Origin of the sequence: Pseudomonas sp. Colony2 (assembly GCF_019382755.1) — a bacterium.
In the GTDB taxonomy this organism is placed as follows: Bacteria; Pseudomonadota; Gammaproteobacteria; order Pseudomonadales; family Pseudomonadaceae; genus Aquipseudomonas.
Window position 1 is genome coordinate 6,898,804 of the sequence record NZ_CP080030.1, and the last position, 55,699, is coordinate 6,954,502.

The 55,699-nt window shown below is 61.6% G+C and carries 56 protein-coding genes (1 of these 56 cut by a window edge); 25 read left to right on the plus strand and 31 right to left on the minus strand.

Going from position 1 to position 55,699, the window contains the following annotated elements; genetic code table 11:
• Window positions 1-188 precede the first annotated feature (188 nt).
• The 4 genes from JV201_RS28375 to JV201_RS28390 are packed head-to-tail and all read left to right on the plus strand — an operon-like array spanning window position 189 to window position 3,338.
• A complete protein-coding gene (locus tag JV201_RS28375) occupies window positions 189-1,586 on the plus strand; it encodes a COG3014 family protein (protein ID WP_219406287.1) in 1,398 nt (465 codons plus the stop codon).
• A gap of 10 nt (window positions 1,587-1,596) precedes the next feature.
• The gene (locus tag JV201_RS28380) at window positions 1,597-1,968 is read left to right on the plus strand and encodes a YcfL family protein (protein WP_008439304.1); all 372 of its coding nucleotides are present in this window, start codon (window positions 1,597-1,599) and stop codon (window positions 1,966-1,968) included.
• A 35-nt stretch (window positions 1,969-2,003) separates the two neighbouring features.
• Entirely contained in the window at window positions 2,004-2,591 is a 588-nt protein-coding gene (lpoB, locus tag JV201_RS28385; RefSeq protein WP_003214026.1) for a penicillin-binding protein activator LpoB, read from the plus strand.
• 3 nt (window positions 2,592-2,594) lie between these two features.
• Complete coding sequence (locus JV201_RS28390; RefSeq protein ID WP_087693297.1) at window positions 2,595-3,338, plus strand: penicillin-binding protein activator LpoB; 744 nt, start codon at window positions 2,595-2,597, stop codon at window positions 3,336-3,338.
• Between the two features lie 141 nt (window positions 3,339-3,479).
• Here JV201_RS28390 and JV201_RS28395 read toward each other — a convergent pair whose 3' ends face one another.
• From JV201_RS28395 to JV201_RS28405, 3 genes are all read right to left on the minus strand, one after another.
• Entirely contained in the window at window positions 3,480-4,112 is a 633-nt protein-coding gene (locus JV201_RS28395; RefSeq protein WP_003208844.1) for a LysE family transporter, read from the minus strand.
• Window positions 4,113-4,315: 203 nt separating this feature from the next.
• Window positions 4,316-4,879: a mechanosensitive ion channel family protein gene (locus JV201_RS28400; protein WP_008439307.1), complete on the minus strand. Its 564-nt coding sequence runs from the start codon at window positions 4,877-4,879 to the stop codon at window positions 4,316-4,318.
• Entirely contained in the window at window positions 4,879-6,789 is a 1,911-nt protein-coding gene (locus JV201_RS28405) for an ATP-binding cassette domain-containing protein (RefSeq protein ID WP_003208841.1), read from the minus strand. The genes JV201_RS28400 and JV201_RS28405 overlap by 1 nt, the downstream gene beginning before the upstream one ends.
• A gap of 50 nt (window positions 6,790-6,839) precedes the next feature.
• On the opposite strand from JV201_RS28405, the gene JV201_RS28410 reads away from it, so the two are divergent.
• A complete protein-coding gene (locus JV201_RS28410; protein WP_177041098.1) occupies window positions 6,840-7,301 on the plus strand; it encodes a TIGR02444 family protein in 462 nt (153 codons plus the stop codon).
• Here JV201_RS28410 and JV201_RS28415 read toward each other — a convergent pair.
• Entirely contained in the window at window positions 7,298-8,551 is a 1,254-nt protein-coding gene (locus JV201_RS28415) for an AlgP family protein (RefSeq protein WP_219406288.1), read from the minus strand. The genes JV201_RS28410 and JV201_RS28415 overlap by 4 nt on opposite strands.
• 192 nt (window positions 8,552-8,743) lie before the next feature.
• On the opposite strand from JV201_RS28415, the gene JV201_RS28420 reads away from it, so the two are divergent.
• Window positions 8,744-9,409, plus strand: coding sequence for an FKBP-type peptidyl-prolyl cis-trans isomerase (locus tag JV201_RS28420; RefSeq protein WP_008439319.1), 666 nt, complete (start codon window positions 8,744-8,746; stop codon window positions 9,407-9,409).
• Window positions 9,410-9,462: 53 nt separating this feature from the next.
• On the opposite strand, the gene rsd is transcribed toward JV201_RS28420, so the two are convergent.
• The 7 genes from rsd to JV201_RS28450 all read right to left on the minus strand — a co-directional run bounded on the left by rsd (window position 9,463) and on the right by JV201_RS28450 (window position 15,861).
• On the minus strand, window positions 9,463-9,921 hold the full coding sequence (gene rsd, locus JV201_RS28425; RefSeq protein WP_102604072.1) for a sigma D regulator: 459 nt from the start codon (window positions 9,919-9,921) through the stop codon (window positions 9,463-9,465).
• A gap of 206 nt (window positions 9,922-10,127) precedes the next feature.
• Window positions 10,128-10,649 (minus strand): disulfide bond formation protein B, encoded by a 522-nt coding sequence (locus tag JV201_RS28430; RefSeq protein ID WP_219406289.1) that lies wholly within the window; start codon window positions 10,647-10,649, stop codon window positions 10,128-10,130.
• Between the two features lie 237 nt (window positions 10,650-10,886).
• A complete protein-coding gene (locus JV201_RS28435) occupies window positions 10,887-12,128 on the minus strand; it encodes a heme biosynthesis protein HemY (protein ID WP_003208828.1) in 1,242 nt (413 codons plus the stop codon).
• A 5-nt stretch (window positions 12,129-12,133) separates the two neighbouring features.
• Window positions 12,134-13,252, minus strand: a complete 1,119-nt coding sequence (locus tag JV201_RS30005; RefSeq protein ID WP_003208826.1) for a uroporphyrinogen-III C-methyltransferase — start codon at window positions 13,250-13,252, stop codon at window positions 12,134-12,136.
• Window positions 13,253-13,270: 18 nt separating this feature from the next.
• Window positions 13,271-14,038 carry a uroporphyrinogen-III synthase gene (locus tag JV201_RS30010; protein ID WP_257903273.1) on the minus strand — a complete coding sequence of 256 codons (768 nt, stop codon included), beginning with the start codon at window positions 14,036-14,038 and terminating at the stop codon, window positions 13,271-13,273.
• Window positions 14,035-14,976, minus strand: coding sequence for a hydroxymethylbilane synthase (hemC, locus tag JV201_RS28445; RefSeq protein ID WP_008439333.1), 942 nt, complete (start codon window positions 14,974-14,976; stop codon window positions 14,035-14,037). Before hemC ends, JV201_RS30010 begins: the two co-directional genes overlap by 4 nt.
• A gap of 138 nt (window positions 14,977-15,114) precedes the next feature.
• On the minus strand, window positions 15,115-15,861 hold the full coding sequence (locus JV201_RS28450) for a LytTR family DNA-binding domain-containing protein (RefSeq protein ID WP_003208820.1): 747 nt from the start codon (window positions 15,859-15,861) through the stop codon (window positions 15,115-15,117).
• 562 nt (window positions 15,862-16,423) lie between these two features.
• Between JV201_RS28450 and argH the strand changes: the two genes are divergently transcribed.
• Window positions 16,424-17,818 carry an argininosuccinate lyase gene (argH, locus tag JV201_RS28455; RefSeq protein ID WP_177123155.1) on the plus strand — a complete coding sequence of 465 codons (1,395 nt, stop codon included), beginning with the start codon at window positions 16,424-16,426 and terminating at the stop codon, window positions 17,816-17,818.
• 144 nt (window positions 17,819-17,962) lie between these two features.
• On the opposite strand, the gene JV201_RS28460 is transcribed toward argH, so the two are convergent.
• The gene (locus JV201_RS28460; protein ID WP_003208816.1) at window positions 17,963-18,622 is read right to left on the minus strand and encodes a glutathione S-transferase family protein; all 660 of its coding nucleotides are present in this window, start codon (window positions 18,620-18,622) and stop codon (window positions 17,963-17,965) included.
• Between the two features lie 125 nt (window positions 18,623-18,747).
• Between JV201_RS28460 and JV201_RS28465 the strand changes: the two genes are divergently transcribed.
• From JV201_RS28465 to JV201_RS28475, 3 genes are all read left to right on the plus strand, one after another.
• On the plus strand, window positions 18,748-19,032 hold the full coding sequence (locus JV201_RS28465; RefSeq protein WP_003208814.1) for a hypothetical protein: 285 nt from the start codon (window positions 18,748-18,750) through the stop codon (window positions 19,030-19,032).
• Window positions 19,033-19,180: 148 nt separating this feature from the next.
• Window positions 19,181-19,429, plus strand: coding sequence for a TIGR02647 family protein (locus JV201_RS28470; protein WP_003208812.1), 249 nt, complete (start codon window positions 19,181-19,183; stop codon window positions 19,427-19,429).
• 168 nt (window positions 19,430-19,597) lie between these two features.
• Entirely contained in the window at window positions 19,598-22,435 is a 2,838-nt protein-coding gene (locus tag JV201_RS28475; RefSeq protein ID WP_219406290.1) for a class I adenylate cyclase, read from the plus strand.
• Here JV201_RS28475 and rnk read toward each other — a convergent pair.
• From rnk to cyaY, 3 genes are all read right to left on the minus strand, one after another.
• Entirely contained in the window at window positions 22,432-22,842 is a 411-nt protein-coding gene (gene rnk / locus JV201_RS28480) for a nucleoside diphosphate kinase regulator (protein ID WP_219406291.1), read from the minus strand. The genes JV201_RS28475 and rnk overlap by 4 nt on opposite strands.
• A 131-nt stretch (window positions 22,843-22,973) precedes the next feature.
• Window positions 22,974-23,192: a DUF1289 domain-containing protein gene (locus tag JV201_RS28485; protein ID WP_219406292.1), complete on the minus strand. Its 219-nt coding sequence runs from the start codon at window positions 23,190-23,192 to the stop codon at window positions 22,974-22,976.
• A 2-nt stretch (window positions 23,193-23,194) separates the two neighbouring features.
• Window positions 23,195-23,527: an iron donor protein CyaY gene (gene cyaY, locus JV201_RS28490; RefSeq protein ID WP_003208803.1), complete on the minus strand. Its 333-nt coding sequence runs from the start codon at window positions 23,525-23,527 to the stop codon at window positions 23,195-23,197.
• Window positions 23,528-23,766: 239 nt separating this feature from the next.
• On the opposite strand from cyaY, the gene JV201_RS28495 reads away from it, so the two are divergent.
• The 6 genes from JV201_RS28495 to JV201_RS28520 are packed head-to-tail and all read left to right on the plus strand — an operon-like array spanning window position 23,767 to window position 28,347.
• The gene (locus JV201_RS28495; RefSeq protein ID WP_003208801.1) at window positions 23,767-23,928 is read left to right on the plus strand and encodes a lipoprotein; all 162 of its coding nucleotides are present in this window, start codon (window positions 23,767-23,769) and stop codon (window positions 23,926-23,928) included.
• Window positions 23,929-23,937: 9 nt separating this feature from the next.
• Window positions 23,938-25,185 carry a diaminopimelate decarboxylase gene (gene lysA / locus JV201_RS28500; RefSeq protein WP_008439346.1) on the plus strand — a complete coding sequence of 416 codons (1,248 nt, stop codon included), beginning with the start codon at window positions 23,938-23,940 and terminating at the stop codon, window positions 25,183-25,185.
• Between the two features lie 4 nt (window positions 25,186-25,189).
• Window positions 25,190-26,020, plus strand: coding sequence for a diaminopimelate epimerase (gene dapF / locus JV201_RS28505; RefSeq protein ID WP_008439347.1), 831 nt, complete (start codon window positions 25,190-25,192; stop codon window positions 26,018-26,020).
• 13 nt (window positions 26,021-26,033) lie between these two features.
• Window positions 26,034-26,750, plus strand: coding sequence for a DUF484 family protein (locus tag JV201_RS28510; protein WP_003208796.1), 717 nt, complete (start codon window positions 26,034-26,036; stop codon window positions 26,748-26,750).
• A 2-nt stretch (window positions 26,751-26,752) separates the two neighbouring features.
• Window positions 26,753-27,652, plus strand: a complete 900-nt coding sequence (gene xerC / locus JV201_RS28515) for a tyrosine recombinase XerC (RefSeq protein ID WP_008439350.1) — start codon at window positions 26,753-26,755, stop codon at window positions 27,650-27,652.
• The gene (locus JV201_RS28520; protein WP_008439351.1) at window positions 27,649-28,347 is read left to right on the plus strand and encodes an HAD family hydrolase; all 699 of its coding nucleotides are present in this window, start codon (window positions 27,649-27,651) and stop codon (window positions 28,345-28,347) included. The genes xerC and JV201_RS28520 overlap by 4 nt, the downstream gene beginning before the upstream one ends.
• Before the next feature lie 255 nt (window positions 28,348-28,602).
• On the opposite strand, the gene sutA is transcribed toward JV201_RS28520, so the two are convergent.
• The 4 genes from sutA to glnK form a co-directional block, all read right to left on the minus strand.
• Window positions 28,603-28,929 carry a transcriptional regulator SutA gene (gene sutA, locus JV201_RS28525; protein WP_003208791.1) on the minus strand — a complete coding sequence of 109 codons (327 nt, stop codon included), beginning with the start codon at window positions 28,927-28,929 and terminating at the stop codon, window positions 28,603-28,605.
• A 103-nt stretch (window positions 28,930-29,032) separates the two neighbouring features.
• The gene (locus JV201_RS28530) at window positions 29,033-29,458 is read right to left on the minus strand and encodes a secondary thiamine-phosphate synthase enzyme YjbQ (protein WP_003208787.1); all 426 of its coding nucleotides are present in this window, start codon (window positions 29,456-29,458) and stop codon (window positions 29,033-29,035) included.
• A 209-nt stretch (window positions 29,459-29,667) separates the two neighbouring features.
• Window positions 29,668-31,008: an ammonium transporter gene (locus tag JV201_RS28535; RefSeq protein WP_008439352.1), complete on the minus strand. Its 1,341-nt coding sequence runs from the start codon at window positions 31,006-31,008 to the stop codon at window positions 29,668-29,670.
• Between the two features lie 34 nt (window positions 31,009-31,042).
• Window positions 31,043-31,381, minus strand: a complete 339-nt coding sequence (gene glnK, locus JV201_RS28540) for a P-II family nitrogen regulator (protein ID WP_002555808.1) — start codon at window positions 31,379-31,381, stop codon at window positions 31,043-31,045.
• 473 nt (window positions 31,382-31,854) lie between these two features.
• Between glnK and JV201_RS28545 the strand changes: the two genes are divergently transcribed.
• Window positions 31,855-32,064 (plus strand): accessory factor UbiK family protein, encoded by a 210-nt coding sequence (locus JV201_RS28545; protein WP_371103568.1) that lies wholly within the window; start codon window positions 31,855-31,857, stop codon window positions 32,062-32,064.
• A gap of 52 nt (window positions 32,065-32,116) precedes the next feature.
• Here the strand turns inward: JV201_RS28545 and cfa are convergent, their stop codons facing one another.
• Entirely contained in the window at window positions 32,117-33,199 is a 1,083-nt protein-coding gene (gene cfa, locus JV201_RS28550) for a cyclopropane fatty acyl phospholipid synthase (RefSeq protein WP_008439353.1), read from the minus strand.
• A gap of 263 nt (window positions 33,200-33,462) precedes the next feature.
• Between cfa and JV201_RS28555 the strand changes: the two genes are divergently transcribed.
• Window positions 33,463-34,371 carry a LysR family transcriptional regulator gene (locus tag JV201_RS28555; RefSeq protein ID WP_003208779.1) on the plus strand — a complete coding sequence of 303 codons (909 nt, stop codon included), beginning with the start codon at window positions 33,463-33,465 and terminating at the stop codon, window positions 34,369-34,371.
• A 97-nt stretch (window positions 34,372-34,468) separates the two neighbouring features.
• Window positions 34,469-35,965: a YifB family Mg chelatase-like AAA ATPase gene (locus tag JV201_RS28560; protein ID WP_219406293.1), complete on the plus strand. Its 1,497-nt coding sequence runs from the start codon at window positions 34,469-34,471 to the stop codon at window positions 35,963-35,965.
• Here the strand turns inward: JV201_RS28560 and JV201_RS28565 are convergent.
• Complete coding sequence (locus JV201_RS28565) at window positions 35,952-36,536, minus strand: TetR/AcrR family transcriptional regulator (protein WP_219406294.1); 585 nt, start codon at window positions 36,534-36,536, stop codon at window positions 35,952-35,954. The two genes, JV201_RS28560 and JV201_RS28565, sit on opposite strands and share 14 nt — an antisense overlap.
• 114 nt (window positions 36,537-36,650) lie before the next feature.
• Between JV201_RS28565 and JV201_RS28570 the strand changes: the two genes are divergently transcribed.
• Complete coding sequence (locus tag JV201_RS28570; protein ID WP_219406295.1) at window positions 36,651-37,574, plus strand: ABC transporter six-transmembrane domain-containing protein; 924 nt, start codon at window positions 36,651-36,653, stop codon at window positions 37,572-37,574.
• A 117-nt stretch (window positions 37,575-37,691) separates the two neighbouring features.
• Here the strand turns inward: JV201_RS28570 and JV201_RS28575 are convergent, their stop codons facing one another.
• Entirely contained in the window at window positions 37,692-39,668 is a 1,977-nt protein-coding gene (locus JV201_RS28575) for a methyl-accepting chemotaxis protein (protein ID WP_008439409.1), read from the minus strand.
• A 178-nt stretch (window positions 39,669-39,846) separates the two neighbouring features.
• Window positions 39,847-40,767 carry a LysR substrate-binding domain-containing protein gene (locus tag JV201_RS28580; protein ID WP_003208769.1) on the minus strand — a complete coding sequence of 307 codons (921 nt, stop codon included), beginning with the start codon at window positions 40,765-40,767 and terminating at the stop codon, window positions 39,847-39,849.
• Window positions 40,768-40,919: 152 nt separating this feature from the next.
• Between JV201_RS28580 and JV201_RS28585 the strand changes: the two genes are divergently transcribed.
• Window positions 40,920-42,323 carry a NorM family multidrug efflux MATE transporter gene (locus JV201_RS28585; protein WP_102604065.1) on the plus strand — a complete coding sequence of 468 codons (1,404 nt, stop codon included), beginning with the start codon at window positions 40,920-40,922 and terminating at the stop codon, window positions 42,321-42,323.
• Between the two features lie 128 nt (window positions 42,324-42,451).
• Here JV201_RS28585 and JV201_RS28590 read toward each other — a convergent pair whose 3' ends face one another.
• Window positions 42,452-44,122, minus strand: a complete 1,671-nt coding sequence (locus tag JV201_RS28590) for a bifunctional diguanylate cyclase/phosphodiesterase (protein WP_008439412.1) — start codon at window positions 44,120-44,122, stop codon at window positions 42,452-42,454.
• A 267-nt stretch (window positions 44,123-44,389) separates the two neighbouring features.
• Between JV201_RS28590 and rep the strand changes: the two genes are divergently transcribed.
• Both rep and JV201_RS28600 read left to right on the plus strand, forming a co-directional pair.
• Window positions 44,390-46,399, plus strand: coding sequence for a DNA helicase Rep (rep, locus tag JV201_RS28595; protein WP_008439414.1), 2,010 nt, complete (start codon window positions 44,390-44,392; stop codon window positions 46,397-46,399).
• A gap of 57 nt (window positions 46,400-46,456) precedes the next feature.
• Window positions 46,457-47,029, plus strand: coding sequence for a xanthine phosphoribosyltransferase (locus tag JV201_RS28600; protein WP_008439415.1), 573 nt, complete (start codon window positions 46,457-46,459; stop codon window positions 47,027-47,029).
• Between the two features lie 130 nt (window positions 47,030-47,159).
• Here the strand turns inward: JV201_RS28600 and JV201_RS28605 are convergent, their stop codons facing one another.
• The 6 genes from JV201_RS28605 to dadA all read right to left on the minus strand — a co-directional run bounded on the left by JV201_RS28605 (window position 47,160) and on the right by dadA (window position 53,265).
• Window positions 47,160-49,082 (minus strand): acetyl-CoA hydrolase/transferase C-terminal domain-containing protein, encoded by a 1,923-nt coding sequence (locus JV201_RS28605; RefSeq protein ID WP_003208758.1) that lies wholly within the window; start codon window positions 49,080-49,082, stop codon window positions 47,160-47,162.
• A gap of 135 nt (window positions 49,083-49,217) precedes the next feature.
• Window positions 49,218-49,634 carry a cytochrome c5 family protein gene (locus tag JV201_RS28610; protein WP_003208757.1) on the minus strand — a complete coding sequence of 139 codons (417 nt, stop codon included), beginning with the start codon at window positions 49,632-49,634 and terminating at the stop codon, window positions 49,218-49,220.
• 182 nt (window positions 49,635-49,816) lie between these two features.
• Window positions 49,817-50,365: a cupin domain-containing protein gene (locus tag JV201_RS28615; protein ID WP_003208755.1), complete on the minus strand. Its 549-nt coding sequence runs from the start codon at window positions 50,363-50,365 to the stop codon at window positions 49,817-49,819.
• 116 nt (window positions 50,366-50,481) lie between these two features.
• Window positions 50,482-51,558 carry an alanine racemase gene (gene alr / locus JV201_RS28620; RefSeq protein ID WP_102370158.1) on the minus strand — a complete coding sequence of 359 codons (1,077 nt, stop codon included), beginning with the start codon at window positions 51,556-51,558 and terminating at the stop codon, window positions 50,482-50,484.
• Window positions 51,559-51,638: 80 nt separating this feature from the next.
• Complete coding sequence (locus tag JV201_RS28625) at window positions 51,639-51,992, minus strand: RidA family protein (RefSeq protein WP_003208752.1); 354 nt, start codon at window positions 51,990-51,992, stop codon at window positions 51,639-51,641.
• On the minus strand, window positions 51,964-53,265 hold the full coding sequence (gene dadA / locus JV201_RS28630; RefSeq protein WP_219406296.1) for a D-amino acid dehydrogenase: 1,302 nt from the start codon (window positions 53,263-53,265) through the stop codon (window positions 51,964-51,966). Before dadA ends, JV201_RS28625 begins: the two co-directional genes overlap by 29 nt.
• A gap of 156 nt (window positions 53,266-53,421) precedes the next feature.
• Between dadA and JV201_RS28635 the strand changes: the two genes are divergently transcribed.
• A complete protein-coding gene (locus tag JV201_RS28635; RefSeq protein ID WP_003206849.1) occupies window positions 53,422-53,910 on the plus strand; it encodes an Lrp/AsnC ligand binding domain-containing protein in 489 nt (162 codons plus the stop codon).
• Between the two features lie 38 nt (window positions 53,911-53,948).
• Here JV201_RS28635 and JV201_RS28640 read toward each other — a convergent pair whose 3' ends face one another.
• Entirely contained in the window at window positions 53,949-54,302 is a 354-nt protein-coding gene (locus JV201_RS28640) for a YkgJ family cysteine cluster protein (protein WP_003208747.1), read from the minus strand.
• Window positions 54,303-54,417: 115 nt separating this feature from the next.
• Between JV201_RS28640 and JV201_RS28645 the strand changes: the two genes are divergently transcribed.
• Window positions 54,418-55,699 carry the 5' portion of an FAD-binding oxidoreductase gene (locus tag JV201_RS28645; protein WP_219406297.1) on the plus strand. It continues 11 nt past the right edge of the window, so 1,282 of the gene's 1,293 nt are visible here — the first part of the coding sequence; it begins with the start codon at window positions 54,418-54,420; the stop codon falls past the right edge of the window.

Consider the following 55,699-nt stretch of genomic DNA (forward strand, 5'->3'; position numbering starts at 1 on the left):
AAATCGGATCCAAAAGGCCATTGTTTTGCCAGTAATCGGGCTTATAATGCCGCGCCTTCGTTATTTCGAAATGGCATTTCAGCTCCTCTTTTTATGAGGAATTGGCCGGATCGCAACTCGTTCCTGCCATTGGTGATTCGGCCCGACCAGCACATTCGGCCGATTACGTTCAGGGAAGAAGCTCTTCGATGGCATCTCGCGCCTTTACCTCGCTCGCGCTCGCGGCAGTGACCTTGCTGTCCGGTTGTTCGATGTTTCGCAGCTACGACACCGAGCTGCAAGCCACCAATCAGCAGTTGGCCACCGGCAACGTCGACGCCGCGCTGACGCTGCTTGAGAAGAACAACACCGGCGACGACAAGGACCTTCTCTACTACTTCGAAAAGGGTGAGTTGCTGCGTGCCAAGGGCGACCTGACCGGCAGCCAGGTCGCCTGGCGCAGCGCCGACCTGCAAGTCTACAAGTGGGAAGAGTCGGTCAAGTTCGACACCGACAAGTACCTCGCGCAGTTCGGCGCCTTCCTGGTCAATGACAAGGTCCGCCGTTACGAAGGCTACGACTACGAAAAGGTCATGCTGACCACCCAGATGGCCCTCAACCTGCTGGCGCTGAATGACTTCGACGGTGCCCGCACCGAGATCAAGAAGACCCACGAACGCGAAGCGGTGATTGCGGACCTGCGGGACAAGGAATACCTCAAGAGCGAAAACGAGGCCGAGCGCCAGGGCATCGCAACACAGTTCAAGGACCTGCGCGGCTACCCGGTGGAAAGCCTCAACGCCCCTGAAGTGGTAGGCCTGAAGAACAGCTACCAGAGCGCGTTCAGCCACTACCTGGCCGGCTTCGTCTACGAAGCCCTGGGCGAAAAAGACCTGGCCGCACCGGGTTATCGCAAGGCCGCCGAACTGCGCCCCAACACACCGCTGCTGGAACAGGCCCTGCTCGACCTGGACAAATCCAAGGTCGGTGCGGACGAGACTGACGTGCTGATCGTGGTGCAAAGCGGCCTGGCGCCGGCCCGCGACTCGATTCGCCTGCCGTTGCCGATCCCCATCGACGGCCACCTGGTGATCACGCCACTGTCGTTCCCGGTGATCAAGCCCGACACCTCGACCGCGCCCTTCGCCCAGATCGGTGTCGACGGCCGGCAACAGAACCTCACTGCCCTCAACAGCACCACCGCTATGTCCCGCCGCGCCCTGCGGGATGACATGCCGGGGATCATCCTGCGCACCACCGTGCGCGCCGTCACTCGCGGCATCACCCAGAACAACCTGAACAAGACCAACCCGATGGCGGGCCTGGTACTCGGTATTGCCTCGGCCGTCACCGAAGGCGCCGACACCCGCACCTGGCGCACCCTGCCGGACATGACCCAGGTGACACGCCTGCGCCTCAAGCACGGCGAGCATCAGGTCAGCCTGCCCAACGCCCTGGGCGGCACGCTGGTGACGGTCAAGGCCGATCAACGCTACCAGGTGATCACCCTGCGCGTGGTCGGCAACCAGGTCTTCGCCGGCGGTCTTGCAGCCCAAGTGGTGCAGAACAATCCGCCCCAGGCCGTCGCCACTCTCAAACAACCTTAAGGAGCACGCTATGCGTCATTTCATCCTCGGCGCCCTGGCGCTGGTCCTGCTGGCCGGTTGCGCCACCCCGCCACCGCCGGAACCCGGAAGCGCCGCGAGCAAGATCGTGGTGATGGGCAAGTTCAAGGGCATCGCCGTCGGCGCCATCCGTGTCGCCCGGGAAAACGGTTTCCTGACCGCCAAGGTGCAGTTGAGCAACATCACCAGCAGCAACCAGATGATGTATTACCGCTTCGCCTGGCTGGGTGCCGACGGTTTCCCGGTGGGTGATGAAGAGACCTGGAAGGTGCTGAACCTCTACGCAAACCAGGCGACCTTCCTGCCGGCCATCGCCAACCTGCCCCAGGCTGCCGACTTCCGCCTTGAAGTGAAGACGCCTTGATCCACCCACTCATTCAGTTTCAGAGAGACATCCCCATGTTTGCACGCTTCTCGTTCCTCGCCGTGGTGGCCGTCCTGGCCAGCGGCTGCGCCAACACCTCGCCAGTCCTGGGCGGTAAAAACATCAGCTACGGCGACAGCAAGGCCGTGGAACTGGTGACCAACGAGTTCGGCTCCACCGACCTGCAGATGATCGCCGAAAGCATGACCCGCTCCCTGGCCCAGTCCGGCATCCTGCAAGGCCGCCCGGTGGTGCAGGTGTATGACGTGAAGAACAAGACCAGCGAGTACATCGATACCCGCGAGATCACCACGTCGATCAAGACCCAGCTGATGAAGACCGGCACCGCCCGCTTCGCCAGCGACAACACTGACATGCAAAGCCAGGTCGACCAGCTGAAGCTGCAGAACCAGAGCGGCCTGTATAAGAAGTCGACCGTCAGCAAGACCGGCAACATGGTCGCCGCCAAGTACCGCCTGGAAGGCTCCATCAGCTCCATCGTCAAGCGCAGCTCGGACTACAAGGACGTGTTCTACAAGTTCAGCCTGCAACTGGTCGACGTCGAAAGCGGCCTGGCCGAATGGATGGACGAAAAAGAAATCCGCAAGACCACGGAGCGCTAAGCAATGCGTGCATGGATCGGCATGATCGGCCTGCTGTGCGCCTTTGGCGCCTCGGCCGCACCGAAGATCGCGGTAACCGACCTGGCCTACGAGGCTCGCGTGGAGGAGTACATCCACCAGGTCGCGGCCAGCAATAATTTCCAGGCCAGCGCCTACAACGCCAGCGGCGCCTCGAGCTACAGCGAATACGAAAGTCGTACCAGCTACATCGAGCAGACCGAGCTGCGCAAGTTCAGCGGCGACATCAAGGGGGAAATCCTCAAGTCGCGGCAGTTCCAGCTGGTGCAGGGCACGCCTTACACCGCGGACGCCAAGGGCGATGTGTATGACGTGATCAAGCGGATCAAGGCCGGTAACTTCAAGGGTGCGGACTACGTGCTGTTCGGCACCTTGTCGGACATCGACTTCACCCAGGACATCAACGCGCTGGACCACACCAACAGCTACTCGGCGGTGCTGGGCCTGACGCTGGTGGCGGATTTCAGCCTGATCAACACCCGCACCTTTGAGATCACCTCGGCGTTTACCGCCATGGGCGAAGGCCAGGACACCAAGCTGGTGAACAACCGTGACGTGCGCGTGAGCCTGAACCGGCCTCGCGTGGTGCGGGAAGTGTCGAAGGCGTTGGGCGAGGATGTGGCGCGGCAGTTGGCCGAACAACTCGGCGGTGGTTATCAGGAAGCACCTGGACAGCCTGCATTGCGCAATAACCTGCCACGGGATGAAGCGCCGAAGATCCTGCGCTGAACGAAAATCCCGCTACCGACATAAAACCAATGTGGGAGCGGGCTTGCTCGCGAATGCGGTGGATCAGTCAATACATCTGGTGACTGACACTGCGCATTCGCGAGCAAGCCCGCTCCCACATTTTTGATCCGGTTTCGTCAGTTAAGCCGTTGCGCGATGCAAGCTGGCCAGGAACCCCGCCGCCCCAACGAACAAGCCAGCAAACGTACGGTTCATGCGTTTCTGCTGCTTCGGTGTGCGCAACAGGCGCAACACTTTCGACGCCAGCCCGGTGTAGCCGGCCATCACGATCATGTCCACGCAGATCATTGTCGCACCCAGGATCAGGTATTGGTTCAGCAGCGGCGCCTGCGGGTTCACGAACTGCGGCAGCACCGCCAGCATGAACACCAGGGCCTTGGGGTTGCTGGCGTTGACCAGGAACCCGCGGAACATCATCGCCATCGGCTTGCCGATCGGGCGAATCGCCGCGTCATCGCTCAGGTCGGTTGGCAGCGCGCGCCATTGCTTGATGGCCAGGTACACCAGGTACGCTACGCCAAACCATTTGATCGCATAAAACGCGGTGGAGGATGCGGCAAGAATCGCCCCCAGGCCGCCAGCGACCACGGCGATTTGCATCGCCAGGCCCAGTTGCAGGCCCAGGGCGTTCCAGTAACCGCGCAGGAAACCGTATTGCAGGCCGCTGGACATCGACGCAATGGCACCGGCGCCAGGGGAAAGACTGATGATCCAACTGGCCAGGAAAAAGGCCAGCCATGTGTCGAGCGCCATTACACACCTCAGAGCTTAGTTTGCTGAATGTTTCTAAACTAACGCTGCCGGCTGAGAAATGGCTAGAAAAATTTTGGGGTGCGCCTTTGTGGCGAGGGGGCTTGCTGTGGCGAGGGAGCTTGCTCCCGCTGGAGTGCGTAGCGCTCCCGGCTTTTTTTGGGGCTGCTACGCAGCCCAGCGGGAGCAAGCTCCCTCGCCACAGGTTAAGGCAGCACGTCGCTGCCGCGCCAACGGCGCACCGAGCGCTGGAAGAACAGGCTGTTGGGCACTTGCACCATGACACTGCCGGTTCCGGCCTCTTCCACTTCGATCAGCGTGGTGTAGAGCAGGTTGATCGCCACCACCCGGCCTTTGACGCCGGGCTTGTCGACGGTGTCCACCAACTCGACCACATCGCCCAGGCGGAACGGCCCGACGGTGAAGATCAGGATGGCGCACAGCAGGTTGGACAACACCGACCACATGGCGAAGAACGCCACCGCGGCCACCGCCACAAAACCCGACAACGCCGTCCACAACACCGTGGCAGAGACGCCCAGGCGCTCCAGCACGAAGATCAGCGCGCTGCCCATGATCAGCCAGCGCAGGCCGCCGCGCAGCGGCATCAGCAACTGCGGCGGGAACGGATAACGTTCCCCCAGGCGGTTCAGGCATTTGGCGACGAAACGCTGGGCGAGATAGCCGGCCAGCAGGATCAGCAGAATCTGTACGGCCACCCAGATCGGCGCGATCCATTGGGCCGGCAGCGGCAGTTGCAGCGCTTCCATCAGGACAGCGCCTCCAGCTCCGCTTGCAAGGATTCCAGCAGTTCGAGGGCTTCCATCCAGGTCTCCTCCAACTGCGCTTCACGTACCTTGAGCTTGGCCTGTTCGGCCAGCAGGTCGCGCAATTCATCCTTGCGGGCCGGCTCGTAGACGGCGCTGTCACCCAGGCTGGTTTCGATCTTCGCCAGCTTCTCGTGGATCTTGCCCAATTCGGCTTCCAGCTTGTCCGCTTCACGCTTGTGCGGGGCCAGTTGCTGACGCAATGCAGCCGCGGCCTGGCGCTGGGCCTTCTTGTCGGTCTTGTCCGGGTTGACCGGCGTGTTGCTGACCGGCGCGTTGCGCAGGCGGTAGTCCGACAGCCAACGGGCATAGTCTTCCAGGTCGCCGTCGAATTCCTCGACCTTGCCATCAGCCACCAGCAGGAAGTTATCCGTGGTGCTCTTGAGCAGGTGGCGATCGTGAGACACCACCAGTACCGCGCCGCTGAATTCCTGCAGGGCCATGGTCAACGCCAGGCGCATTTCCAGGTCGAGGTGGTTGGTCGGTTCGTCGAGCAGCAACAGGTTTGGCCGGTCCCAGGCGATCAGGGCCAGGGCCAGGCGGGCCTTTTCGCCACCGGAGAAATTCAGCACCGGCTCGTCAATGCGCGCACCACGGAAGTCGAAACCACCGAGGAAGTCCCGCAGGGTCTGTTCGCGTTCGGTCGGCGCCAGGCGCTGCAGGTGCAGCAGCGGGCTGGCCTTGGCGTCGAGGGAGTCCAGCTGGTGCTGGGCGAAGTAGCCCACCACCAGGTTCTCACCGCGCACCAGGCGACCGGCCAGGGGCTGCAATTCGCCCGAGAGGTTTTTGATCAAGGTCGACTTGCCCGCGCCGTTGGGGCCGAGCAGGCCGATCCGCGCGCCAGGGGTGAGCTGCAACTTGACCTTCTCGAGGATGGTCTTGTCGCCATAGCCCAGGCGGGCATCGGAAAGGTCCAGCAGCGGGCTGGAGATTTTCACCGATTCGCGGAACACAAAGTCGAACGGTGAATCGACGTGGGCCGCCGACAGTTCTTCCATGCGCTCCAGGGCCTTGATCCGGCTCTGGGCCTGACGGGCCTTGGTGGCCTGGGCCTTGAACCGGGCGATGTAGCTTTCCATGTGCGCGCGCTGCGCCTGCTGCTTCTCGTAGGCCTGCTGTTGCTGGGCCAGGCGTTCGGCACGGGCGCGTTCGAAGGCGCTGTAGCCGCCGCGGTACAGGGTGATTTTCTTCTGGTCGACGTGGGCAATGTTGTCCACCACGGCGTCGAGGAAATCCCGGTCGTGGGAAATCAGCAGCAAGGTGCCCGGGTAGCTTTTCAGGAAGTCTTCCAGCCACAGGATCGCATCGAGGTCCAGGTGGTTGGTCGGTTCATCGAGCAGCAACAAGTCCGAGGGGCACATCAGCGCCTGGGCCAGGTTCAGGCGCATGCGCCAGCCACCGGAGAAGTCGGCGACCGGGCGGTCCATCTGTTCGTTGGTAAAGCCAAGGCCGGCAAGCATCTTGCGCGCACGCGCGTCGGCGGTGTAGCCGTCGGCGCTGTCCAGTTCCGAGTGCAGGCGGGCCTGTGCGGCGCCGTCCTGGGCTTTCTCGGCCTCGGCGAGGTCGTGTTGCACCTGGCGCAGGCGCAGGTCGCCATCGAGCACGTAGTCGATCGCAATGCGGTCGAGGGTGTCGATCTCCTGGCGCATATGGGCGATGCGCCAGTCGGCCGGCAGCAGACAATCCCCGGAGTCGGGAGTCAGCTCACCCAGCAGCAAGGCGAACAACGTGGATTTGCCGGCGCCGTTGGCACCGATCAGGCCGGCTTTGTGACCGGCGTGCAGGGTCAGCTCGGCGTCTTCGAGAAGACGTTGCGGGCCACGCTGTAATGTTAGGCTTTGAAGTCGGATCATAATGGCGGCGGAGTCTACCAGCTTCGTTGGCCGCTGGCTTGGGTGTGAATATGTGCGCTGACCTGTGGAGCTTTGCCCTCTCGACCTACGCCCGCTCGGGCGTCGAGGACGCGTGCCTGCGCTTGCAGGCGCAAGGGGCTGATGTGTGCCTGGTGTTGTGCGGGTTGTGGCTGGAGCAGCGGGGTGTGGCGCCGCAACCGTCGCGCTTGCAGGCACTGCGACAGATCGCCGGGCCGTGGCAGGCGGAGGTGGTTGAGCCGCTGCGGCAAGTACGCACGCAATGGCGGGCCATGGCGCAGCAGGATGCTGAGCTGGGAGCGTTACGGGAGCGGGTCAAGGCTTTGGAATTGGATGCAGAAAGGCTGCTGCTATCACGCCTGGAAGGTGTGGCGCAGCATTGGCCGATGGCCGAGGTGAATCATCAAGCATGGGTTGAAGGACTGGCGGCCGAAGCCGCCAACCTTGACCACGACGCGCTGCATCAGCTGCGCGCCGCGGTTACCGGCACTTAGGAAGCGCTGGTTGGGGTGACGCTTGGCGCTGCCGGTGCAGGCGTGCTGCTGGCCGGTGCGGTTGGCGCTGTGGTACTGGCAGCAGGTGCAGCCGGGGTCGCAGGCTTTGCAGCTGGAGTAGCTGGTTTGGCTGGTGCTGGCTTGGCGGCGGCAGGTTTAGCGGCTGGTTTGGCAGCAGCAGGTTTGGCGGCCGGCTTGGCAGCTGGTTTCGCAGCAGCAGGCTTAGCGGCCGGCTTCGCGGCTGGTTTTGCAGCAGCAGGTTTAGCGGCTGGCTTCGCGGCAGGTTTTGCAGCAGCAGGTTTAGCGGCTGGCTTCGCAGCTGGTTTTGCAGCAGCAGGTTTAGCGGCTGGCTTCGCAGCTGGTTTCGCAGCAGCAGTTTTAGCGGCTGGCTTCGCGGCAGGTTTTGCAGCAGCAGGTTTAGCGGCTGGCTTCGCAGCTGGTTTCGCAGCAGCAGTTTTAGCAGCTGGCTTGGCGGCTGGTTTCGCAGCAGCGGTTTTAGCAGCTGGCTTCGCGGCTGGTTTCGCAGCAGCAGTTTTAGCAGCTGGCTTGGCGGCTGGTTTCGCAGCAGCGGTTTTAGCAGCTGGCTTCGCGGCTGGTTTYGCAGCAGCRGTTTTAGCTGCTGGCTTGGCAGCTGGTTTTGCAGCAGCGGTTTTAGCGGCTGGTTTGGCAGCTGGTTTTGCAGCAGCGGTTTTAGCAGCTGGTTTTGCAGCTGGTTTTGCAGCAGCAGTTTTAGCCGCTGGTTTGGCAGCCGATTTAGCCGGTGCTTTTGCCGCAGGCTTGGCCGCAGCTTTCGCAGGTGCCTTGCTGGCTGGCTTCTTCGCTGCGCTGGCTGCAACGGCCTTAGCCGGAGCACGGGTGCTCAGCACTTTGCCTACAGCTTCCTTCACACGACCAACACCCTGGGCCAATTTCAGGCTCTCGGAAGCATCACGCTTGAGTTGGGAAATGTAGGTGCGGGTTTCGGATTGACGATCCTTGAGGGCGTCGAGCAAGTCCTCAAGTTCTTTGACGGCGTCCTTGGCCTTGGCTTGTGCCTTGGCTTTGCCAGCGGTCGCTGCGCCTTGCAGTTTGGTGCGGGATTTGTGCAGTTTTTCCTGAGCTTTGCCGCGTTGTTTTTCAAGCTTGGCGAGCAACTTCTCAGCATCAGCCAAGGCTTGTGAACAGGCGCTTTCCAAATGTTCGAGCAGGCTGCCCGAAAGTTGTTGGAGCAAATGCAACGGGGTATTTACAGGCTTCTGTTTGGCCGACATGGTTTACCTCCTGGCTGACGTGGGTGCGGCTCATACTAGCCCTCTGCTCTTACCGCCGCTAGGGCATGTTGACAGTATCGATTGGCTTGCGTTGCACCGCACGAAAATTCTTATTGATATAACGAAAATCCACGCCACTTTTTAAGCATTCACACTGGCATAATCCATCGCACTTTCGGCTGGAGAACGCCCATGTCGCGTTACCTTTTTTTAGTGTTGAGCGTGGTGCTTTGCGTGGCCAACGCAAGCGAGAAATCCCCCTCCAAAGATGACCACGACCTGGCCTACAGCCTGGGCGCGAGCCTGGGTGAGCGCCTGCGCCAGGAGATGCCTGGGTTGCAGGTAGAGGCGCTGATCGACGGACTCAAACAGGCCTATCAAGGTAAGCCACTGGCCCTGGACGACACACGCATCGAACAGATCCTTGCCCAGCACGAAGCACAAAACGCGCCGGACAATCGAGCACCACAAAGTGAAAAGGCACTCGCTGCCGAGCAACAATTTTTAGCCAGTGAAAAATCCAAAAGTGGTGTGCGTGAATTGGCAGACGGCATCCTGCTGACCGAACTGACCCCTGGCAGCGGGAAGAAACCGGCGGCCGATGATCGCGTGCAAGTGAATTATGTTGGGCGGTTACCCGACGGGACCGTCTTCGACAAGAGCACACAACCTCAGTGGTTTCGCCTGGACAGTGTGATCAGTGGCTGGCGCAGTGCGTTGCAACAGATGCCGGTGGGCGCGAAGTGGCGCCTGGTGATTCCATCCGACCAAGCCTATGGCGCTGATGGCGCAGGCGAACTGATCCCGCCTTATACGCCGCTGGTATTCGAGATCGAATTGCTCAAGGCGGGCGCCTGAGCCCAAACGAAAAACGGTGCGCAATGCGCACCGTTTTCTTGTGTCGGGGGGAGTCAGGCCTTAGCCGTCAACTCTTCCTTGTGAGCGTTGTGCAGCACTTCGATCAGGCAATCTTCCAGCTCGAAACGCTCGTGAAGCAAACCACCCAGCTCTTTGAATTTTTCTGCAACGCACTGGCCGGCATCACACAGGTCGTTGAACGCCAGCAGCTTCTCGGTGATGACATCGATGCGCGGGTAAATCGTCTCCGCCAAATCGAGGCCACGTTGATCGTCGAAAGCCTCGGCCTCTTTGGTCAACTGCTCGTAGACACCGAAGTGCCCCGCCGATACGTAGTCCACCAATACGCCGCAGAATTCCTGCAATGGCTTGCGGTTCTCGCTGAGCGCTTCGGGCTTGGCACCGAGAGCATCAAAGGCCCGAACCAGTTCGTGACGCGCTTTCAACCAACCATCGATCAGCTTGTGCACCCCACCCCAGCGTTCCTGAGCATTCTGACAACTTTCCAGCATGATGATCTCTCTTCCCTATAGGGGCGCCGCACGCTGCCCGCGCAACACTTCAAGGTTAAAGCGGCAACCGGGCAAAGGTGCATCGAACAGTCTGTTTCAATAACGCGTGCGGGCCAGATTATGCCCGCACGACTATGTCATCAAGGTACGCAGGAGAGAAAGTTCATACAAGTGTTTAATCCCTTCCTACAACCTGCGGTTACCTGTCAGTGCCGTGCAAGGCCAAAACGCTGGCTCAGCAGCAACCGCGAGAACTGCGCGATGCCAAGGATCAGCATCGCTACGAAGAACAGCAGGCTCCACTCGGGAATACTCAAGTCGAACAGCGTCCAGTTGATTTCCACGCAGTCGACGGTGCCCTTGAAGATCAAGGCCAACGTCTCTCTCAGCGACAGGTTCTCGATCATGGATTGAAGGCCGGGCCAACAGGCAGGCAACTGTTCCAGCGGCGTATTTTGCAGTAGCACCTGGCGTACGGCGGTAATGGCGCCCAGCACTGCACACCCCATGCTCGCCGCCCAATACAGGTAGATCCCGGACCGCTTCGGCCCATGAATCGCTGCCACGAGATTGATCAGCGTGAAGGCAGCCACAAGAATTCGTTGCACCTGGCACAGGAAACAAGGCCGCAAAAGCGCGGCGTATTCCAGGTAAAAGGACGCGCCCAGCGTCAGCGCACCAGCCAGGAACGCCAGGAGGAACAGGGAGCGTGAGGGGGCCAAAGACATTGTTTATCCGCAACGCAAGAGATAGGTAGTTACGGTAGAGGAAAGACCTTACCCCTTTCAATACGCGCCAGAGCAGACGATTCCGCGAGAGCGTAGGGATATCCCGTCAGAAGGCGAGCGATTAAACGCGCGTCTACGTAGGAGTTTACTACAAGCCGTATTGACTACAGCTATTGGGCGTTATTGAAGGGTTGGCCACCAGACAATTCTGAGGCAACCCTTACTCTGTTTCCTACTTCAAACCCGTGCCGGTACCGGCAGCGGTGACGCCAGCAAACGCTTGTCCAGCAAGCCCAGGCCTTCCTGGAACAACTGGTTGCTGCGCTCGGTGTCGCCCAACTGCGCCAGCAGGCGTGCCAGCTCGGCGCAGGCCTCAGGGTTGCGCTGCACCTGCAGGCTGCTTTCAAGGTAATCCCGCGCCTTGCCCCACAAGCTGTTTTGCAGGCACAGGCGCCCCAGGGTCAGCAGCAGGCTGGCATCGCCTGGATGGTCCTTGAGCCAGCCTTCGGCGAACTTCAACTGCTTCGCCGGATCGCTGCCACGCAGCAGCCCGTAGAGCCGGATCAGATGACTGTCGTACTCGCGCTTGAGGGCACCGCGCAGCACTTCTTCGGCCTTGGCGTCCGCGCCCAACTGGCGCAGTTGTTCGGCGTACGCCAGCACCAGTTGCGGCTCCTGGCGCTGGGCCGAAGTCAGTTGTTGCCAGGCCAGCTCCAGGGATTGCTGCCCGGCCTCGCCCTGCTCTTCGCGCTGGGCAGCCAGGGTCAGGTTCTCGCCCCAGGCGCGTCGCTCCAGGTCGGCCAACTCGGCAGGCGGCAACACCTTGTCCTTGCGCAACTCCGGCAACAGCCGGATTACCGAAGACCAGTCGCCACGCTGTTGATACAGCCGCTGCAGTTGGCGCAATACCTGGACGTTATGCGGATGACGCTCATGCATGGCCTGCAGGGTGACCAGGGCGCCATCGGTGTCACCGCGGTCCATCTGCAACTGCGCATGACTCAAGGCTACCGCGAGTTCGGCCTGGGGCTGGCGCTCAAGCGCGCGTTCCAGCAGGCCATCCGCTTCCTCATAACGGCCCTGTTCGTTGGCCGCACGGGCCGCGCCGAGGTAGTAGAGCAATGGCTGGCGTTCGGCTTCGGCCGCACGGTGCAAGTGGCGCTCGGCACTGGCCCAGCGCCCTTCGGCGAGGTCCATCTGGCCCTGCTCGATGGCAACCTGGACCCGACGGCTGCGGTTGCGCCGCGACCACGGATTGACCACGCCACCCGAGGTCAGCACCAGGCCCAGCAGCACCCTGGCCAAATAGATCACCAGGCCGATGGCAAACAACGCCACCAGCGTCGACCACAGCCCGGACTCGTAATGCAGCACATGGGGATAGGTAATCAGCACGTAGCCGGTATGTTTCGAAATGCCCACGGCCAGTGCCAGGGCGATCGCAATCGCCAGCACCAGGATCACATAGAAGCGCTTCATCGGCTTTACTCCTGGGTCGCCGGCTTGCCAGCGGAAGCCTTGGCTTCCTCGGCAGACAGGTGGCGACGGTCAAGGTAAGCCTGCACGGCAGCCAGGCTCGCGGCCAGGTCCGGCGTGACCACCGAGACGGCCTTGGGCTCAAGCTCGGCAATACGGGCCAGCATGGCTTTGCTTTGCGGGTTGTCTTGATTGAAGTTGTCCTGCAACACGCTGCGAGCCTCGCCCAGGGATCGGCTGTACACCGCCGGCTCGCCGTTGAGCGCCGCCCATTGCGCCTGCTCAAGTGCAAGGCTCAGGGCCAGGCGCACCTGGTTCAGGCCTTGCCCTGCCAGGAGCGGGCGAATGTTGTCATCAGGATTGAAGTCGATGCGGAAATACCGCGAGATCTGCGCCCACCACTGACTCCAACGGCTGTCCGTGTCGGTGGTCGGACGCCCATCATTGGCCGCTTCAGGGAGTTGGTATTCCGGCGCGATGGCCGCCAACTGCACGACCTGATCGCGCAATGCCGCCAGTTGCAGGTACAGCCCGGTACGGTCGGGCTGTTCGATATTGCGCAACGCGGCGAGGCTCTTGGCCAACTGCTCACGGGCGGCGTAGGAGCCAGGGTCACTTTGTTCGCGGAGGATTTCGTCAGCGCCCTGGACCAGTGCCTGGGCACTGTTGATGTCCTGCAAGGCGGAAAGACGCAGGCTGGCCAGGCGGATCAAGTGCTCGGCCTCGGCCAGGCGCCAGTCCTGGCGGCTGGCCCCCAGCACGGTTTCCAGGCGCTGGCTCAGGCGTTGTTGATCACCCTGCAATTGCGCCACCAGCCGGCGACGCTCTTCCAGCTCATCGGCGCCGGGCAGTTGCCCCAGACGGGCCGACAGCTGCTGCTGGCTCTGCTTGAGGCTCTGGGATTGGTCGTCCAGGGTTTGCACTTGGCCCAGCTGTTGCTGGCTGCTCGCCTGCAGTGCGCGGACCTGCCAGATCCCCCAGCCACCGGCGGCAACGCCGGCGGCGCCGAGCAACAAGGCCACGATGGCCAGGCCGTTGCCACGGCGCGGGGCGGTGGTGACCGGTGTCTCAACAGGCGCATCAAGCGCGGGCTGAGCTTCATCTTTAGGCAAGGCTGTTTCGCTCACGTATCCATCCTTTGCGTATTAGAGAGTGGGAACGGAAACACTCCGTAACGCCACTAACAAAGCCGCGGCACTGGCGCCACGACAATCCACAACTTCTTGCGCGCCAGCGGCACGCGCCATCTCGGCGACTCGCGGGCTGGGCACGAACAACGGCAGCTGTGCCACCTGGGGCCAATCTGTACCGGCCAGCGCTTGCAGGTGTAAAAAACCCTGCCCACTGCTGACCACCACGCCGTTCAAGCGTTCCACGTTTATGCGCTGGGTCAGCGTTGCACGGTCGTAGTCCGGCAGGAAACGGCGATACAACTCCAGATAGTCGACACTAGCACCTTGCTCGCGTAAACGCTCAGCCAGCAGCTCTCGCCCGCCCTCGCCCCGCAGGATCAGCACCCGGGCGCAGGGCTTCGAGATAGCCTCGCGCAAGGCGACCAGTTCAAGCAAGGCTTCACTGTCGTCGCCGTCGTGGGGATAACTGACATCAAGGCCATGCTCGGCCAACACCTGCGCCGTAGCAGCGCCGACACTGAACCACGGTAACGCCGGCGGTTGCGGCCAGTGTTGAGCCAACAACTGCAAGCCCAGGCGCGCGGCCGGCTTGCTCACCACGATCACCGCGCAATAGCGGTCCAGCTCGCGAAAAACAGTCTGTTGTTCAGGCGTGACAGGCAGCGCTTCAACCTCCAGCAACGGCAGGCTGCTGCTGAAAACACCTTCTTCGGATAACGTCGCCGCCAGGGCCGCCGACTCCTCGGCAGGCCGCGTCAGCAGCACACGCCATTGCATCACTGCGGCCCGGCCTCGCCGTACACCGCTTGCAGAATGGCACCGGCGCCTTTTTCCAGCAGTTCCTCGGCGACCTTGATACCCAGGCTGGTGGCCTCGCTTTGCGGCCCGCGAATCTCTGCGGTGAGCAACAACCCACCACTCGGGTCGCCCACCAGGCCACGCAGCCAGAGGTTCTCGCCCTCAAGCACGGCGTAACAAGCGATCGGTACCTGGCAGCCACCATTGAGGTGCTTGTTCAGGGCACGTTCGGCGGTGACGCGAATTTCGGTGTCCTGGTGATCCAGCGGCTTGAGCAGCGCATGAATTTCGCTGTCGGCGGTGCGGCATTCAATGCCCACAGCGCCCTGCCCGCCGGCCGGCAAGCTGTCTTCGACGCTGATGGCCGAGGTGATGCGGTCTTCAAAGCCCAAGCGGATCAAGCCGGCTGCCGCGAGAATGATCGCGTCATATTCACCGGCGTCGAGCTTGGCCAGGCGAGTATTGACGTTGCCCCGCAGGAAGCGGATTTGCAGGTCCGGGCGGCGGGTCAGCAACTGCGCCTGGCGACGCAGGCTGGAGGTGCCGACGACGCTGCCCAGCGGCAGCTCATCCAGGGAGGCGTAGGTATTGGAAACGAAGGCATCGCGGGGGTCTTCGCGCTCGCAGATGCAAAAAAGGCCCAGGCCTTCGGGGAAGTCCATGGGCACATCTTTCATAGAATGCACGGCGATGTCGGCTTCGTTCTCCAGCAGCGCGGTTTCCAGTTCCTTGACGAACAGGCCCTTGCCGCCGATTTTCGACAATGGCGAATCAAGCAGCTTGTCGCCGCGACTGACCATGGGCACCAGGGACACCTTCAGGCCAGGATGAGCCTGCTCAAGGCGTGCTTTGACGTATTCGGCCTGCCATAAGGCCAGGGCGCTTTTACGGGTGGCGATGCGGATTTCGCGAGAGGACATGGATCAATCCGTACTGAATAGATACGGCAGATAATAACAGCTCAGGCAAATGCGCTTTGATTTGAATCAGCAAGTGCGGGGCCTCCCTGGCCGCGTCGCACCGGGATATGGGCGGTGAAGCTCGCGTCAGCCCTCGGGCTAAAGCTGCTGCATCATCTTGCGCACGCCGGCGACATGGCGCCGGCTGACGATCAACGCGTCACCGTTGAGGCCCTTCAGGAACAGCTGAAAATGCCCAAGCGGCGTGCGCTGCAGGCGCTCGATGCGCTCCCGTGCCACCAGCGCATTGCGGTGGATGCGCACAAAGCGGTCGCCAAATTCGTCTTCCAGCGCCTTGAGTGGCTCATCGAGCAGCACTTCACCAGCCTCGTGACGCAAGGTCACGTACTTGTGATCGGCGATGAAGTAGACCACCTGGTCCAGGGGAATCAACTCGATGCCCTTGCGGGTACGGGCGCTGATATGGCTGCGTGGCCCATTGCCGCCCTGGGCTGCGGGCTGGGTCAAGGCTGCCAGTTGGACACGATTGGGACGCTCGGCCTTTTTCAAGGCGCGAAGCAACGCATCGGCATTGATCGGCTTGACCAGGAAACTGGCGCCGCTGGCATCCAGGGCCTCGGAAGAGAACTCATCCTGGGAGGCGCACAGCACCACCGAAGGCGGCGATTCTCGCTCGCTCAGGCGGGCAGCCACCTGCAAGCCATCAAGGCCCGGCATGCGGATGTCGAGCAACACGACGTCCGGCTTGAGGCTGTCAATAAGGGCCAAGGCTTCCTCGCCACTGGTGGCGCTCGGCTCAAGGACATTGTAACCCTCGAGTTCACTGACCAAACGGCTCAGTCGCTCGCGGGCTTGGGGTTCGTCATCAACGATCAGGACATTCATATTGCGCTGGATTCCTGCGTGAGTCTCGCACAAGGATAGCGTAGACAGGTGCGGTGACTTCCGTCACGGCGATCCACGCTAAGACTAGCGCGAGCGGCAAAAAGTGCCCCGAGAGTGGCACCAATATTTACCCGGACCTGTTCAATCGCGCCCAAAGCCTGCTGCCTTCGGGCATCGTCGTAGGGTTTGCTGATACACAATACGAACACCCCCTCTCTAATGGATAGCCTGGAGTTCGACCTCATCGCCCGGCATTGGTGCAGTGCACCTTCCGTCAGCGCGAAGCTCTATCAGTGCAACTGTAGACGCTGGCGAAGACGATATTGCTCAATCGTCAAATATCGTTTCAATAAACACGCTTTGTTTGACCAAGGACCGCAAGTTTCCCCCCCGATCGGTCCTGGCTCCAGTCTCGTCCTGCGCGAGTCCGGGGGCAAGGCACTTAGCCATCTTGGAAACAAATAAAAATGCCCCGCCCCGGCATCGTCGCCTCCGGGGGCAACCCTGTTATTATCGGCGCCACACTTTCATGCCCTCTTTCCAGCAGATCACGAGCGAATCCATGAGCACCGACAAGACCAACCAGTCCTGGGGCGGCCGCTTCAGTGAACCCGTCGACGCCTTCGTCGCGCGCTTCACCGCCTCCGTCACTTTCGACCAGCGCCTCTACCGCCACGACATCATGGGCTCGATCGCCCACGCCACGATGCTGGCCAAGGTCGGCGTGCTGACCGACGCCGAGCGCGACAGCATCATCGACGGCCTGACCACCATCCGTGGCGAGATCGAAGCCGGCACCTTCGACTGGCGCGTCGACCTGGAAGACGTGCACATGAACATCGAGGCCCGCCTCACCGACCGCATCGGTGTGACCGGCAAGAAACTGCACACCGGTCGCAGCCGTAACGACCAGGTGGCTACCGATATCCGCCTGTGGCTGCGGGACGAGATCGACCTGATCCTGGCAGAAATCACCCGCCTGCAAAAAGGCCTGCTGGAGCAGGCAGAGCGTGAATCCGGCACCATCATGCCCGGCTTCACCCACCTGCAGACCGCACAGCCTGTGACCTTCGGCCACCACCTGCTGGCCTGGTTCGAAATGCTCAGCCGCGACTACGAGCGCCTGGTGGACTGCCGCAAGCGCGCCAACCGCATGCCTCTGGGCAGCGCTGCACTGGCTGGCACCACCTACCCGATCGACCGCGAATACACCGCGCATCTGCTGGGTTTCGACGCCGTGGGCGGCAACTCCCTGGACGGCGTGTCGGACCGTGACTTCGCCATCGAATTCTGCGCCGCGGCCAGCATTGCGATGATGCACTTGTCGCGCTTCTCCGAAGAGCTGGTGCTGTGGACCAGCGCGCAATTCCAGTTCATTGACCTGCCGGACCGCTTCTGCACCGGCAGCTCGATCATGCCGCAAAAGAAAAACCCCGACGTGCCGGAGCTGGTACGCGGCAAGAGCGGCCGTGTATTCGGTGCGCTGATGGGCCTGTTGACCCTGATGAAAGGCCAACCGCTGGCCTACAACAAGGACAACCAGGAAGACAAGGAACCGCTGTTCGACGCCGCCGATACCCTGCGCGACTCGTTGCGTGCCTTTGCCGACATGATCCCGGCGATCAAGCCCAAGCACGCCATCATGCGTGAAGCGGCCCTGCGCGGTTTCTCCACCGCCACAGACCTGGCGGACTACCTGGTACGCCGTGGCCTGCCGTTCCGCGACTGCCACGAGATCGTCGGGCATGCCGTGAAGTACGGCGTGGACACCGGCAAGGACCTGGCGGAAATGAGCCTGGAAGAACTGCGCCAGTTCAGCGACCAGATCGAGCAGGACGTGTTTGCGGTGCTGACCCTGGAAGGCTCGGTGAATGCCCGTAACCATATCGGCGGGACTGCGCCGGCGCAGGTGAAGGCTGCCGTGGTTCGCGGCCAGGCATTGCTCGCCAGCCGCTAACCCAAAGGTAAGTACCCCTGCAAACAAGGGCAAACACTGAACCTGTGGCGAGGGAGCTTGCTCCCGTTGGACTGCGCAGCAGTCCCATTTTGGGGCCGCTCCGCTGCCCATCGGGAGCAAGCTCCCTCGCCACAAAAGCAGTTTTTATTTCTTCGCAGCAATCATCGCCATAAACGCCGGCATCGCCGCTTCCTTGTCCGCCGCCACCCGCTGGGCATTCGGCAGCGCCTGCAAGCGCTCCAGCAACGCCTTGGCCTTCGGCAACTCAGCCAACAGATCCAGCCCGAACAGCTTCCCGGCCACGGCACAGGCCAGGTCCACGCTGTACACAAAATACAAATCCGCAATCGTGAAGCTGTCTCCTGCCACATACGGCGCAAACTTCCCGTGCCGCCCCAGCGATGCGATCCCCAGCAATAACTCCGCCCTGGACTTTTCCTTGATCGCCTCCGGCACCGGCATTCCGAAAAACGCCTCGGCAAAACACGCCCGGGCCGGCAACTCGATGTACAGCTCGATTTCCCTGCACAACGCCAGCACCTGGGCGCGCTGGAACGGCTCGCTCGGCAGCAGCGATCGTCCGCCCTGGGTCTGTTCGAGGTATTCGAGGATCACGCTGGTTTCGTTGATAAACCCTTGCTCGACACCCAGCACCGGCACCTTGCCCCGGGGGCTCACGGCCAAGGCTTCAGGGGTCTGGCCTGCGTAGAACGGCACCTCTTCGAAGGGCAGCCCTTTCTCCAGCAGCGCCAGTTTGACCATGTTGTAGTAGTTGCTGACCGAAAATCCATAAAGCTTGAGCATCACAAAGCCTCCAGGCCGTGTACGGGGTTGGCAGCAGTGGTTATAGATCGGGAGGCCGCGCCTGGCCAGCAGCATCAGCCGAGTGAATGGGGGTAGACTGGCGCCCTTTCCTCCAGGAGCCTGCCATGAGCGAGCCAACCGATATCGACAACGACGAAGAAGAGTTCGCCGAGACCACCTTGATTGAAGCGATCGAAAACCAGATCGAAAGCGACAACCCGCCCGCCGCCAAGGCCACGTTCAACAAGCTGACCCTGGTGGGCTACGAGCGCGAAGACATCCTGCAAATGATGGCCCACGTCCTCGCCATCGAAATTGACGCGCTGCTCGAAGAAGATCGCGCCTTCAATACCGAATGGTATGAAACTGCGTTGCGTGCGCTGCCGGAGCTGCCGCCCGAGAAGCAATAAGCCTCACACCGCGCTGGCCAGCAAACTCTTGCTGGCCACAATCCTGCCCCACATCAACACCGCATGAGTTCCGACTGGACAGCTCGCCCAAGTGCGTTCACCTTATGGCTGCTAACGTCTAAAAATTCCTAGAAAGTCTGGAGTCCTTATGTCGTATACCCCTGAGTTGGTTGCCGAACTGGAAATCCTTGCACTCTTCAACCTGGGCAGCTCCCAGGAAGGTCTGAAAGTTCATCAGACTGCCGCTCCCACTGCCATTGCCGCCGCCCGGCGCCTGTTTGATAAAGACCTGATCGACCAGCCAGACGGTGGTTACCTCACCAGCCTCGGCCGGGACGCTGCCGAACACGCACAAAGCCTGCTGACTATTCTGACGACCGCCAAAGAAGCCGCCTGACACCTCGTATCGCCCACGGGATCCTCTCTTCACGGATTCCGCGGGCATTCCCGCGCCCGGGATAAAATTCCGGCGTCAAAAACAAATTCCCTCTAAACCTCCTACGCTACTGGCTGTAAACTCCCACACGGCCGCCCACGTCGGGCCCTGCGAGCCACCGAGTTCGACATGACCCGCACCCACGAAATCCGCCCCGACCTGGACGAAGGCATCGACCGCAAGGTGCTGGCCCAGTTACGCGCGCGGTTTCTGGCCATGAACGAAGGCCGCATGGCCCGGGCCGTCGAGGGGCTGACGCCACGCCAGCAAAGCGTATTGACCCTGCTGCCGCTGTTTTTCCACGTGAATCACCCGCTGTTGCCGGGCTATGTGTCGGGCAGCACGCCGGCCGGCCTGTCGAATTTTGAACCCGACGCGCAAGCCTTGGCCGAGGCCCAGCGCCTGACCCGCACGTTTTCCTACAAGCCCCGCCACGGCAACCCACCGCGGCCGATTCACGGCCTGTTCCTGATGGGCAGCCTGGGAACCCTGGCCCAGGCCGATCAAAGTGATATGGACGTGTGGGTCTGCCATGCGGCCGATCTCAGCGAGAACGAGCTGGCCGAGTTGCGCAAGAAATGCCAACTGCTCGAAACCTGGGCCCTGAGCATGGGCGCCGAGGCGCACTTCTTCCTGATCGAGCCGACGCGGTTTATCCAGGGCGAGCGCGACACCCAACTGAGTTCAGAAGACTGCGGCACCAGCCAGCATTACCTGCTGCTGGACGAGTTCTACCGCACCGCCATCTGGCTGGCCGGGCGCACGCCGATCTGGTGGCTGGTGCCGGTGTACGAAGAAACCCGCTATGCCGACTTCACCCACGCGCTGATTTCCAAACGCTTTATTCGCGCCGATGAAACCCTCGACCTGGGCCACCTGGCGCACATCCCGCCGGGTGAATTTATCGGTGCCGGCTTGTGGCAGTTGTTCAAGGGCATCGAATCGCCCTACAAATCAGTACTGAAACTCCTGCTGACCGAGGTCTACGCCAGCGAGCACCCGAAGGTGCAGTGCCTGAGCCTGCGCTTCAAGCGCGCTGTGTTTGCCAATCAGCTGGACCTGGACGAACTGGACCCGTACATCGTCGTCTACCGCCGGATCGAGGAGTACCTCAAGGCCCGTAATGAGCCGGAACGCCTGGAACTGGTGCGGCGCAGCCTGTACCTGAAGGTCAACCGCAAGCTCAGCGCGGGCCAGCGCACCGGGTGGCAGCGTTTGCTGCTGGAGCGCCTGGCCAGCGAATGGGGTTGGGACCAGCGCCAACTGGCCCTGCTGGACAGCCGCAGCCAATGGAAAGTCCGCCAGGTGGCCTCCGAGCGCCGGGCGCTGGTCAACGAGCTGAACTACAGCTATCGCTTCCTGACCCAGTTTGCCCGCACCGAACAGACCGTCAGCCTGATCAACAAGCGCGATCTCAATGTGCTGGGCCGGCGCCTGTACGCCGCCTTCGAGCGCAAGGCCGGCAAGGTCGAATTCATCAACCCCGGCATTGCGCCCGACCTTGCCGAAGACACCCTGACCCTGGTGCAGTCGCCCAACCGCAAAGAGCCCGGCCAGCATCATTGGGGCTTGTACAACGGCAGCCTGACCGCCCTGGAATGGGAACACTTCGCGCCGATCAAGCGCAGCCGCGATTTGCTGGAAATGCTCACCTGGTGCCACCGCAACGGCGTGATCGACAGCAGTACCCGCCTGGCGCTGCATCCCGGCAGCAGTGACATGACCGAATTCGAGCTGTTCAACCTGCTGGGCAGCCTGCAACAAACTGTCGTCCTGCCCCTGGCCAGCGTCGATGAAGACCGCCTGCTGAGCTCGGCAGTGCCCGAGGAAGTGCTGCTGCTGATCAACGTCGGCGTCGACCCGCTCAAGCATCATCGCGACCTGAACATCCTGATGACCACCGAGCGCACCGACTCCCTGAGTTACGCGGGCGTACGGGAAAACCTGGTGCTGACCCTGGACCAGGTCACGCTCAACAGTTGGAACGAGGTGATGGTCAGCCGCTATGACGGCCCCCACGCGCTGCTCGATTGCCTGCGCGACTACCTCAATCAGCTACCGCCCAATCACTTGCCGCGCTTGCGGGTGCGCTGTTTCTGCCACAACCGCGCGCAGTTCATTGCCCAGCGCGTGGAAGAAATCTTCGACACTGCGCAAAACCTGCTGCTGGGCCAGGAAAACCATCGCTACCTGGTGCAGGTGCAACAGCACTACCACGTGATGGAGCTGACACCCGGCCAGGCCAACCATGTGTCACTGGCGACCCAGGACGCGCTGATCGCCTACCTCAGTGAGGAACTGGCCAGCTACAGCCCGCTGCACCTGGACACCATGGCCCTGGAAGACCACGACCTGGCGCTGCTGCTGCCCATGGGCCTGCCCGACTGTGTGCAGGTGTTCTACCGGATCAACGACGGGGTTGCCGAGCTGTACGTGCTGGATGAGTTCAACGCGCTCTGGCAGCAGCGCCTGCCGTTCCACGACGAGCAAAGCCTGTTGGTGCCGTTGCAGCGCTTCCTGCAGTCGATCATTTATCGCCGCGATGCGCTGCTGCCGCTGGACCCGCAACAGCCCTTCGGCGCGGTGCAAATCCTGTATTACCAGCTGTTGCCGTCAGGCAGCGGCCGTGCACGGCGGGCCGAACCGCGCCCAGCGCCGCAAACCCCGGCCAACAAGCCGTTCTACGACGTGCAGGCGATTATCGGCAAGGCAGCACCGGGCCAGGTGGGGATCACCTTGTACTGCAATCAACGGGAGTTTTCCGAGCTGGAATTTGGCGACCAACTGTTTGCGGTGGTCGCCCAGCAAATCGTCGGGCAACGCCGGGAAGCCGAGCGTTACCGCTGCTACATCACCGATCTGGACCTGTCCGGCCTGCTCGGTGATGTTCAAAGCCCGAGCAATCTGTACCTGCGCTACAAGGCTGATCTGGAACTGGCGCTCAATGAAGCGCTGAACCAGGTTTAGAGAGGAAAGGCGCCGCCGTCTTTTGGCTGGCCTTCAACGCTGAGCAATTCAAGCTTGAGGGTCTTGCCACCCGGTGCTGGCCAGTCGATGTGCTGGCCGACTTGCAGGCCCAGCAATGCACTGCCCACCGGCGCCAGGATCGAGATTTTGCCTTCGTCGGCGTTCGCGTCCTTGGGGTAGACCAGGGTCAGGTGATAGTCCTTGCCACTGCCTTGTTCACGGCAATGCACGCTGGAGTTCATGGTCACGACAGATGCAGGCACTTCATCGTGGCCAACCACTTCTTCGGCGCGGTCGAGTTCGTGTTGCAGGGCTTCAACGCCCGGCGACGCCTCGCCGACACGGTCGATCAGTTGCTCAAGACGCTGCACGTCAAGACGGGTGAGGATGATGGAAGGTGCGGTCATGATTCAGGCAGACTCCTTTTTTCTGCACAAAAAAGCAAAACCCCGCCAGGAAAAGGCGGGGTTCTCACGGACCTCGATGAGTTGAGGTGTATCCGGACACTACCACAGCACAATAAATAAACAAGACGGCCTCAGGCGCAGGTCCTGCGCTGCTCGGCCTGGGCGACGATCACGCGGCGTCGCGCATCGTCGGCAGAGCGCCATTCGCGGATGTCTTCCACATGACGGAAGCAACCGAGGCAGATTTTGTGCTCATCCAGCCGACATAAACTGATACAAGGTGACGGCACCGCCGGGCTGACATTGCTGAACAGCGGCTTGGGCGGGCGTACGGGAACGGGCTGCGTCACGATCAGATCTCGTCGAAGTCCAGCTCGACGCCGGCTTGTTCCTGGGTGAGGCGCGCGAGCATTTCGCTCAGCAGCTCATCGGTGGTGTCGTGGGTCCAGCGTTTTTCTTCTTCATCGTAATCGAAGTGAAAACCACCGGAACGCGCCGCCAGCCATAGCTGACGCAGTGGCTCCTGGCGGCTGAAAATCAATTGGGTGCCATTTTCAAACTTGACGGTGAGCACACCGGCCGAGTTCTCCAGGTCCACATCCAGGCCGCTGTCGTCGAAAATATCCTCCAGCGCTTGCTGGGTCGCATCCACCAGGTCGTGAAAACGCGCTTCGGTCAAACTCATTGTGGGAACCTCGAAAAGTGTCTGGTCTCGCTCAAGCGCCGCACAATACGGACGCGCCATCATGATTGCAAAGGATACCGATTTCATTACCCACAGCCGTGTGAATTATCCTCGATTGGTGTAAGCACAATCGCAACAAACTCGGCAAAGCCCCGCCGGACGGGTATTTCGGCGCATAGGCAATCCGGCGGGTGGTCGGTATACTCGGGCGCAATTAATGCATATTCAAGGATTTCGCCATGAAGCGCCTGATCTCTTCCCTTGCTGCGCTCGTCGCGGTCGCTTGCCTCGTTAGTGCCTGTGGTCAAAAAGGCCCGCTGTATCTGCCCGATGACAGCAAAGACCCGAATGAACAGGCGCAATCGTCGCAAACCAAAGCGCACAAGCACGACACCTACTAAGGGAACATCATGGACGCTTTTAACTACCGGGACGGCGAGCTGTTCGCGGAAGGTGTCGCGCTGTCCGCCATCGCCGAGCGCTTTGGTACCCCGACCTACGTGTACTCCCGTGCCCACATCGAAGCGCAATACCGCTCCTTTGCCGATGCGCTGGAAGGCACGCCGAGCCTGGTGTGCTTCGCCGTAAAAGCCAACTCCAACCTGGGTGTACTCAATGTCCTGGCGCGCCTGGGCGCCGGTTTCGACATCGTGTCCCGGGGCGAGCTTGAGCGTGTACTGGCCGCCGGCGGCAAGGCTGACAAAATTGTGTTCTCCGGTGTCGGCAAGAGCCGCGAAGACATGCGCCGCGCCCTGGAAGTTGGCGTGCACTGCTTCAACGTCGAATCCACCGACGAGCTGGAGCGCCTGCAAGTGGTGGCCGCCGAGATGGGCGTTCGCGCGCCGATCTCCCTGCGGGTCAACCCGGACGTCGACGCCGGCACTCACCCGTACATTTCCACCGGTCTCAAAGAGAACAAGTTCGGCATCGCCATTGCCGACGCCGAGGACGTGTACATCCGCGCCGCGCAGTTGCCGAACCTGGAAGTCTTGGGTGTCGACTGCCATATCGGCTCGCAACTGACCAGCCTGCCACCGTTCCTCGACGCCCTCGACCGCCTGCTGGCGCTGGTCGACCGCCTCGGCGAGTGCGGCATCTACCTGCACCACATCGACCTCGGTGGCGGCGTGGGTGTGCGTTATCGCGATGAAGAGCCGCCGCTGGTGTCCGACTACATCAAGGCCGTGCGCGAGCGCCTCGAAGGCCGCGACCTGACGCTGATGTTCGAGCCGGGCCGCTACATCGTCGCCAACGCCGGCCTGCTGCTGACCCAGGTCGAGTACCTCAAGCACACCGAGCACAAGGATTTCGCCATCGTCGACGCGGCGATGAACGACCTGATCCGTCCGGCGCTGTACCAGGCCTGGATGAATGTGACGGCCGTCAAGCCACGCGCAGGCGAAGGCCGCAGCTACGATATCGTCGGCCCGATCTGCGAGACCGGCGACTTCCTGGCCAAGGAACGTCAGCTGGCCCTGGAAGAAGGCGACCTGCTGGCCGTGCATTCGGCCGGTGCCTATGGGTTTGTCATGAGCTCCAACTACAACACCCGCGGGCGTACCGCCGAGGTGCTGGTGGACGGTGATCAAGCGTTTGAAGTGCGTCGCCGCGAGACGGTAGCCGAGTTGTTTGCTGGCGAAAGCCTGCTGCCGGAGTAAGGTCATGTTGCTGCGTTTTACCAAGATGCACGGGCTGGGCAATGACTTCATGGTCCTCGACCTGGTCAGCCAGCACGCGCACATCCTGCCCAAGCACGCCAAGCTGTGGGGCGACCGGCACACCGGTGTCGGCTTCGACCAATTGTTGCTGGTGGAAGCGCCGAGTAACCCGGAAGTGGATTTCCGCTACCGGATCTTCAACTCCGATGGCTCCGAAGTGGAACAGTGCGGCAATGGTGCCCGCTGTTTCGCCCGTTTTGTCCTGGACAAGCGCCTGACCGCCAAGCGGCAGATTCGCGTCGAGACCAAAAGCGGCATCATCGAGCTGGATATTCGCAGCGACGGCCAGATCGGCGTCAACATGGGCGCGCCACGGCTGGTGCCGGCGGACATTCCGTTCCAGGCCACCGAGCAAGCCCTGAGCTACCCGGTGGACGTGGACGGCAAGACCGTCAACCTGGCTGCCGTGTCCATGGGCAACCCCCATGCCGTGCTGCGGGTGGATGACATCAACAACGCGCCGGTGCATGAACTGGGGCCGAAGATCGAAAACCACCCGCGCTTTCCCGCGCGGGTCAATGTGGGCTTCCTGCAGGTCATCGACCGTTCCCGTGCGCAGTTGCGCGTCTGGGAACGCGGGGCCGGCGAAACCCAGGCTTGCGGTACCGGCGCCTGCGCCGCTGCCGTAGCCGCGATCAGCCAGGGGTGGATGGATTCGCCGCTGCTGATCGACCTGCCCGGTGGACGCCTGTCCATCGAATGGGCAGGCCCCGGCCAACCGGTGAAAATGACCGGCCCGGCCACCCGCGTCTACGAAGGACAGGTCCGTCTATGAGTGAGCAAATCTAATGACTGATAAGCCTCAAGTACCCGCGCAAGCATCCCCAAGCGAAAGTCTGGAGGCCGCAGCCGTTGCGGCGTATCTGGAGGCTAACCCGGACTTCTTCGTCGAACACGAAGAACTGCTGCCGGCCCTGCGTATTCCCCACCAGCGCGGCGATACCGTGTCGCTGGTGGAGCGGCAGATGAAGATCCTGCGCGAGCGCAATATCGAAATGCGCCATCGGCTCTCGCAGCTGATGGATGTGGCCCGCGACAACGACCGCCTGTTCGACAAGACTCGCCGCCTGGTCCTGACCCTGATGGACGCCGCCAGCCTGGAAGAAGCGGTGATCGCCGTCGAAGACAGCCTGCGCCAGGACTTCCAGGTGCCCTTTGTCAGCCTGATCCTGTTCAGCGACAACCCGATGCCGGTGGGTCGCTGGGTCAGCGGCAGCGATGCCCAGACCGCGATTGGCGGCCTGCTGTCCGAAGGCAAGACCATCAGCGGCACCTTGCGCGAGCATGAGCTGGACTTCCTGTTTGGCGCCGAGCAGCGCCAGCAGATCGGCTCCACCGCCGTGGTTGCCCTCAGTCATCAAGGTTTGCATGGCGTGCTGGCCATCGCCAGCCGTGATCCGCAGCATTACAAAAGCTCGGTGGGCACGCTGTTCCTGAGCTACATCGCCGAAGTGCTGGGCCGCGTCCTGCCACGCTTCACCAGCGCATTGCGCGCGGTGCGCTAGCCATGGAACGACAACTGGACGCCTACTGCGCTCACCTGCGCAGCGAGCGCCAGGTGTCGCCGCATACCCTGGAAGCCTACCGGCGGGACTTGAACAAGGTCCTGGCGTTCTGCGAGAAACAACACATCGGCAGCTGGAAGGCCCTGGACATCCAGGGTCTGCGCAGCCTGATCGCCCGCCTGCACCAGCAAGGCCAATCCTCCCGCAGCCTGGCGCGCCTGCTGTCGGCGGTACGCGGCCTCTATCACTACCTGAACCGCGAAGGCCTGTGCGACCACGACCCGGCCAACGGCCTGGCGCCGCCCAAGGGCGAACGCCGCCTGCCCAAGACCCTCGACACGGATCGCGCCCTGCAATTGCTCGATGGCGCCGTGGAGGACGACTTCCTGGCCCATCGCGACCAGGCAATCCTCGAACTCTTCTACTCCTCGGGCCTGCGCCTGTCGGAGCTGACCGGGCTTAACCTCGATCAACTGGACCTGGCGGATGGCCTGGTGCAAGTGCTCGGCAAAGGCAGCAAGACCCGCGTATTGCCGGTGGGCAAGAAGGCCCGCGAAGCCTTGCTGCTGTGGCTGCCCCTGCGCGCCCTGGCCAACCCGGCGGACGACGCGGTGTTTATCAGCCAGCAAGGCCGGCGCCTCGGGCCCCGGGCCATACAAGTGCGGGTCAAGGCCGCCGGCGAGCGCGAGCTGGGGCAGAACCTGCACCCGCACATGCTCCGGCACTCCTTTGCCAGCCACTTGCTGGAGTCCTCCCAGGACCTGCGTGCGGTGCAAGAACTGCTGGGCCACTCCGACATCAAGACCACCCAGATCTACACCCACCTGGACTTCCAGCACCTGGCAACGGTGTACGACAGCGCCCATCCACGGGCCAAACGCATTAAGGGCAGTGACTCATGAGCATCAAGCTGATCACCTTCGACCTGGACGATACGCTCTGGGATAACGTGCCGGTCATCATCAGCGCCGAGGCATCGATGCGCGAGTGGCTGGCGACCCACGCCACCAAGGTGGGCGACTTGCCCCTGGAGAAGTTTGCCAGCCTGCGCCAGCAGGTGCTGGAGCGTCATCCCGAGCTGAAATATCGCATCAGCGTGTTGCGTCACAAGGTGCTGCAATACGCCTTCGAGGAAGCCGGGTACCCGCTGCCGGAAGCGGCGCAGATGGCGGATGTGTGCTTTGAAGCGTTCATCCATGCCCGGCATCAACTCACAGTATTCCCCGAAGCGGAACCGATGCTTCAAGCACTGCGCCGCGACTATCTGCTGGGGGTGATTACCAACGGTAATGCCGATGTGCAACGTGTGGGGTTGGCGGACTACTTCCACTTTGCACTCCGGGCTGAAGACATTGGTATTGCCAAGCCGGATGCGCGGTTGTTTCAGGAAGCTTTGCAGCGCGGTGGCGTAGCGCCGGGCGCGGCAGTGCATGTGGGTGACCATCCAGGGGATGACATTGCCGGTGCGCAGCAGGCGGGGCTGCGGGCGGTGTGGTTCAACCCGGCAGGCAAGGCCTGGGAGGCCGAGAAATTGCCGGATGCCGAGATTCGCAGCCTGACCGAGCTACCCGACGTGCTAGCCCGCTGGAACGCATAACCTGATGATGACGGGCTTTTGTGGCGAGGGAGCTTGCTCCCGCTGGGCTGCGAAGCGGCCCCTGAACCAGCCACGACGGCCTTTCTGAAAGACCGCGTCGACCCAACCAGGGGCCGCTTCGCGCCCCAACGGGAGCAAGCTCCCTCGCCACACACGCTCTTCATCCTTGGATGGGTGTTGGCCCTGACCATTTTGTAGCGCCCATGAAAAAGCCCGCAGCGACGGCGGGCTTTTTCAGCAAGCAAACAGCAGGCCTTAGATAGGCCGGCTACCGTACTTGTTATCCGGCTTCTTCGGTGGATCTGCCACCACGTTAGCCTCGACTTCCTGCACTTTGCCGCCTTTGGCGAGGAATTCTTCCATCGCCCGGGCCAGCGCATCGCGCTCTTTGTTCTTGGCTTCTACGCTCGGCAACTCGTCAACCGACACTGCAGCCTTGGCCTTGCCCTTGGCTGCCGGGACCGGTGCATCGTCGCCACCGTCGTCGTCAGCCACGTCTTCGGCAGCCGCCTCAAGACCTTCTTCGGTTTCGTCGTCGTCGCCTACTTCGAGGTCGTCGTTTTCCAGATCATCGTCGCTCATGTTCTACCTCATGACTTGCGAAAAGCAGATTAGTTATAGCCCAGCTTCGCCGCCTGTCGACGGCCGCCGGAAAAAAATCAACATCCACCGGTTAACCAGTGGCTTATGCCCCATCACCGTGCAAGGTGGCGAGGACTTTACGAGCACCGCCATGATCACGGTGCTCGCCCAGATAAACACCTTGCCAGGTCCCCATCGCCAAGCGGCCGGCCCTTACCGGCAAACTCAGCTGACAGCCCAGCAGACTGGCCTTGAAGTGCGCCGGCAGATCATCCGGACCCTCGTCGTTGTGTTCATATCCCGCCGTGCCTTGCGGCACCAGCGCATTGAAAAAACGCTCGAAGTCACGGCGAACCGCCGGGTCGGCATTCTCGTTGACCGTCAACGAGGCCGAGGTGTGCTGCAGCCACAAATGCAACAGTCCCACCCGACAGGCCTTCAATTCAGGCAGGCCGGCGAGCAACTCGTCCGTCACCAGATGAAAGCCCCGGGGCTTGGCCCGCAGGGTTATCAGGGTCTGTTGCCACATACAGTTCTCCGCCTATCGGCGCGCATTCTAGCGCGCTCAGGGAAAAAACAAAGTGCCGAATACGCCTACATGCCTGTAAGACATTCGCACACTGAAAAGTGCAGTGCGGATCCCATCACAAAGTCGCAAAAAAACCCATACACCTTTAGCCACAGACAAACCCAAGGCAAAAAAATGCCCGGCAAGCCGGGCATCTTTTTTTCGCGTACTTACAAGTTGTAGCCGCGCTCGTTGTGTTGCGCCAGATCGAGGCCAACCGCCTCTTCTTCTTCGGTCACCCGCAGGCCCATCACCACGTCCAGCACCTTGAGGATGATGTACGTCACGATAGCGGTGTAGATGACGGTGAAGCCGACGCCTTTGGCCTGAACCCAGACCTGTGCGGCAATGTCGGTAGTAGCGGCGTTGAAGCCACCCATCGACGGTGCGGCGAACACGCCGGTCAGGATCGCGCCGAGGATACCGCCGATACCGTGCACGCCGAAGGCGTCCAGGGAGTCGTCGTAGCCCAGTTTGCGTTTCAGGGTAGTGGCGCAGAAGAAGCACACCACACCGGCAGCCAGGCCGATCACCAGGGCACCCATAGGGCCCACGGTGCCAGCGGCTGGGGTGATTGCCACCAGGCCCGCAACCACACCCGAGGCGATGCCCAGTGCGCTCGGTTTGCCGTGGGTGACCCACTCGGCGAACATCCAGCCCAGGGCCGCAGCAGCGGTAGCGATCTGGGTCACCAGCATCGCCATGCCGGCAGTGCCGTTGGCCGCAGCAGCGGAGCCGGCGTTGAAGCCGAACCAGCCGACCCACAGCATGGCCGCGCCCACCAGGGTGTAACCGAGGTTGTGCGGGGCCATTGGGGTGGTTGGGAAGCCTTTACGCTTGCCGAGTACCAGGCACGCTACCAGGCCGGCCACACCGGCGTTGATGTGCACCACGGTGCCGCCTGCGAAGTCGAGCACGCCCCAGTCGCCCAGCAACGAACCCGGACCGCCCCATACCATGTGGGCGATCGGTGCGTAGACCAGGGTGAACCAGACGCCCATGAAGATCAGCATCGCGGAGAACTTCATCCGCTCGGCGAATGCACCGACGATCAGCGCCGGGGTGATGATCGCGAAGGTCATCTGGAAGGTCACGAACACGGCCTCAGGGAACAACGCCGCCGGGCCGGTGATGCTGGCCGGGGTCACACCCGAGAGGAACAGTTTGGACAAGCCACCCACAAACGAGTTGAGGTTGACGACGCCTGCTTCCATACCGGTGGTGTCGAACGCCATGCTGTAGCCGTACACGAACCACAGGATGGTGATCAGGCCGGTGATGGCAAAGCACTGCATCATCACGGAAAGAATGTTTTTGGAGCGAACCATGCCGCCGTAGAACAGCGCGAGGCCTGGAATGGTCATGAACAGCACCAGCGCGGTGGACGTGAGCATCCACGCGGTGTCGCCGGAATTGAGGACTGGAGCAGGTACTGGGTCCGCCGCCATGGCCAGGGCCGGCATTACGAGGGACAACAGGGCTCCTAGCCCTGCGAATTTACGCAGAGTCATATTGTTTTCTCCTGGGGCGTTGGGGTTTGGCGGCTTAGATTGCGTCGGTATCGGTTTCGCCGGTACGGATGCGAATAGCCTGTTCCAGATTGACCACGAAGATCTTGCCGTCACCGATCTTGCCGGTGTTGGCGGCCTTGGTTATCGCCTCGATAACCCGGTCAAGATCCTTGTCGTCAATGGCGACATCAATCTTCACCTTTGGCAGGAAATCGACCACGTATTCCGCGCCGCGATACAGCTCGGTGTGACCCTTCTGCCGACCGAAGCCTTTGACCTCAGTAACGGTAATGCCCTGCACGCCGATCTCGGACAGTGACTCGCGTACATCGTCCAACTTGAACGGCTTGATGATGGCAGTGACTAGCTTCATGAAAACTCTCTCCCGAATTGGTGGACTTGCCCCAGGAAAACAAACCCGTCTCAAGTCTAAGCGCAGTGCCTGGCTTTGTAACGCTTCGTCGCCCTGGCATTTGCCATTGCGACGCTCGCTAACCACTGGTGACGAAACATGTACCGCTGGTCCGTCGGCGCACTGCATCGTCACAGCGACTGCATCAGTGCATGGGTCATGATCGTCTAAGCAGAAAGCTTGCCAGCTCCGTAAAAATCACTGAAATCAGTCCTTTGTTCGCCTGTGCCCACCTACCGGGCGCCACGACAGCGAAGATACGCACGAAAACGGTGCGCGACCGCCCGTCCTCATGCGCGAAAAGCGTGCGCCGCAGGGGCTGGAAAAGACTATAGACGCTGCGTGATACACTGCCGGCCAACAGATTTTCCGGACTATTTCCCATGCTCGCGCCCAAAGACCTCCTCGACGCCCTGAGCGGCCACGCCTCCCGCCTGTTCAGCAGCGACACGCCGCTGCCACGCAATGAAATTGAAAGCCAGTTCAAGGCACTGCTGCAAAGCGGTTTCAGCAAGCTGGACCTGGTAAGCCGGGAAGAGTTTGATAGCCAGATGGTGGTGCTGGCGCGCACTCGGGCGCGGTTGGAAAGCCTTGAGGCCAAGGTGGCGGAGCTGGAAGCGCGATTGACGCCTGCCGCCGAATAAGCCGGCCCAACCGGGGCAGGTTTCACCTGTCCCCGTTAAACCGTTGCAACCCTCAGCTCACCCGCTGATACCCGCCGACAACCCCCTTCTTCGACAATACCCACTGCCACAGCTGGATATCCCGCGCGCGAAACGCCCCTGCACACGACAGCAGGTAATAGCGCCACATCCGGTAGAAGCGCTGGCCAAAGGTGTCTGCGAAATCCGGCCACGCCAGTTCGAAGTTTTCACACCAGGCCATCAGCGTCTTGTCGTAGTCGGCGCCAAAGTTGTGCAAATCCTCGGCAACAAATAACCCGTCCATGGCGTCGCCGATCTGCCCGATCGAGGGCAAATCACCGTTGGGAAAGATGTATTTGTCGATCCACGGATCCGGCGTGCTGTTGCGTTGGTTCTTGCCGATAGTGTGTAGCAGGAACAACCCATCGTCTTTCAGGCAGCGGTTGGCGACCTCCATATACGCCCGATGGTTCTTGCGCCCCACATGCTCGAACATGCCGACACTGGCGATATGGTCGAACTGCTCGTCGATATCCCGATAGTCCTGCAGACGAAACTCGATCGGCAGATGTGAATACTTGGCCCGCCCCCACTCCGCCTGCTCCTTGGAGATGGTCACGCCGACACACTCGACCCCATAGTGCTCGGCCGCATGGCTCATGAAACTGCCCCAGCCACAGCCGATATCCAGCACGCGCATGCCCGGCTTGAGCCCCAGTTTTTTACAGATCAGGTCCAGCTTGGCGAACTGCGCCTGCTCCAGGGTGGTGGCATCTTTCCAGTAGCCACAGGTGTAGGTCATGCGCGAGTCGAGCATGCGTGCGTAGAAGTCATTGCCGAGGTCGTAATGTGCTTCGCCGACTTGCCAGGCGCGTTTCTTGTTTTGCAGGTTCAGCCAGCGGGAGCTGAACGCGTGAAACAACAAGGTGGCCGGGTTGGCCTGGTCGATCACGCCGGAGCGCATGAGGCGGTAAAAAAACTCATCAAGTGCCTCGGCGTCCCAGCCGCCATCCATGTAGTCCTCGCCAAGGCCCAGATTGCCCTTGGCCAGGGCGAGATCAAATGTGGCACTGTGGTGCAGTTGCATATCGGCAGCCGATGGCCCGTTGACCTCGATCTGCGCCTGCGCCAGCAACTCCTTAACGAAGCGCGCTCCCTGAGACATCTCATCAGAACCGGAAAAAGAATGACGCGTTTTGTTAAGCACAGTTGCTCTCCAGAAATAGCGTTGCCTTTGATTCATACACTGCGAGAAATCTGGCCATGGAAGCGTCTGGCAAGGCCCTTAAGGCGTCATGGAAGCGCTGGCTGGGAACAGATGTAACAAATCTTATCCAGCCATTTTTTAAAGATATAATGAATTAATATTATGAAAACCATGCAAAATTGGAATGCAAGATGGACATTCGGGCGCTCCGTTATTTCGTAGAAGTCGTCGACCAGCAGAGCTTTACCAAAGCCGCTGTGAAGCTGCACCTGACCCAGCCAACAGTCAGCAAGATGGTGCAGCAATTGGAGTCGAGCCTTGGCCTGAAGCTGCTCGACCGCATGGGAAAACGCTTCACCCTGACGGACGCCGGGGAAATTGTGCTCAAGCGCGCCAAGGAAATGATCGCGCTGCACGATGAAATGACGGTAGAGCTGCAAGACTTGCAGCATGTCGGGCGCGGCGCCCTGCGCATGGGGCTTTCGCCCTCTACCCACCTCGCACTGGCGCCGATCTTTGCGGAGTATCACGCCCGTTACCCGAAGATCGAACTGAAACTGTTCGAAAGCGGCGGCAATATCACCATCCAGGATCTGCGCCAGGGCACGCTGGAGTTCGGCACCATCCTTGACTCGCCGCGCGTGGCGGATATCTGGTCCGAATTCGAATCCATGCCCTTGTTCGAATCGCCACTGTGCCTGCTCGCGCCCCATGACTCGCCCTGGCAAGGCCGCAGCTCGGTGGAGTTGAGCGAACTGCAAGCCTGCGAATTCATCTTTTACGATGACACCTTCACCCTGAACCAATTCGTACTTGATGCCTGTGCACAAGCCGGTTTTGAGCCGCGGATCAGTGGCCGCAGCAGCCAATGGGACTTTATCGCCTCCCTGGTACGACTGGGCGTGGGCATCACCCTGCTGCCCCGGGCATTCTGCGAAACCCTTGATGCGAGCCAGTTCAGCATCGCGGAAATACAGTCGCCGGCGCTGAACTGGAGGCTGATGCTGGCGTGGCGTCGGCAGTGCAAGTTGTCGTTTGCGGCGCAGGCGTGGTTGACGCTGGCGAAAGAGTTTCTGTGTGTGCCGCCGTCGGACCGCTAGCGCGATACGTTCTGTAAAACCTCGCCGCCGCGCGTCGCCATCACTCAACTACCCTTGAAAAACCGCAGGAAGCGGCCACTCATTTCAAGGAACCAGCATGTCCCTCGCCATCGTCCACAGCCGCGCCCAGATAGGCGTCGAAGCGCCCGCCGTCACTGTCGAGGTGCACATGGCCAACGGCTTGCCGTCGCTGACGCTGGTGGGCCTGCCGGAAACCGCCGTCAAGGAAAGCAAAGACCGCGTGCGCAGCGCCATTCTCAATTCTGCGCTGCAATACCCGTCCCGCCGCATCACCCTCAATCTCGCACCCGCCGACCTCCCCAAGGACGGCGGGCGTTTTGATTTGGCGATTGCCCTGGGGATTCTCGCCGCCAGCGTGCAGGTACCCGCGCTGACCCTCGATAACGTGGAATGCCTGGGCGAGTTGGCGCTGTCCGGTGAGGTGCGGCCGGTGAAAGGTGTGTTGCCGGCAGCCCTGGCGGCGCGCAAGGCCGGGCGCACCTTGATCGTGCCACGGGCCAATGCCGAGGAAGCCTGCCTGGCTTCGGGGTTGAAGGTGATTGCGGTGGATCATCTGCTGCAAGTGGTGGCGCACCTGAACGGTCACGTGCCGATCGAGCCCTTCGTCTCCAGCGGCCTGATGTACTTGAACAAACCCTACCCGGACCTGAGTGAAGTGCAGGGCCAACTGGCAGCCAAGCGTGCGCTGTTGATCGCTGCGGCGGGCGCCCACAACCTGTTGCTCAGCGGGCCACCGGGCACCGGTAAGACGTTGCTCGCCAGCCGTCTGCCGGGGTTGTTGCCGCCCTTGAGTGAACAGGAAGCGCTGGAGGTGGCGGCGATTCAATCGGTGGTCAGCCTGGCGCCGCTGAGCCATTGGCCACACCGGCCATTTCGCCAGCCGCATCATTCGGCATCCGGCCCGGCGCTGGTGGGCGGCGGCTCGAAACCGCAGCCGGGGGAAATAACCCTGGCCCATCACGGTGTGTTGTTTCTCGACGAGTTGCCGGAGTTTGATCGCAAGGTCCTGGAGGTGCTGCGTGAGCCGCTCGAGTCCGGGCATATCGTGATTTCCCGCGCTCGCGACCGGGTGCGTTTCCCGGCGCGCTTTCAGTTGGTGGCGGCAATGAACCCCTGCCCTTGCGGCTATGTGGGCGAGCCCAGTGGGCGCTGTCGCTGCACGCCGGAGCAGATTCAGCGCTATCGCAACAAACTCTCGGGGCCGCTGCTGGACCGGATTGACCTGCACGTGACCGTCGCCCGGGAAAGCACCGCGCTGAACCCGGGCATACAGTCCGGTGATGACACCGCCAGCGCCTCCGTCCTCGTCGCCGATGCCCGGGACCGCCAACAACGGCGCCAGGGCTGCGCCAATGCGTTTCTCGACCTGCCGGGGCTACGCCAGCACTGCAAACTGAAAAAGGCTGATGAAGGCTGGCTGGAAAGCGCCTGCGAACGGCTGACGCTGTCGTTGCGGGCAGCCCATCGCCTGCTCAAGGTCGCCCGCACCCTGGCCGACCTGGAACAAGTGGAAGCCATCGCCCGCCATCATCTGGCGGAGGCCTTGCAGTACCGCCCTGCTAGCGCGTCCTAGGCAACGCCAGGAGCAGCCCCGCCACTTCCATCACCTCATCCATCACCGCTTCAGCTGACTCAACGGAGGGTTTGAGCAACAAGTCATCGGCATAGCCCATCGCTACGGCGAAGAGTTGTCGCGCAGCGCGCTTGGGCGACTCACAGCGGAACACTTTGGCCGCCACACCTTGCTCGATGATCTCGGCGAGCATGGCTTGCCATTGAGCGTTGATCACCAGGTAGGCCTGGGCCAATGGCTCGTCATGCATGGCTTCGTCCCAGGCATCCAGCCACAGCGCCCAACCGGCGCCTGCCGTGGAGGGCAGGCAGTCACGCAGGAACCCTTCGAGGGCTTCCAATGGTGGCAGATCCACCAGCGGCGCCCTCACCTCGTCCAGTTGCTCGTTGGCGAACCGCACGAACGCTTCGCGGCGCAGTTCTTTCCAGTCGCTGAAGTAGTGATAGACGTGGCTGCGGGACAGCCCGGCATGCTCCGCCAGGTCGCGGGTGGAAACATCGGCAAACCCTTTGCTGCGAAACAGCTCCAGGGCGGCGGCGATGATCTGGTCTTTACGGTCGATACGCGACATGAGGCTGTTCCTTCAGGCACCGGCAGATCGACGGCGCTTGCTTTTTGAGCGGTCGCTCAAGGATACTTGAGCAGTCGCTCAATAATAGCGTTTATCTCACTCTCGGTGCACCCCATGTCATCCGTAACACCCCAGATCCTGATCGAAGAGAGCAAAAAGATCGGGCAACAATCCGCCAGCCAAACCCTCAAGGCGATCGCCAGGGCTTATCCCGGCAAGCTGTTCTGCACCTTGTCGCTGGTAGCCCTGGAAAACGCGTTGCTGCTGGCCTACCCGCTGTTTGCCGGGTTCGCGGTGGACTCAATTATCCGCGGCGACGCCGGCAGCGCGCTGTTCTACGCCGCCGTGGTGCTGGCGTTCTGGGTGGTCGGGGCGGCGCGACGGGCGCTGGATACGCGCACCTTCACCCGCATCTACGCGGACCTTGCGGTGCCGGTGATTCTCAACCAGCGCCTGCAAAACCACAGCACCTCACGGGCAGCGGCGCGGGTAGTGTTGGCGCGGGACTTTGTGGATTTTTTCGAAAAACACGTGCCAATCATCGCGACGGCGCTGGTGTCGATCGTCGGTGCGGCAGTGATGCTGTTGGTGATCGAGCCGTGGATCGGCCTGGCCTGCCTGACGGCGCTGGTGCTGTGCACAACCTTGTTGCCACGTTTCGCCCGGCGCAATCAGGAGCTGCATGAGCGCTTGAATGACCGCCTGGAAAAGGAAATCGGCCTGGTGGAAAAGGTCGGCGCGCAGACCTTGCGGCGCCACTACCAGGTGTTGTCACGCCTGCGGATCTGGCTGTCGGACCGCGAGGCTGCCGCGTTCCTGTTTATCGGTACGCTGGCGGCACTGCTGTTTGTGGTCGCCATCAGCCAGTTGGCGCTGTCGCCGGCGGTCAAGGCCGGCCATGTGTATGCGGTGATGACTTACCTGTGGACCTTTGTCAGCAGCCTGGATGAAGCGCCAGGGATGGTTGATCAACTGGCGCGACTCAAGGACATTGGCAAGCGTGTGGACCCGGGGCTGGGCGACCGATCCGACGTTTGACGCGTCGGGTCGGCCGTCATCGCGGGCAAGCCCGGCTCCCACAGTGGACCGCGTACTCCAGAACAACACGGTCAACTGTGGGAGCGGGCTTGCCCGCGATGAGGCCCGAACAGTCAATCAACGAAACCGGTCAACCTCATGCCGCAAGCCCGCCGCCAGGGTCTCCAGTTCCTTGGCGGTGATCGCAAGGTTGGACACCACTTCACGCTGCTCGCTGTTGGCCAGGGCGATGCTCTGCAAGTTGCTGCTCAGCAGGGTCGCCGTGCTGCTCTGCTCCTGGGTCGCTGTGGTAATGGCCGCAAACTGCTGGCCCGCCGAGCGGCTTTGCTCGTCGATCCGCGCCAGCGCAGAGGCGACGTCAGCGTTGCGAGCCAGGCCTTCCTGCATCAGCACGTTGCCTTGTTCCATGGTGCTGATGGCGTTGCCGGTTTCCTGCTGGATACTCTGGATCATCCCGGAAATCTCATCCGTGGCCTGACGAGTGCGCGATGCGAGGTTGCGCACTTCATCGGCCACCACCGCAAACCCGCGCCCCTGCTCACCGGCCCGCGCCGCTTCGATGGCGGCGTTGAGCGCCAGCAGGTTGGTCTGTTCGGCAATCGCGGTAATCACCCCGACGATCCCGCCGATTTCCTGGGAGCGCTGGCCCAGAGTGTTGATCACCGTGGCCGTGCTGTTCAGCGCGGTGGCGATGTGTTCCAAGGACGACGAAGCTTCCTGCATCGAGGTGCGGCCGATCCTGGTTTGCTGGGCATTGTCCTGGGCCAGGCGTTCGGTGTTGCCCATGTTGTCGGCAATATTCAGCGAGGTGGCGCTGAACTCTTCCACCGCGCCGGCCATGCTGGTGATCTCGCCGGACTGTTGCTCCATGCCTTCGTACGCACCGCCGGACAACCCCGACAGTGCCTGGGCGCGGCTGTTCACGTCTTCAGCCGCCTTGCGGATATGCGACACCATGGTCGACAGCGCTTCGCCCATCTGGTTGAAACTGCGGGCCAACTGGCCGATTTCGTCATGGCTGGAAACGTTCAGCCGTGCGCTCAAATCACCGGCGCCCAGGGCTTCGGCCTGACGCACCAGGTCGCCCAACGGCTGCAACTTGCTGCGCAGCAACCAGACCGCCGCGCCCACCGCCAGCAGCATCGCGAGCAAGCTGCCGATCGCCAGGCGAATCCCCACCGACCAGGTCACCGCGCGAATTTCGGCTTTCGGCATGCTCGCCACCACCGACCACGGGCCGCCTTCAAACGGCACGGCAACGCTGTAGAAGTCTTCGTTCTTGTCGCTCCAGAAACGGCCTTTTCCAGGTTTGGCGGCCAGGTCGAGCATCACCGGAATCGACTGATCCAGCGCCTGCACGCCAGCGGGCGGTACCAGCCAGTGCTTCTGTTCGTCCAGCAGCGCCAGGGAACCGGTCTGGCCGATGCGGAAACGCTTGAGGTTGTCGAACTGGGCGTTCTGCGCATCGGTGTAGTCGAAGCCGACAAACAGCACCGCAATCACTTTGCCGCTGGCGTCCCGCACCGGGCTGTACTGGGTCATGTAGGAGCGATCGAACAACACCGCGCGGCCAACGTAGCCCTGTCCGCCCAGCAAGCGTTGATAGGCCGGATGCTGGTGATCCAGCGCCGTACCGATGGCGCGGCTGCCATCCTGCTTGGTCAGGGAGGTGCTGACGCGGATAAAGTCCTCGCCGCTGCGTACGAACAAGGTCGCCACGCCGCCGGACATCTGCTTGAACTCATCGACTTCAGCGAAGTTGTTGTTGAGCACTTCCTCGCCCAGGTACAGGCCCGGCGTCTGCACGCCCGCCACCGTCACCGGTTGCTCAGGGCGCGTACTCAAGCCGGCGCTGAAGCGCTTTTCAAACAGCCCGCTCAAACGCTGGGTACTTTCGCGCAAGGTGCTGTGGAAGGTATTGAGCTGGTCGGCCAGCAAGCGGGCCTCGCTGGCCAGGTGCTCCTCGCGGGTGTCGAGGTTGGCGGAATCCAGCGAACGCAACGCGAATACCGTGCTGCCGCTGATGACGACAGCCAGTATCACGGCGAGGGCAAGCCCCAGTTGAGAGGCAATCCGGGCGCGAGGTTGAGACATGAAGGCTCCTGGCCGAGGCCAGGATCATCCTGATCTCATAGCGCTGCTCGGCAAAATTCTAATAGGGGAAACGTTGCAGAACGGTAGTTCCAACAACCCTACTTCGGCGGGCAGGCTCAATACTTGAGCGAATCACAGGGGTATCGCGCAAACGATTGCTGGCCGGTGCGCAATCCACTCAGTCGAGGCGCTCGACCTGGGGCAATTCCATGGCCTGCACTTCGCCCTGGAGAAAGTCACCCAGCCGTCGCAAACGCTCGCCACCCGGCCGGGTCTTCGGCCACACCAGATAGTAATTTTCCCCACTGGCCACAGCGGTGGGCCATGGCAGACTCAGGCGGCCCTGGGCCACGTCTTCGGCCACCATCAGCAAGTCGCCCATGGACACGCCGTACCCTCGGGCGGCGGCGATCATGCCCAACTCCAAGGTGTCGAACACCTGCCCGCCCTTGAGCGAAACCTGGGATGACAGCCCCATGCGCTCCAGCCAGTTGCGCCAGTCACGCCGGTCCGGCGTCGGGTGCAGCAGTTCGGCAGAGGCCAGGCGTGCAACGTCCCAGGGTCCGTCGCTCAACAGGTTCGGCGCGCCCACCGGAATCAGCAACTCCGGAAACAGGTAGCTGGCTTCCCAGTCCGGCGGGAAATGCCCGTTGCTCAGCAACACCGCGCAATCGAATGGTTCCTGGTTGAAATCCACCTCATCGACGCTCATCCAGGCGCTGGTCAGTTGCACTTCATTGCCCGGCTGCAGGTGCCGGAAGCGACTGAGCCGCGCCAGCAGCCAGCGCATGGTCAGGGTGGACGGCGCCTTCATGCGCAGGATGTCGTCCTCGGCATTCAAGGTATGGCAGGCGCGCTCCAGGGCCGCAAAGCCTTCACGCACGCCCGGCAGCAACAGGCGCGCTGCCTCGGTGAGTTGCAAGGTGCGGCCGCTGCGCTGGAACAGGCGGCAGGCGAAATGCTCTTCCAGGGTACGAATGTGCCGGCTCACCGCACTTTGGGTAATCGACAACTCTTCCGCCGCCCGGGTGAACGAGTTGTAGCGGGACGCAGCTTCAAACGCGCGCAAGGCGTAAAGAGGAGGAAGACGACGAGACATGGCGAAAACTCCGACGGCGCAATATCGAAACCCTACCAGAATCATTCAGGCATGAGTTTTAATCATGCGAACCATCGGATTTATCCCTTTGTGCAATGTGCTGTGGGCGCCGAGAATCAACCCTTCCACCCTTCCCTGACTTTTTGAGCGTGATGATCATGCAGCATCCGGCACGTACCGAACTCTGGGCCATTCTGCGGCTGTCAGGGCCGCTGATTGCCTCACAGTTGGCCCACATGCTGATGGTGCTGACCGACACCCTGATGATGGCCCGCCTGAGCCCCGAGGCCCTGGCCGGCGGAGGCCTGGGTGCGGCGAGCTATTCGTTCGTGTCGATTTTCTGCATCGGCGTGATCGCTGCCGTGGGCACGCTGGTCGCGATCCGCCAGGGCGCCGGCGACATCGAGGGCGCCACCCGCCTGACCCAGGCCGGGCTGTGGCTGGCCTGGTTGATGGCGCTGGTGGCTGGTTTGCTGCTGTGGAACCTCAAGCCAGTGCTGCTGATGTTCGGCCAGACCGAAACCAACGTCGCGTCCGCCGGCCAGTTCCTGACCATCCTGCCGTTCGCCCTGCCCGGCTACCTGACGTTCATGGCGCTACGCGGCTTCACCAGCGCTATCGGCAAGGCCACGCCGGTGATGGTGATCAGCCTGTGCGGCACGGTGATCAACTACCTGCTCAACCACGCGTTGATCGAAGGCATGTTCGGCCTGCCGAAACTCGGGCTGGTGGGCATTGGCCTGGTCACCGCCATCGTTGCCAACTGCATGGCCCTGGCGCTGATCTGGTACATCAAATACAACCGTGCCTACGACGCGTATCCGCTGCGCAAGGGTTTGCTGCGGCCCAACCTGCACTACCTGCGGGAACTGTGGCGCCTGGGCCTGCCGATTGGTGGCACCTATGCGGTGGAAGTCGGGCTCTTTGCGTTCGCCGCGCTGTGCATGGGCACTATGGGCAGCACGCAGCTGGCTGCGCACCAGATCGCCCTGCAGATCGTGTCGGTGGCGTTCATGGTGCCGGCGGGCATGTCGTACGCGATCACCATGCGTATCGGCCAGCATTATGGTGCCGGGCAGTTGCTGGAAGCGCGGCTGGCCGGGCGAGTTGGCATAGGCTTTGGCGCAGTGGTGATGCTGGGCTTTGCAGCGGTGCTGTGGTTGTTCTCGCACCCACTGATCAGCCTGTTCCTCGACCAGCATGACCCGGCGTTTCGCGACGTGATCAACCTCGCCGTCAGCCTGCTGGCGGTGGCCGCATGGTTTGAGCTGTTCGACGGCGTGCAGACCATCGCCATGGGCTGTATTCGCGGACTCAAGGATGCCAAGACCACCTTCCTGGTCGGACTGGGCTGCTACTGGCTGATCGGCGCACCGGCCGCATGGTTGATGGCGTTCAATCTCGGCTGGGGGCCGACGGGCGTTTGGTGGGGCCTGGCCCTGGGCCTGGCGTGCGCGGCAGTCAGCCTGACCTGGGCGTTTGAACGGAAGATGAAGCGGATGATTCGCCAGGAGCCTGAAACCCACCAAGGATTTCAAGCCGCGCAGCCGGAGTAATGACTCTACTCGGTCAAATGTGGGAGCGGGCTTGCTCGCGAATGCGGTGGGTCAGCCATGAATTGGTTGGCTGAAATACCGCATTCGCGAGCAAGCCCGCTCCCACATTTTTGATCGGGTTCACAACATCAGATCACGCCGCCCACCAGTTCCTGGCTGTCACCAAACGTCAGGTAGTCCACCAGTTCCGCCAACGGCAACGGCTTGCTGATCAGGTAACCCTGGGCCTGATCGCAGCCGAACAACCGCAGCAACGCCAGTTGCTCGGCGGTTTCCACGCCCTCGGCGACCACTTCCAGGTTCAGGTTATGAGCCAGGTTGATCATGGCGTGCACCAGCTTGCGATTCTCTTCGCGCTCTTCCATGCCGCCGACAAAGCTCTTGTCGATCTTCAGCAAGGCAATCGGCAGGCTGTTGAGGTGCACGAACGACGAAAAGCCGGTGCCAAAGTCATCCAGGGAAAAGCGCACACCCAGGCGGCCCAGCGCATCCATGGTCTGCTTGACCAGGTCGCTGCGGCGCATCACGGCGGTTTCCGTCAGCTCAAATTCCAGCCACTGGGCTTCCACGCCGCGCTCGGCAATCAGCCGGCTGAGGGTGCTGAGCAGTTGGCTGTCCTGAAACTGGCGGAACGACAGGTTGACCGCCATGTGCAACGGCGCAATCCCGCGTTCGCGCAGGTCCTGCATGTCGCGCAGGGCCCGGGAAATCACCCAGTAGCCCAGCGGCACGATCAAGCCGCTCTGCTCGGCCAGCGGCACGAACTCGCTCGGCGGCAACAGGCCGCGCTCACCGTGGCGCCAGCGCACCAGTGCTTCCAGGCCGACGATATGCCCATCGTCGAGGTCCAGGCGGGGCTGGTAATGCAGTTCCAGTTCGTCACGGCGCAACGCCCGGCGCAGTTCGCTCTCAAGGTCGGCGAGGCTGCGGGCATTGCGGTTGATGCGTTCGTTGAAGATATGAAAGGTGCAGCCCTGGGTGCTTTTGGCTTGCTGCATGGCGATGTGGGCGTGCCACATCAACGGGTCGGCGCCAGCCTTGGCGCGGGCATGGGCCACGCCGAGGCTGCAACCGATCAGCAGGCTTTCGCCATCGACCCAATAGGGTTCGGCCATGGCTTCGACGATGCGCTCGGCCATCCATTCGGCGCGCTGGGGCGCACGGCGGGTGTCGATCAGCAGGGCAAATTCGTCGCTGCCCAGGCGCGCCAGTTGATCGCCGGCCTCCAGCTGGCTCTTGAGCCGCGAGACCACTTGCAGGATCAGCCGGTCGCCGGCCTGGTGGCCGAGGGCGTCGTTGGCGTGACGGAAGTTGTCCAGGTCGAGGTGGCCGAGGGCAACGCCACGGCCTTCGTTTTCCGCCAGGCGGGCGGTCAGCAGGGTCTGGAAGCCCTGGCGGTTGGCGATACCGGTCAGCGGGTCCTGTTCGGCCAGGCGTTGCAGGGTGTTTTCCAGTACACCGCGCTCGCGCACATGCCGCAGGCAACGGCGCAATGTATCGACATCCAATGCATTCAGGATCAGCCAGTCGCTGACGCCGAGGGGTGAAACCAGGGGTTCCTCTTCCAACAGCAATACCGTTGGCAAGCTGCAGCGACCGGGGCCGGGCTGAAGGTTGGCCGTGGTCAACAGCACCGCGCTGTGATCGTCGTCGAACAGGTTGCTCACAGACTCCCAGTTTGGCGCGCTGATCAGCACAGCTCCGTCGCCCATCGGCGCCAGGCACTCGCGCAATAACGCTGCCCACGCTGGCTCATCGGCCAGTAGCAGCAAACGCAAGGGTTCGACAGGCGTAGACAAGCTAGCTCCCTAGACTCTGCAAAATTTCGTTGGCGGCGGGCATTATGACGTGCGCCCCGATAATGACCAATGATATGGGTTATCAAATGCGCACTGTGCAGCTCTAGACCGAACAATAGTCCTAAATACCCTGCACATCCTGCGGCAAAGTAACAAAACCGGCAAATTTAGATCGAGTGGTACGTCACACTGTCGTTCAGAGGCAGCAGAATCTTGCCAGCCTGTTAAAATGCCCGCCCTTTTGATCAATGACCTCCTGAATTTCGTATGTCCCGACTCAATCCCCGGCAGCAAGAAGCCGTGAACTACGTCGGCGGCCCTCTATTGGTGCTCGCCGGTGCCGGTTCCGGCAAGACCAGCGTGATCACCCGCAAGATCGCGCACCTGATCCAGAGCTGTGGCATCCGTGCCCAGTACATCGTCGCCATGACCTTTACCAACAAGGCGGCGCGGGAAATGAAAGAGCGCGTCGGCACCCTGCTCAAGGGTGGCGAAGGCCGTGGCCTCACCGTGTGTACCTTCCACAACCTGGGGCTGAACATCATCCGCAAGGAACACGTGCGGTTGGGCTACAAGCCGGGCTTCTCGATCTTTGACGAGACAGACGTCAAGGCGCTGATGACCGACATCATGCAGAAGGAATACGCGGGCGACGACGGCGTCGACGAGATCAAGAACATGATCGGCTCGTGGAAAAACGACCTGATCCTGCCCGCCGAAGCCCTGGAAGCTGCGCGCAACCCCAAGGAGCAGACTGCCGCCATTGTCTACACCCACTACCAGCGCACGCTGAAGGCGTTCAACGCGGTGGACTTCGACGACCTGATCCTGCTGCCGGTGAAGCTGTTCCAGGAACATGCCGACATCCTCGAAAAGTGGCAGAACAAAGTCCGCTACCTGCTGGTGGACGAATACCAGGACACCAACGCCAGCCAATACCTGCTGGTGAAGCTGCTGATCGGCAAGCGCAACCAGTTCACCGTGGTGGGCGATGACGACCAGTCGATCTACGCCTGGCGCGGCGCCCGCCCGGAAAACCTGATGCTGCTCAAGGACGACTACCCGTCCCTGAAAGTGGTGATGCTGGAGCAGAACTACCGCTCCACCAGCCGCATCCTGCGTTGCGCCAACGTGCTGATCTCCAACAACCCCCACGAGTTTGAAAAGCAACTGTGGAGCGAGATGGGCCACGGCGACGAGATCCGCGTGATCCGCTGCCGCAACGAAGACGCCGAAGCCGAGCGCGTGGCCGTCGAACTGCTCACCCTGCACCTGCGTACCGACCGGCCCTACAGCGATTTCGCGATCCTGTACCGCGGCAACTACCAGGCCAAGCTGATCGAGCTGAAGCTGCAGCACCACCAGATTCCTTATCGCCTGTCGGGCGGCAACAGCTTTTTCGGACGCCAGGAAGTGAAAGACCTGATGGCCTACTTCCGGCTGATCGTGAACCCGGACGACGACAACGCCTTCCTGCGGGTGATCAACGTCCCACGCCGGGAAATCGGTTCGACTACCCTGGAAAAGCTCGGCAACTACGCCACCGAACGCAAGATCTCGATGTACGCCGCCACCGACGAAATCGGCCTGGGCGAGCACCTCGACACTCGTTTCACCGACCGCCTGGCGCGCTTCAAGCGCTTCATGGACAAGGTGCGCGAGCAGTGCGCCGGCGAAGACCCGATCAGCGCCCTGCGCAGCATGGTCATGGACATCGACTACGAGAACTGGCTGCGCACCAACAGCTCCAGCGACAAGGCTGCCGATTACCGCATGGGCAACGTGTGGTTCCTGATCGAGGCGTTGAAAAATACCCTGGAGAAGGACGAAGAAGGCGAGATGACCGTCGAGGACGCCATCGGCAAGCTTGTGCTGCGGGACATGCTTGAACGCCAGCAGGAAGAGGAAGACGGCGCCGAAGGCGTGCAGATGATGACCTTGCATGCGTCCAAGGGCCTGGAATTCCCCTACGTGTTCATCATGGGCATGGAAGAGGAAATCCTCCCGCACCGCTCCAGCATCGAAGCCGACACCATCGAGGAAGAACGGCGCCTGGCTTACGTGGGCATTACCCGCGCGCGTCAGACATTGGCCTTCACCTTTGCCGCCAAGCGCAAGCAGTACGGCGAGATCATCGATTGTGCCCCCAGCCGGTTCCTCGACGAACTGCCGCCGGACGACCTGGCCTGGGAAGGCAACGACGACACACCGACCGAAGTCAAAGCCGTTCGCGGCAACACCGCACTGGCGGATATACGCGCGATGTTAAAGCGCTAGAATCGACTACTTTTTAATCTACTTTCGGCGCGTGTTGCGCCAACAGAGGAAGCTTTCGTGGAAGCACTGCACAAGAAAATTCGCGAAGAAGGCATCGTGCTTTCCGATCAGGTACTCAAGGTCGACGCCTTTCTGAACCACCAGATCGACCCGGCGCTGATGAAACTGATCGGTGACGAGTTTGCTGCGTTGTTCAAGGATTCGGGGATCACCAAGATCGTCACCATCGAAGCCTCGGGCATTGCACCGGCGATCATGACCGGCCTGAACCTCGGCGTGCCGGTGATTTTCGCCCGCAAGCAACAGTCCCTGACCCTGACCGAAAACCTGCTGTCGGCGACGGTGTATTCCTTCACCAAGAAAACCGAAAGCACCGTGGCGATTTCCCCGCGCCACCTGACCAGCAGCGACCGCGTGCTGATCATCGATGACTTCCTGGCCAACGGTAAGGCGTCCCAGGCGCTGATCTCGATCATCAAACAGGCCGGCGCGACCGTTGCAGGTTTGGGGATCGTGATCGAGAAGTCGTTCCAGGGCGGCCGTGCGGAGCTGGATGCCCAGGGTTACCGGGTTGAGTCGCTGGCGCGGGTGCAGTCGTTGGCGGGTGGGGTTGTGACCTTTATCGAGTAATCGGTGCGGGCACGGTTAAACATGTGGGAGCGGGCTTGCTCGCGAAAGCGGTGTGTCAGTCACCGGATAGGTCGACTGATCCACCGCTTTCGCGAGCAAGCCCGCTCCCACATTTGATCTCCTGTGTTTTCTAGTGCGCGGTAGCTTGTAGGCCCGCTAGCAACAGGCGCTGGTACAGGTCCTCCTTCAACCCCTCCGGCTTATCCAGTCGCATCCGTACCAAATGCTCGGGAAACGCTTCCGGCTCCGGTGCATCCAGCGCCGCCTTGCCCAGCTCCAGAATCTCCGTCAGCTTGAATTTGCTCTTGAGCCAGTTCAACGCCCGCAACAAATCCCGCTCTTCATCCGTGAAGTCACTGCCCAGCGGATACTCCGGGAACAGCCGTGGATGCCGCGCCTGAATCCCCTGCAAACGCTCCGGCGTGTTGTCGGCAAACCGCGGATCCAGCTGGAAATCCTTCGGCAACTTCCCGGCCTTTTGCGCCTGCTCGATCAAGTCTTCCTGGAACCGTGAGTCGGTGATATTCAGCAGCGCCTCGATCACCCTGGCATCAGTCTGCCCGCGTAAATCCGCGATGCCGTATTCGGTGATGACGATGTCTCGCAGGTGCCGGGGAATCGTGCAGTGCCCGTATTCCCAGACGATATTGGAACTGACCTCGCCGCCCGATTCGCGCCAGCTGCGCAGGATCAGGATCGAGCGCGCGCCTTCCAGCGCATGGCCCTGGGCGACAAAGTTGTATTGCCCGCCAACACCGCTGAGCACGCGGCCGTCTTCCAACTGGTCGGCCACGCCCGCGCCCAACAGGGTCACGGTAAACGCGCTGTTGATGAAGCGCGCATCCAGGCGCTGCAAACGCTTGAGTTCTTCCTGGCCGTACAGCTCGTTGATGTAGCTGATGCGGGTCATGTTGAATTCCAGGCGCTTGCTCTGTGGCAAGTCCCGCAAACGCTCGTAAAAGCTACGAGGCCCGAGGAAGAAGCCGCCATGCACAGAGATGCCGTCGGTCTGTGCCGCTTCGTCCAGGGTGCCGGCGTTGGCCCGCTCCTGGGTCGCGACGTCCGGGTATACCTTGCGCCGCACAATCCCGGCATCGGCCAGCACCAGCAGGCCATTGACGAACATTTCGCTGCAACCGTACAGCCCACGGGCAAACGGCGCGACTCCGCCTTCGTGGCTGATCAGCGGTGCCCATTGGTACACATCCAGGTCGGTGAGCAACAGGCGATACGCCTCGTTATCGGCCTGGCGCGCCAGCAAGGCCGCAGTCAGTGCATCGCCCATGGAGCCGATGCCGATCTGCAAGGTACCGCCGTCGCGCACCAGGGTGCTGGCGTGCAAACCGATAAAGTGATCCTGGAAACCCACCGGCATGTTCGGGGTGGAGAACAGCGTGGTGCTGTCCTTCTCGTCGATCAGGAAGTCGAACTCATCCATGCCCAGCTCGGCGTCGCCGGGCATGTAGGGCAAATCACTGTGAACCTGGCCCACCACCAGGATGGTTTCACCGGCCTCGCGGCGCTTGGCGATCATCGGCAACAGGTCGAGGGTGATGTCGGGGTTGCAGCTCAGGCTCAGGCGATCCGGATGTTCAGCGCTGCTGGCCACCAATTGCGCGACGAGGTTCAGGCCGGCGGCATTGATATCACGGGCAGCGTGGCTGTAGTTGCTGCTGACGTAATCCTGCTGCGCCGAAAGGCTGTGAAGCAAACTGCCGGGCTGCATGAAGAACTGCTGCACGTGAATGTTCGACGGCAGGCTGTCCTTGCGCAGTGCGGCGAGGAAGTCCAGCTCGGGATAGTCACCGAAGACCCGTTCGATAAAGGGCTCGAGAAAGCGCTTCTGCAAACCATCGCCCAAGGTAGGGCGACCCAGGGCCAGGGCTGTGTAGATGGTCAGCGCCCGGTCCGGCAACTTGGCGATACGCCGGTACAGCGCGTTGACGAACAGGTTGGGTTTGCCCAGGCCCAGGGGCATGCCCATGTGAATATGCGCCGGCAGCCGTGCCAGTACGTCGTCGACTGCTTGCTCGATTGAACACAACTGCACCATCCGACTTCTCCCGAACATTCCATGAATTGGGGTTGGACCGAGCTTGCCGGGTCTTTGCTGCAAAGAACAGCCTCAAAAGGCAAATCGCGGGCACAAAAAAGCCGCTGGTCAGCGGCTCTTTTGGCGAAGATCGGTTTATTTCAGACCCGACATCTTCTCGATCGCGCCTTTAAGCTCGGCATCCGAGCAATCGGCGCAGGTGCCTTTTGGCGGCATGGCGTTCAGACCGGTAATGGCCTTGGCCAGCAGGCCATCGAGGCCACCCTGATGGTCCGCGCGGTCTTTCCAGGCGGCGGTGTCACCGATTTTCGGTGCGCCCAACAGGCCGGTACCGTGGCAAGCGTTGCAGTGCTTGGCGATTACGTCATCCGGCGATTTCGCACCGCCGCCGCCGCCCGCAGCCACTGCCACTTCCATCCCCTTGCACTCTTGCCCCTGGACGCACACCTGGCCTACAGGCTCCAGGCGCTTGGCAATTTCATCATTGGTCGCAGCTTGAGCGCTGACAGCCCATAGGGCCAGTACGGTTGCTGGTGCAGCCAGCATTTTCATAATTAGGTTCACGCGTTCACCCTCAATGGTGGCTATTCACGCCTGCGGCCACGGTTTCGCAGGCGGCGAAAGTATAACGGTTAGCCCGCCCCGCCGAAACAACCCTATTAACCAAGGGGAGATTCAGCAAGACAGAATGCTGCTACGGGCGTCTCTGCGACATAGGCAGGACGCCTCTTTTCTTAAAAGTTCGCGGGTGTGGCTGCGCTGATTAGTCGCGCCGGCACTTCGAACGGATTGCGAAAACGGTGCGGCTTGGTGCTTTCAAAGTAGTAGCTATCGCCGGCTTCGAGCACAAAAGTTTCAAGGCCGACCACCAGCTCCAGGCGACCTTCCACCAGGATCCCGGTTTCCTCGCCCTCATGGGTGAGCATCTCTTCGCCGGTATCAGCACCTGGCGGGTAGATCTCGTTGAGGAACGCAATCGCCCGGCTCGGATGCGCGCGGCCCACCAGTTTCATGGTGACGGCGCCGTCGGAGATATCGATCAGCTCATTGGCTTTATAGACGATCTGGGTCGGTTTTTCCTGGAGGATCTCCTCGGAAAAGAACTCCACCATCGACATGGGAATGCCGCCCAGCACCTTGCGCAAGGAGCTGATGGAGGGGCTGACACTGTTTTTTTCGATCATCGAAATGGTGCTGTTGGTGACGCCCGCGCGCTTGGCTAGCTCACGCTGGGAAAGACCTTTCAGTTTACGGATGGATTGCAGTCGTTCGCCGACGTCCAATGCAGGAGCCTCCTAGGATTCAGGCGTTGTTGTAATTGAGCGTTATCATGGCGACAGCGTTCAGTATTTACAACACTTTGGCCTAAATCCCGGGATCTGCCATTCGTGGGTGCCGCTCAAGCGCCGGAATAGAGCCGTGGCACTCGGCGCAGGTTGCAGAAGATCTGGTACGGAATAGTGTCGGCGGCGGTGGCAACGTCACTGGCGAGGATGTTTTTGCCCCACAATTCGACGGTGGAACCGAGCCCGGCCTGGGGCACGTCGGTCAGGTCGACACACAGCATGTCCATCGACACACGGCCCAGCAACTGGCTGCGCTGGCCGGCCACCAGCACCGGGGTGCCGGTGGGTGCGTGGCGCGGGTAGCCGTCGGCGTAGCCCATGGCAACTACCCCGATGCGCATCGGTTTCGGGGTGATGAACCTGGCGCCGTAGCCCACAGGTTCGCCGGCCGGCAGTTCACGTACGCAGATGACTTTCGATTCGAGGGTCATCACCGGCTGCAAACGCGCGGCGATGGCCTGGTCTTCGCCAAACGGCGTGGCGCCGTAGAGCATGATGCCCGGGCGTACCCAGTCACTGGAAACGTTCGGCCAGCCCAGCACCGACGGCGAGTTGCGCAGGCTGACCTGGGCCGACAAGCCCTGGCGCGCCGCTTCAAACACCGCTACTTGCTCTTCGCTGCTGGTGCTGTCCAGCTCATCGGCGCGGGCGAAGTGGCTCATCAGCACGATCTTCGCGACTTTGCCGCTGGCCAGCAGGCGCTGGTAAGCGTCGTGATAATCCTTGGGGTGCAAGCCAACACGGTGCATGCCCGAATCTAGCTTGAGCCAGACGGTCAGCGGCTTGCTGAGTTGCGCCTGTTCAATCGCGTCCAGCTGCCACAGCGAATGCACCACGCACCAGAAATCATGCTCGATGATCAGCGGCAGCTCGTCGGCTTCGAAAAAACCTTCGAGCAACAGCACCGGCCCGCGAATCCCGGCGGCCCGCAGCTCCAGCGCTTCCTCGATGCAGGCCACGGCAAACCCGTCCGCCTCGGCTTCCAGCGCCTGGGCAACGCGCACGGCACCGTGGCCGTAGGCATCGGCCTTGATCACGGCGAGGGCCTTGGCCCCACCCGTGACTTCACGGGCCAGTTGGTAGTTATGGCGCAGGGCTTGGAGGTCGATCAGGGCACGGGCAGGACGCATGGCGGCAGGCTTCTAGGCGGCGGTGGGAAGAAAAAACCGGTACCCGCTGACAACGCAGGCACCGGGAGAGGATTTTTTGCTTACGGCAGAGCGGCCACAACCGACAGCTCCACCAGGATTTCCGGTTCGCAGAGTTTCGCTTCAACCGTGGCACGGGCCGGCGCGACGCCTTTTGGCAGCCACTTGTCCCATACCGCGTTCATCCCGGCGAAATCGGCGTCAATGTCTTTCAGGTAGATGGTCACCGACAGCAGCTTGGTCTTGTCGGTACCGGCCAGGTCCAGCAAACGCTCAATATTGACGAGGGTTTCGCGGGTCTGCTGTTCAATCCCGGCACTCATGTCGTCGCCGACCTGCCCTGCCAGATACACGGTACCGCTGTGAACAACGATCTGGCTCATGCGCTCATTGGTGAGCTGGCGCTGGATTGACATGTTTTGCGGACTCCTGGTGGTTGCCATAACGGGAAATATCGAGGCCTTCGGCACTGATCTGCGGGGTTTTCTTCGCCATCAAATCGGCCAGCAAACGACCAGAGCCACAGGCCATGGTCCAACCGAGGGTGCCGTGGCCGGTGTTCAGGAACAGGTTTTTGAACGGGGTAGCACCGACAATCGGCGTGCCGTCTGGCGTGGTCGGGCGCAGGCCGGTCCAGAAACTGGCCTGGCTCAAATCACCGCCCTGAGGATAAAGGTCGTTGACGATCATCTCCAGGGTTTCCCGCCGACGCGGGTTCAGCGACAGGTCAAAACCGGCTATCTCAGCCATGCCACCGACGCGAATACGGTTGTCGAAACGGGTGATCGCGACCTTGTAGGTCTCATCGAGAATGGTCGAGGTCGGGGCCATCGCCGGGTTGGTGATCGGCACGGTCATCGAGTAACCCTTGAGCGGGTACACCGGCGCCTTGATTCCCAGCGGCTTGAGCAATTTCGGCGAGTAGCTGCCGAGGGCCAGCACGTAGCGGTCGGCAGTTTCCAGCTTGCCGTCGATCCACACGCCGTTGATCCGGTCACCGGCGTAGTCCAGGCGCTGGATATCTTGCTCGAAGCGGAATTCGACACCCAGTTGCTTGCACATGTCGGCAAGGCGGGTGGTAAACATCTGACAGTCGCCGGTTTGGTCGTTCGGCAGGCGCAGGGCACCGGCAAGAATATCGGTGACGCTCGCCAGGGCCGGCTCGACGCGGGCAATCCCGGCGCGGTCCAGCAGCTCGTAAGGCACACCGGACTCTTTCAATACCGCGATGTCCTTGGCAGCACCGTCCAGCTGAGCCTGCGTACGGAACAGTTGGGTAGTCCCCAAAGTGCGCCCTTCGTAGGCGATGCCGGTCTCGGCACGCAGCTCGTCGATGCAATCGCGGCTGTATTCGGACAGGCGCACCATACGCTCCTTGTTCACCGCATAACGGCTGGCGGTGCAGTTGCGCAGCATCTGCGCCATCCACAGGTACTGGTCGATATCGGCGGTGGCCTTGATCGCCAGGGGCGCATGGCGCTCCAGCAACCATTTGATAGCCTTGAGCGGCACACCCGGCGCAGCCCATGGCGAGGCGTAGCCCGGCGAGATCTGCCCGGCGTTGGCGAAACTGGTCTCCATGGCCACATCCGGCTGACGGTCGACCACGACCACTTCAAAACCAGCTCGTGCCAAATAGTAGGCACTGGCCACGCCAATGACACCGCTACCCAAGACCAGAACGCGCATTTTTATTCCCTCATCACGGCTTGACCGCTGACGTTTGTTGTTCAGCACAAAGATGTGGGCAGTATAAAAAGCAATCACCAGTGCATTTCACTATATAACTGCCTATATTTGGCGACAATTCTCGGCAAAAACCCTTTTCACGGAGGAGCATCCCCTATGCGGACCAACACTCAGACCAAGCGGGAGCTGGACAAGATCGACCGCAACATCCTGCGCATCCTGCAGGCCGACGGGCGAATTTCGTTTACTGAACTGGGGGAAAAGGTCGGGCTGTCGACCACGCCGTGCACCGAGCGGGTCCGGCGCCTGGAGCGCGAAGGGATCATCATGGGCTACAACGCCCGGCTCAACCCGCAGCATTTGAAGGGCAGCCTGCTGGTGTTTGTCGAGATCAGCCTCGACTACAAGTCCGGCGACACCTTTGAAGAATTCCGACGCGCCGTGCTGAAACTGCCCCACGTGCTGGAGTGCCACCTGGTGTCGGGGGATTTCGACTATCTGGTGAAGGCGCGCATTTCGGAGATGGCGTCGTACCGCAAATTGCTCGGCGATATCCTGCTCAAGCTGCCCCACGTACGGGAGTCCAAGAGCTATATCGTGATGGAAGAGGTGAAAGAGAGCCTGAACCTGCCGATCCCGGATTAAGACAGCACCACAGGCCAATGTGGGAGCGGGGACATCCGCTAGACCAATACCTGACGCGTCGACGCCATGTACGCATGAATCTGCTTTTCCACCCGTGGGTGGATCAACTCCACCGGGCGGCGGTCGTTGGGGCATGGCAAGGTCGGCGTGGTGCCGAACAAGCGGCAAATCAGCGGGCGCTCGTCGTACACGGTGCAGCCATTGGGGCCAAGGTGCACGCAGTTGAGTTCGTCCATCGCCGCTTCCTGCTCGGCAGCGGTCTTGCGCGGCAGGCGCGACATTTCCTCGGGGGACGTGGTCACCGGCCCACAGCAGTCGTGGCAACCCGGGACGCACTCGAACGAGGGAATCTGCCGGCGCAGCGCGTTGACTTTCTGACTGTTGCAACTCATCGACACAGGGACCGAACGGCGAATAGGCGTGGATTCTGCCCTAAAAGCCCCCGGTGAGACAGCTTCGCCCGACCGCTGTATCCTGCGTCAAATTTTCCAAACAGGGATGCTCCCCATGACCGCCAGCGCCCGGCACGCCAATTCCTACTACGCCGCCAGCAGTTTCCCGCAGCCTGATTATCCGGTGCTGACAGGTGAAATCGTGGCCGATGTGTGCGTGGTCGGCGGCGGCTTTTCGGGGCTCAACACCGCTCTGGAACTGGCCGAACGGGGTTTCAGCGTGGTCCTGCTGGAAGCCCGCAAGATTGCCTGGGGCGCCAGCGGGCGCAATGGCGGGCAACTGATTCGTGGCGTCGGTCATGGCCTGGATCAGTTCACCAACGTCATCGGCACCGAGGGCGTGCGCCAGATGAAATTGATGGGCCTGGAAGCCGTGGAAATCGTGCGCCAGCGGGTCGAACGTTCGCAGATCGCCTGCGACCTGACCTGGGGCTACTGCGACCTGGCCAACAAACCCCGCGACCTGGAACACCTGGCCGCCGACGCCGAAGAGCTGCAAGGCCTTGGCTATCGCCATGAAGTGCGCCTGCTGCAAGCGGGCGAAATGCGCAGCGTGATCGGTTCCAACCGCTATGTTGGCGGCATGATCGACATGGGCTCCGGCCACCTGCACCCGCTGAACCTGGCTCTCGGCGAGGCAGCCGCTGCACAGCAGTTGGGCGTCCAGTTGTTCGAGCATTCCGAGGCGGTGCGGATCGATTACGGCCCGGAGGTCAACGTACACACCGCCCAGGGCAATGTGCGCGCCAAGACCCTGGTGCTGGGCTGCAATGCTTATTTGAACGGCCTCAACCCGCATCTGAGCGGCAAGGTGCTGCCCGCCGGCAGCTACATCATCGCCACCGAGCCCTTGAGCGAAGTCCAGGCAGCCGAGTTGCTGCCGCAAAACATGGCGGTGTGTGACCAGCGGGTGACGGTGGATTACTTCCGGCTGTCCGCCGACCGACGCTTGCTGTTCGGCGGTGCCTGCCATTACTCCGGACGGGATCCGAAGGACATCGGTGCCTATATGCGTCCGAAAATGTTGCAGGTGTTCCCACAACTGGCCAACGTGAAAATCGACTACCAGTGGGGCGGGATGATCGGCATTGGCGCCAACCGCCTGCCGCAGATTGGCCGGCTGGCCGACCAGCCCAATGTGTATTTCGCCCAGGCCTATGCCGGCCATGGCCTCAACGCCACCCACCTGGCAGGCAAACTGTTGGGCGAAGCCATCAGCGGCCAGCAAAGCGGGCGCTTTGATCTGTTTGCCAAGGTGCCGCACATCACTTTCCCGGGCGGCAAGCATTTGCGCTCGCCGCTGCTGGCGCTGGGAATGCTCTGGCACCGATTGAAAG

What these genes read in the sequence shown, in the direction of transcription:
- JV201_RS28375 (WP_219406287.1), top strand. Translation starts at nt 189, where the DNA reads ATGGCATCTCGCGCCTTTACCTCGCTCGCGCTCGCGGCAGTGACCTTG.
- JV201_RS28380 (WP_008439304.1), top strand. Translation starts at nt 1,597, where the DNA reads ATGCGTCATTTCATCCTCGGCGCCCTGGCGCTGGTCCTGCTGGCCGGT.
- lpoB (WP_003214026.1), top strand. Translation starts at nt 2,004, where the DNA reads ATGTTTGCACGCTTCTCGTTCCTCGCCGTGGTGGCCGTCCTGGCCAGC.
- JV201_RS28390 (WP_087693297.1), top strand. Translation starts at nt 2,595, where the DNA reads ATGCGTGCATGGATCGGCATGATCGGCCTGCTGTGCGCCTTTGGCGCC.
- JV201_RS28395 (WP_003208844.1), bottom strand. Translation starts at nt 4,112, where the DNA reads ATGGCGCTCGACACATGGCTGGCCTTTTTCCTGGCCAGTTGGATCATC.
- JV201_RS28400 (WP_008439307.1), bottom strand. Translation starts at nt 4,879, where the DNA reads ATGGAAGCGCTGCAACTGCCGCTGCCGGCCCAATGGATCGCGCCGATC.
- JV201_RS28405 (WP_003208841.1), bottom strand. Translation starts at nt 6,789, where the DNA reads ATGATCCGACTTCAAAGCCTAACATTACAGCGTGGCCCGCAACGTCTT.
- JV201_RS28410 (WP_177041098.1), top strand. Translation starts at nt 6,840, where the DNA reads ATGTGCGCTGACCTGTGGAGCTTTGCCCTCTCGACCTACGCCCGCTCG.
- JV201_RS28420 (WP_008439319.1), top strand. Translation starts at nt 8,744, where the DNA reads ATGTCGCGTTACCTTTTTTTAGTGTTGAGCGTGGTGCTTTGCGTGGCC.
- rsd (WP_102604072.1), bottom strand. Translation starts at nt 9,921, where the DNA reads ATGCTGGAAAGTTGTCAGAATGCTCAGGAACGCTGGGGTGGGGTGCAC.
- JV201_RS28430 (WP_219406289.1), bottom strand. Translation starts at nt 10,649, where the DNA reads ATGTCTTTGGCCCCCTCACGCTCCCTGTTCCTCCTGGCGTTCCTGGCT.
- JV201_RS28435 (WP_003208828.1), bottom strand. Translation starts at nt 12,128, where the DNA reads ATGAAGCGCTTCTATGTGATCCTGGTGCTGGCGATTGCGATCGCCCTG.
- hemC (WP_008439333.1), bottom strand. Translation starts at nt 14,976, where the DNA reads ATGTCCTCTCGCGAAATCCGCATCGCCACCCGTAAAAGCGCCCTGGCC.
- JV201_RS28450 (WP_003208820.1), bottom strand. Translation starts at nt 15,861, where the DNA reads ATGAATGTCCTGATCGTTGATGACGAACCCCAAGCCCGCGAGCGACTG.
- argH (WP_177123155.1), top strand. Translation starts at nt 16,424, where the DNA reads ATGAGCACCGACAAGACCAACCAGTCCTGGGGCGGCCGCTTCAGTGAA.
- JV201_RS28460 (WP_003208816.1), bottom strand. Translation starts at nt 18,622, where the DNA reads ATGCTCAAGCTTTATGGATTTTCGGTCAGCAACTACTACAACATGGTC.
- JV201_RS28465 (WP_003208814.1), top strand. Translation starts at nt 18,748, where the DNA reads ATGAGCGAGCCAACCGATATCGACAACGACGAAGAAGAGTTCGCCGAG.
- JV201_RS28470 (WP_003208812.1), top strand. Translation starts at nt 19,181, where the DNA reads ATGTCGTATACCCCTGAGTTGGTTGCCGAACTGGAAATCCTTGCACTC.
- JV201_RS28475 (WP_219406290.1), top strand. Translation starts at nt 19,598, where the DNA reads ATGACCCGCACCCACGAAATCCGCCCCGACCTGGACGAAGGCATCGAC.
- rnk (WP_219406291.1), bottom strand. Translation starts at nt 22,842, where the DNA reads ATGACCGCACCTTCCATCATCCTCACCCGTCTTGACGTGCAGCGTCTT.
- cyaY (WP_003208803.1), bottom strand. Translation starts at nt 23,527, where the DNA reads ATGAGTTTGACCGAAGCGCGTTTTCACGACCTGGTGGATGCGACCCAG.
- JV201_RS28495 (WP_003208801.1), top strand. Translation starts at nt 23,767, where the DNA reads ATGAAGCGCCTGATCTCTTCCCTTGCTGCGCTCGTCGCGGTCGCTTGC.
- lysA (WP_008439346.1), top strand. Translation starts at nt 23,938, where the DNA reads ATGGACGCTTTTAACTACCGGGACGGCGAGCTGTTCGCGGAAGGTGTC.
- dapF (WP_008439347.1), top strand. Translation starts at nt 25,190, where the DNA reads ATGTTGCTGCGTTTTACCAAGATGCACGGGCTGGGCAATGACTTCATG.
- JV201_RS28510 (WP_003208796.1), top strand. Translation starts at nt 26,034, where the DNA reads ATGACTGATAAGCCTCAAGTACCCGCGCAAGCATCCCCAAGCGAAAGT.
- xerC (WP_008439350.1), top strand. Translation starts at nt 26,753, where the DNA reads ATGGAACGACAACTGGACGCCTACTGCGCTCACCTGCGCAGCGAGCGC.
- JV201_RS28520 (WP_008439351.1), top strand. Translation starts at nt 27,649, where the DNA reads ATGAGCATCAAGCTGATCACCTTCGACCTGGACGATACGCTCTGGGAT.
- sutA (WP_003208791.1), bottom strand. Translation starts at nt 28,929, where the DNA reads ATGAGCGACGATGATCTGGAAAACGACGACCTCGAAGTAGGCGACGAC.
- JV201_RS28530 (WP_003208787.1), bottom strand. Translation starts at nt 29,458, where the DNA reads ATGTGGCAACAGACCCTGATAACCCTGCGGGCCAAGCCCCGGGGCTTT.
- JV201_RS28535 (WP_008439352.1), bottom strand. Translation starts at nt 31,008, where the DNA reads ATGACTCTGCGTAAATTCGCAGGGCTAGGAGCCCTGTTGTCCCTCGTA.
- glnK (WP_002555808.1), bottom strand. Translation starts at nt 31,381, where the DNA reads ATGAAGCTAGTCACTGCCATCATCAAGCCGTTCAAGTTGGACGATGTA.
- JV201_RS28555 (WP_003208779.1), top strand. Translation starts at nt 33,463, where the DNA reads ATGGACATTCGGGCGCTCCGTTATTTCGTAGAAGTCGTCGACCAGCAG.
- JV201_RS28560 (WP_219406293.1), top strand. Translation starts at nt 34,469, where the DNA reads ATGTCCCTCGCCATCGTCCACAGCCGCGCCCAGATAGGCGTCGAAGCG.
- JV201_RS28565 (WP_219406294.1), bottom strand. Translation starts at nt 36,536, where the DNA reads ATGTCGCGTATCGACCGTAAAGACCAGATCATCGCCGCCGCCCTGGAG.
- JV201_RS28570 (WP_219406295.1), top strand. Translation starts at nt 36,651, where the DNA reads ATGTCATCCGTAACACCCCAGATCCTGATCGAAGAGAGCAAAAAGATC.
- JV201_RS28575 (WP_008439409.1), bottom strand. Translation starts at nt 39,668, where the DNA reads ATGTCTCAACCTCGCGCCCGGATTGCCTCTCAACTGGGGCTTGCCCTC.
- JV201_RS28580 (WP_003208769.1), bottom strand. Translation starts at nt 40,767, where the DNA reads ATGTCTCGTCGTCTTCCTCCTCTTTACGCCTTGCGCGCGTTTGAAGCT.
- JV201_RS28585 (WP_102604065.1), top strand. Translation starts at nt 40,920, where the DNA reads ATGATCATGCAGCATCCGGCACGTACCGAACTCTGGGCCATTCTGCGG.
- rep (WP_008439414.1), top strand. Translation starts at nt 44,390, where the DNA reads ATGTCCCGACTCAATCCCCGGCAGCAAGAAGCCGTGAACTACGTCGGC.
- JV201_RS28605 (WP_003208758.1), bottom strand. Translation starts at nt 49,082, where the DNA reads ATGGTGCAGTTGTGTTCAATCGAGCAAGCAGTCGACGACGTACTGGCA.
- JV201_RS28610 (WP_003208757.1), bottom strand. Translation starts at nt 49,634, where the DNA reads ATGAAAATGCTGGCTGCACCAGCAACCGTACTGGCCCTATGGGCTGTC.
- alr (WP_102370158.1), bottom strand. Translation starts at nt 51,558, where the DNA reads ATGCGTCCTGCCCGTGCCCTGATCGACCTCCAAGCCCTGCGCCATAAC.
- JV201_RS28625 (WP_003208752.1), bottom strand. Translation starts at nt 51,992, where the DNA reads ATGTCAATCCAGCGCCAGCTCACCAATGAGCGCATGAGCCAGATCGTT.
- dadA (WP_219406296.1), bottom strand. Translation starts at nt 53,265, where the DNA reads ATGCGCGTTCTGGTCTTGGGTAGCGGTGTCATTGGCGTGGCCAGTGCC.
- JV201_RS28635 (WP_003206849.1), top strand. Translation starts at nt 53,422, where the DNA reads ATGCGGACCAACACTCAGACCAAGCGGGAGCTGGACAAGATCGACCGC.
- JV201_RS28640 (WP_003208747.1), bottom strand. Translation starts at nt 54,302, where the DNA reads ATGAGTTGCAACAGTCAGAAAGTCAACGCGCTGCGCCGGCAGATTCCC.